The organism is Xanthomonas sp. F1 (assembly GCF_014199855.1).
The window spans coordinates 1-56752 of record NZ_JACHOK010000015.1 but is presented as its reverse complement, the minus strand read 5'-3'; the positions used below and the strand labels follow the sequence as shown (position 1 = coordinate 56752).

Below are 56752 nucleotides of genomic sequence, written 5' to 3'. Positions count from 1 at the left end.
CACCACGAAGCGCGGCGCGAACCAGCGCGTGCTGCGCAGGTCGGTCTCGGTGGTCGGCACGTGCACGCTGGGCGTGGTGCTGCCGGCCTTGCCGATCAGTGCGGTCAGCTCGCGCAGCAAGGCGTCGGAGAAACCGGAGCCGACCCGCCCGACGTACAGCCAGCCGTGCTCGGGATCCGGCCGTGCCAGCAGCAGCGAGCCGAAGCCGCTGCGGCTGCCCTTGGGCGCGGTGTAGCCAACCACCGCGAATTCGTCCGAGCGCAGCTGCTTGGTCTTGCGCCAGTCGTCGCTGCGGCCGCCGTGGTAGCCGCGGTCGGCACGCTTGGAGACGATGCCTTCGAAGTGCTGCGCGCCGGCGAGCTGGAACGCGGCCTCGCCATCGCCGTCGATGTGCGAGCTGAAGGCCAGGTGCGCATCGGCATCCTGCAGCAGTCGCTGCAGCAGCGCCTTGCGCTCGGACAGCGGCGCGGCGGCGATGTCGATGCCGTCCAGGTGCAGCAGGTCGAACAGGGCGAGCGCCAGCTTGCCCTGGCGCTCGCCAGACAGCACCGCCTGCAGCAGGTTGAAGTCCTCCTTGGTGCCCTTGCCGGCGATCAGTTCGCCGTCCAGCGCCGCCGAGCGCAGGCCCAGTGCGGCGATGGCATCGCGGATCTCGGGGATCTTGTCGGTCCACTCGATCGCGTTGCGCGACCACAGCCGCACCGCGCCGTCGGCGACGGTGGCCAGGATCCGGTAGCCGTCCCACTTGATCTCGTGGATCCACTGCGCGCCCTGCGGCGGCGCGTCGCCCAGCCGGGCCAGTTGTGCGGTGAACGGCCCGTCCGGCGCCGCGGCCGGCGCCGCGCCCGGCAGCGCCTGGGCGAGCTTGGCCCAGTTCGTGCGGCGGCCCTTGCGCACCGGTGCGGCGACGACCGTGGCCTTGCGTTTGTCGGGTTTGCCGGCGCCGGCGCGCTTCACGTCCTGCGCCGGCGCCGCGGTGACATCGGCCAGCAGGTCGTCCGCCTCCAGGTCGCTGGCGAAGGCGTCGTCCTCCTTGAACAGCAGCCACTGCGGCTGACGCGCCGGCTTGCCCGAGCGCACCAGGTGCCAGCCGCCCTTGAGCTTGTCGCCGAACAGTTCGAAGCGCAGATGGCCCTTGGCCAACTGCGCCTCCGGATCGTCCGCGCTGCTCCACACGCCGTGATCGAACTGGGCGACATGGCCGCCGCCGTACTCGCCCTGCGGGATCTCGCCCTCGAACGTGGCGTAGTCGAGCGGGTGGTCTTCCACTTCCACCGCCATGCGCTTGACCTTGGGGTCGTAGCTCGGCCCTTTTGGCACCGCCCAGCTCTTCAGCGCATCGCCGACCTGCAGGCGGAAATCGTAGTGGCGGCGGCTGGCGTGGTGCAGCTGCACGACGAAGATCGGCCGCTGCCCCGCCGGCACCGGCTTGCCCGGCTCCGGTTCGCGGGTCTTGTCGAAGCGGCGCTTGCGGCGGTAATCGGCGAGGCTCATGGCGCGGGCCGCCCCGCGTCACTTGCGCAGGTGCGCGCGGACCGCCGCGGCGCTGCTGCCCACCGCCTGCACCGCGGCGCGCAGTTCGTCGGCGGAGACGCCCAGCGCCTGCGTCCAGTAGCGCACTTCGTAGTCTTCGTGGAGGTTGATGCGGTCGCGGTCGGGCGAACCGGTATTGCGGGTGTCGTCGCTCATGCCGATGTCCTGTGCAGAAGCCGCTGCGGTCGTGGGGTGCACGCCGCAGTGCGGCGGCGAGGGCCGACGGACGCGGCATGCGTCGGCGGACCGGTGCGGAAACTTCTAGTCGCGCCGCCGTGGCACCGCCGTGAACGCCGTGTCTGCCCCATGCATGCGCACCCGTGGGGCGCGCGCATACGGCCCGCTCAGAACGCCAGCGAGGTACTGAACAGCAGTTGCCGTGGCGCGCTGCGCTGCAGCGTCTGGTAGTCGCCGGCAAAGGCCGAGCCGGCGATGTTGGCGGTGCCGATGTTGTGGCGGTCGAGCAGGTTGCTCACGTCCAGGCGCAGTTCCAGGCCGGGCAGCGGGCTGTCCGCGCCCAGCGTGTAGGCCGCGTACGCGTTGACCTGCCAGAACGCCGGCACCTGCAGGTCGTTCTCGTAGGTGAAGGGCTGATGCAGGTATTCGGTGCTGGTGGCGCCGAGGCGCCAGTGGCGCACATGCGCCGACAGGTCGCTGACCAGCGACAGTTGCGGATAGCCGGGCTGCGCCTTTCCCTGGATCGGATAGACGCTGCCGTCGACGAGGACGTCGCGGTCGTAGACCGAGCGCGCCAGCGCCACGCCTTGATAGAACTGCAGGTGCGGGGTCAGGTCGACGGTCACGCCCAGGTCGGCGCCGAACGTGTGCATCTTCGGCATCACCTGCACGGTGTTGACCTGCGCGAACTGGGTGCCGACCGCAGCCGACAGCAAGCGGTTGCGAATGTCGCCGTAGAACACGTCGGCGGTGACGGTGGCGCGGTCGAAGCGATGGGTGCCGCCGACGGTGAGGTTCCGGTCCTGCTCCGGGCGCAGGTTGCGGGTGAGGCGGTCGAAGGCATCCTGGTCGGGCACGGTCCAGGCCGAGGCGGTGTAGCCGATGTTGCCGCGCTGGGCGACGCGGAAGCCGTTCATCGCGCTGCCCAGGTCGATGAAGCCATCGGTCTGCGCGGTCGGGCTCCAGAACAGCGACAGGTGCGGCAGGAATGCGCTCTTGGCGCGCAGCGTGCCGGATGGGGGCCGGTCCGGCGCATCGCCGACGCCGCCACCGCTGGTACGAAAATCCACTGCCTTGGCGCCCACGCCCAACACCAGCGTGTCGCTCAGCGCGATGTCGTCGTGCACGTAGGCCTGCTGCGCGCGGGTCGTCCACTGCGAGACGTTGTCGGTCTTGAAGGCCGGGCCGTACACATCCCACGGCCCGGTGGTGCGCAGCGGCCGGCCCTGCCCAAGCAGCGGTTCGGTGTACCAGGACGTCGCCGCGTCGGCGCTGGCGTGCTCCTGCCAGACGCCGGCGCTGAGGGTGTGCCGGCCATTTACATAGGTCAGGCTGAGCAGGCCGCCGGTACGCTGCAGGTGCGGCGCCTGCACCTGCTCGGAGAACGGCGCGCCGTCGGGCGAGGGCGTGGTCGGGTCGCTCAGCGTGGCGTGGGTGCGGCTGCGCGCGCTATAGACCTGCACCCGTCCGCTGAGCGCGTCGGAGATGCGGAAATCGTGCGCGAGCGAGGCGATGCGGTCGTCGGTGACCTGGCCGGTGTCGTACGGCAGCAGTCCCGCCAGCGCGCCGCAGCTATAGGCGCCGCAGGACGCGCCGGCGTTCTGTGGCAGGGCGATGGCATAGGCCTTTGCGTAGTCGGGATAGAGACTGTCGGCGCGCCAGCCGAGCTTGCCGAGCATGTCGAAGGACAGGTTGTTGTAGCCCCACATCGCCGCATGGCTGGCGGATAGAAATACGGTGAAGGTGCCCCAGGCCACGTCCTGCGTCGCCTTCAGGTCGCCACGCAGGAAGCGCTGGGTGCCGCCGCCCTGGTACTTGTCCGCGCCCAGCCGCTGCAGGTCGACCTGCACTTTCGGGCCGTTGTCGCCGAGCTGCCCGCTCTGCGCGGAGACCGTGGTGACCCGCGTCGCGTCGCTGCCCACGCCCTGATTGAGGCGCAGGCCGGGCGTGTCCTTCGGTTCGCCCAGGCGGTACTCCAGCGCGCCGCCGTTGGCGCTGCTGGAGAACACGCTCACCGGCGCCGCACCGGGGCTGACGGTGATGGTGCCGATGGCATCCGGCACGCCGACGTTGACCACGCTGGTGCCGGTCAACGACAGGAAACCGCTGTCGTTCAATGGCACGCCTTCGAAGGTGATGCCCATTTCGTTCATGCGGAACCCGCGCACGAACAGGCTGGTGGCGGAGACGTCCAGGCCCAGGCCATCGGTGGCGGTGTAGCTGGCGCCGGGCACGGTCTTCAGCCGCGCCAGGCCATTGCTGCCGGCGATGTCCGCGTCCATGTCGCCGGCATTGATGACATAGCGGTTCGGGCCCACCACCTGGGTGGGCGCCACCGCCGCCGCATGCGGCGAGGCCACCACGTCCAGCGCGGACAGCGTGGTGGGCGTGGTGTCGGCATCGGCGCTGGCGACCGCGTCGGCGGCATGCGCCGAGGACGCGGCGAGGCACGTTGCCAGCGCCGCAGACAGCAACGACGGCATGCCTGCCTGCATATGGCGATGTGATGCGGACGGCGGCAGGGCGGCGGCGCGGAGACGGGAGGAAGTCGCGTGCATGGTCGAATCCGGCGTGGAGTGGGAAGCGGTGGCGCAGGCGCGCATCCAGCGCTGGGCACCGGCCTTGCGGCGGCGCCCGGCTGGCTGTGCGTTTGCGATGGAAGGGCGCCGGCGATGCGGCGCAGACCCGGAGAGGTGGCGCGCGGCAGGTGCGTGGCCCGCTCCGGCGCGATGGAGGCGAACGGCGCAGCTGCGGCAGCGCACTTCCCGCGGTGAATACAGCGGAGTGAAGCGATGCAGGGAATTCTTGCATCGCATGTGCGCTTGCACCATTGCGCGTTGGTACAGCCCTGCCTGCTGCGCGTATGCGATGCGATACCTGGGTATAGGGCGTTGGTGTCGCTGTGCGAACAGGGCCGGATCGCAATGAACTTCTACGGCGAATGCGTGCATGGTGGCGGTGGATGCGGATCTGGCGCTGCACGCGTGCGCGGGGCATGGACGATCGAATGCCCAGGACCGATTCGGCACCCGCCGGAATGGGATGAGGCGCTACCGCCGCCTCCTGGACGGACGTCATCGCCAGCCTGCCGCCAACCGCCAGCCCATGACCTGCGACCTATTGACGACAGTTGTCGTCATGGGTAGCTTTGCCGACACTTGTAGTCATCGGAGTGGGCGGATGCGCCGCAAATCGATCGGGGACCAGGAACTGGCCCTGCTGCAGTACATCGCCGAACAGGGCGATGCCAGCGTCGGCGAGGTCGCCGCCGGATTCGGCGAGGCACGCGGGCTGGCGCGCTCGACCGTGCTGACCATGATGGAGCGCCTGCGCGCCAAGGCCTATCTGCGCCGGCGCCAGGTGCAGGGCGTGTACCGCTATGCCGCCACCAGCGGCCAGGACGACGTAGTGCGCAGCGCGGTCGGCAGCTTCGTCGAGAAGACCCTGCAGGGCTCGGTGTCGCCGTTCGTGGCGTGGATGTCGCAGCGTGCCGAGGTCAGCGATACGGAACTGGCCGAACTGGAGGCCCTGGTGGCCAAACTGCAATCGCAACGGCGGGAGGACTGAGCCATGCACAGCCTGTTGGGGACGGACGTGTTCGAGAGCCTGCTGTCGCGCCTGCTGGCAACCAGCGTGCAGACGGTGGTGCTGGTCGCGCTGATCTGGGCGCTGTGCCGCTGGCTGCCGACCCTGCCGGCGGCGACGCGCTGCCGGCTGTGGTGGCTGGTTGCCGCGCAGAGCGTGCTGGGTCTGGTGTGGGCCGGTGCGGTGCAATTGCCGGTGCTGCCGGCCGCACCGGCGCCGGTGGCGGCAGCGCCGGCGGCCGTCGCCACGGTGCCGGTGACGCCGGTACGCGCTGCGACGCCGTCCGTGTCCGCTGCGGTGCCTGCGCAGATCAACGTCAACGCCACCACCGCCACCGCGGCGATCGCCGCCCCGCCGGCAACGGCATCCGTAGCTGCCTTGCCCTGGACGCAGGCGCTGGTGGCGCTATGGCTGGCCGGCGTGCTGGTCTGCGCCGCGCACAGCGTCCTGGCCTACCGCCGCAGCCGCCAGCGTGCACGCGAGGCAGCACCGTGCACCGACGCCGCCCTGCTCGGCGCGCTGCGCCTGGCGGCCGAGGCGCACGGCCTGCGCGAGCCACCGCAGCTGCGGTTGTGTGCGCACACCGATTCGCCGCAGCTGATCGGGCCGTGGCGGCCGGTGCTGTTGCTGCCGGCGCGGCGCATGGCCAGCCTGCGCGCCGACGATCTGGACATGGCGCTGACCCACGAACTGGTGCACCTGCAGCGCCGCGACCTGTGGTGGGGGCTGCTGCCGGCCGTGGCGCAGCACCTGTTCTTCTTCCATCCGCTGGTGCACCTGGCCAACCGCGAGTACGCCCTGGCCCGCGAGGCGGCCTGCGATGCGGCGGTGGTCGCCGGTCACCGCCATTGCCGTCACGACTACGCGCGGCTGCTGGTGCAGCTGGGTGTGGCACCGCGGCCCAGCGCCGGCCTGGCCAGCGCGTCGCCGACCTTCCTGAGCCTGAAACGGAGATTGCTGATGCTGCAGACCACGTCCGCCTTTCCGGGCCTGGGCGCGGCCCTGATCCTGACCGCGGTGACCGTGCTCGGCGTGATGCCGCTGCGCCTGGTGGCCCAGCCCGGCCATGCCGTCGCACCTGCCAACAAGTCGGACGCTGCCCGGACCGCCGCCGAGGCCGATGCTGCAGCCGAGGCGGCCGACGCGGCTGCCGAAGCCGCAGAGGCCGCTGCCGATGCGGCCGCCGAGGCAGCGGAGAAGGCGGCAGATGCCGCCGATGCCGACACGGACAACGACACGGCCATGGATGACGGCGCTGCCGCCCGTGCCGCCAACGTGCCCGGGACGCCGCTGCCGCCGCGTGCGGCGACCTCCGCCACTGCAGCGACGCCGTCGCGTCGCGCGGCACCGCCGGTCGCCCCGCTGCCGCCACCCGCGCCGCTTGCGCCGCCGGCACCGGCGGTTCCGGCCGCACCCGCGGCCATCGGCTCGCGGATCAGCACGCGTTCGATGCAGAAGACCCGCGATGGCCAGATCGAACAGTCGTATGTCCGGGTCAAGGGCAATCATTCGACGATGAGCGGCAGCAGCGACGAGCTGGCCACCATGAAGCACGAGACCCAGGGCGATGGCCTGTGGTTCCGCCGCGGCGGCAAGCGCTATGTGGTGCACGATCCTGCGCTGCTGGCCCGCTTCGATGCGCTGTTCGAGCCAATGGGCAAGCTGGGCGCGCAGCAGGGCGAACTCGGCAAGCGCCAGGGCGCGCTGGGTCGCCAGCAAGGCGAACTGGGCCGCGAGCAGGGCAAGCTGGTGAAGGAATCCCTGGCATTGGCGCTGGATCGCATGGACGCGAACGACATCGCCGCCAAGGCCCAGGAACGCGCCAAGGCGGATCTGGCGCAGCGCCAGGACGCACTGTCGGCGAAGATGCGCGCGCTCGGCGAACAGCAGGCCGCGCTGGGCCGGCAGCAGGGCGAACTGGGCGCGCGCCAGGGCGAATTGAGCGCGCAGGCCGATCGCGAGGTCGACCGCCTGTTCGATGCCGCCATCGCCGCGGGCACCGCGCAGCGGCTGGAGTGATCCGGTGCACGCCGCGTGCCTGGCGCGCGCGGCGTGTTCTTGCGTTGACGTTGCGCCGTCTCGAACCACGCGCAGGCCGCCGTGACACGGCAAGGCACTGTGGGAGCGACTTCAGTCGCGACGAGGGTTTCCGGGAAAACCCATCACGATGGAAGGGCGCGGCAGCAACGCCCTCCCGTTACGATCTGGCGAGACCTACCGTTGCCTTGTAGGAGCGGCTTCAGCCGCGACAGCTTTACCGATAACGCCCGTCGCGGCTGAAGCCGCTCCTACGCGCGTGCTTGCCAACATGACTTGACGCTTCTGACGTCATTTCCGCACCGGTCGCGCCCCTGGATGTATCGCCCTTGCAAATCGCCATGCCGCGTTCGCCGCATGTCGTCTGCATCAGCGCGCAATGCTCGCACGAGGCAGCATCATTAGGTCGGCAAGGCACCACGCGAGTGCCCAGACTACACCGACGCAGTCGCCGCCAGCGCCCGCTCCTCGGCCTCGGCGGCGACCAGGCGCTGCAGCAGCAACGCCAGCGTGACCACGTCCTGGTGGTTGTGCGCGGCGACGCGGCGCAGGTTGCGCGCGTTGCCGCCGCGCAGGTAGCTCAGCCACGCCGCCGGCGCTTCGGAGCCCGGCAGGTCGTCCTCGCGCACCACCCGCAGCAACTGCCGCTCGATGGTGGCGAGCTTGCAGTTCTCCCAGGTGCCGCGGTAACGGCGGCGGGTGGGATGCAGCAGGTCCACATGATCCAGCGCCGATAGCGGATCGGCGCAGCGCGCCAGCCGGTAGCGGGTCTTCAGCAGCGGCGCGTCGTAGCAGCGGCCGTTGTAGCTGGACAGCACCGTGCCCGGCCGCAGCCAGGCGCGGAACGCTTCCAGCATCGCCTTCTCCGCGCCCATCGTGGCCATCAGCAACTGGCGGATGCGCAGGCCCGGGCCATCGGCCGGATGCACGGTCCAGTCGGCCGCGCCGATCATGAAGGCGCGGGTGCCGGTGCCGCCGGCCAGGCCGGTGGTCTCGGTGTCGAAGAACAATAGGTCGGTGGGTTCCACCGCATCCTCGCGCCGGGCGAAGGCGAGCGATAGCGACGTCGCGGGAATCGGCTGCGGCAGGAACGCCTCGATCAAGTGCAGCCCGGGTGCGATCTCCACCCCGGGTAGGTGCCGGTCCGGCGCTGAAGCCGCTTTGCGTGTGGAGGAAGCCGTGGCGGGCGCGACGGCACGTTCGCGCAGGCCGAGCAGGCGCCGCAGTGCGGACACATCGGTGCCACCGCGATCGAACGGGGCGATGGCGATGGGGGGCGCCACTGCAGTATCAGTGCCGCCGCTGAGCGGGGGAGCCGGTTGCGTGCGTGCGGCTGGCGGTGCAGTTGGACGCGATACGTCGTCACGTGTCGCCGCCGATGATTTCCGCGACACGTGCATGGGCGTCGCCGCGGCAGCGCCCGCGCGCGACGCAGGAGCCGTGTCCGCCACGGTGCGGTTGCCGGAAGACGCCGGCGTGCGCTCGGCGCTGGCGTCGCCGGCCTGCCGACGCAGCGCGCGCAGGCGCTCCAGGCTGATGCTCATGCGCTCCACTCCGGCAGCGCGTCGGCATCGGCGTCGGCAGCGATCGTGGTCGCGCCGTGCGCGTCCAGCGCCGTGTCGTCCTCGCCGTCGAGCAGCAAGCGCAGCACACGCAGCGCCAGCGCCCTGGGCGTGGTCGCGCTGGCTTCCTGCGCGGCCAGCACCGGGCCGACGCAGGCCGGACAGCCGGCCACGCAGTCGCAGCCCTGCACCAGTTCGCGCGCGCGCTGTACCAGCTCGGCCTGGCGTCGCCACAACGGCTCGCTCAGGCCGACGCCGCCGGGGAAGTTGTCGTACAGGTATACGGTGGGCACGAACTGCTGCAGTTCGATGCTGGCCGGCTCGCCGCTGTCGCCGCCGCGCAGCTGGCCGCGGCCCTTGGCGTCGGCCACCGCGAACCACGCGCCGTCGCCGTCGCCCACCGCCTGCTGCAGGTCGCGCGCATCGGCCATCACTGCCACCGTGGCCACCACGTGCAGCGCGTAGGCCGCGCCGAGGAAACCATCCAGCGCGTCCTGCTTGCTGCCGAACGCCTTGAGCAGCGTGGCCTGCGGCAACTGCCACCACACCGCGGTGGTGTGCAGTTCCTGGTCGGGCAGGTTGACCGGGCCGTAGCCGATGTTCTCGTGGGTGTAGTAGCGGATCTTCTTGTAGCCGGCCACGCGCCGCACCACGTGTACCTCGCCGTGGTGCGCGTCGCCGCGGCCGGCCGCGCCGCCGTCGAAGCGGTCCAGCACCTTGAGCTTGGTGAAGTCGATGCTGTCGGTGTAGTAGTCCACGTGGGTGCGGGTGACGTAGGCCTTGCGGCCTTCCCAGTCCAGCTTCTCCACCTGGTACGGCGTGCTCTGCACCATGTGGATGGCGCCCTCGTACAGGGTCAGCGCCGCGGCGGAGTAGTCCACCTCGGCGATGATCTGCTGCTTGCCGTCGGTCTTGTCCACCACCACGAAGTTGCCGTCGGCCACCGAGCGCAGGCTCACCGCGTTGGCCGGATAGCTGTCGGCGATCCACTCCCAGCGATCGCCTTCCTGGTGCACCACCTCGCTCTCGGCCAGCGCTTCCAGGAACACCGCCGGGTCCACCGGCCCGAACGCCTCGCCGGCGACGAAGGTCAGTTCGAACGCGGCGCAGCGGATGTGGTCGAACAGGATCAGCGGCTGGTCCGGGGCGATGCGCGCGTGTTCGGGCGAGGCGTCGGCGAAGAAGTCCGGGTGCCGCACCACGTACTGGTCCAGCGGCTGCGAACTGGCCACCAGCACGCCCAGCGCCGGCTGCTGGCGGCGCCCGGCGCGGCCGAAACGCTGCCAGGTGGCGGCGACGCTGCCCGGGTAGCCGTTGAGCACCACCACGTCCAGCGCGCCGATGTCCACGCCCAGCTCCAGCGCCGAGGTGGAGACGATGCCGTCGATGCTGCCGGCGCGCATCGCGCGCTCGGCCTCGCGGCGCTCGCTGGGCAGGTAGCCCCCGCGGTAGGCGCGGATGCGCGGGGGCTTGCGTGGGTCGTGGTCGAAGATGTCCTTCAGGTACTTGGTCAGCACCTCCACCATCAACCGCGTCTGCGCGAACACCAGGGTCTTGAGCCCGGACTTGATCGCGATGCGGGCGATGCGGTTGCTCTGCGAGCGCGCCGAGGCGCGCAGGCCCAGGTCGGCGTTGACCACCGGCGGGTTCCACAGCAGCACGTGCTTGTCGCCGCTGGGCGCGCCGGAGTCGGTGATGGCGTGGACGCGCTGCTCGATCAGCGCCTCGGCATGCGCGCGCGGGTTGCCGATGGTGGCCGAGCACAGAATGAACTGCGGGCTCACTCCATAGAAGGCGCAGATGCGCTTGAGTCGGCGCAGCACGTTGGCGACGTGGCTGCCGAACACGCCGCGGTAGGTGTGGATCTCGTCGATCACCACGTAGCGCAGGTTCTCGAAGAACTGTGCCCACTTGGTGTGATGCGGCAGGATCGCCTGGTGCAGCATGTCCGGGTTGCTGACCACGATATCGCCGTGCAGGCGGATCGCCTGGCGCGCATCGCCCGGGGTGTCGCCGTCGAAGGTGAAGGCCTTCACCCCGAGGTCGCCGGCGCGGTTGAGGTCGAGCAGCTCGGCCACCTGGTCCTGCGCCAGCGCCTTGGTCGGGAACAGGTACAGCGCCTTGGCCTGCGCGGTCATCGCCGCGGCCACCACCGGCAGCGTGTAGCACAGCGACTTGCCTGAGGCGGTGGGGGTGACGATGGCCACGTGCTCGCCGCGCTGCGCCGCGTCCCAGGCCTCGGCCTGGTGGCTGTACAGCTGCGCGATGCCGCGTTCGCGCAATGCGGCGGCCAGCGCCGGCGGCACGTCGTCCGGGATCGGCGCGTAGCGGCCGGCCTGGCCGGGGATGGTGAAGCTGCCGGTGATGCGGTCGTGGTAACGGCGCTCCAGCCGCGCGCTGAGCAGGGCGCCGTCGCGCGAGGGCATCCCGTCGGTGGTGGACAGGGCGCGCTCGGCGTCCTCGGTGCGCGGGGCTAGGGCGTGGGCGGGCATCGGCACGGCTCTCAAAGCGGAACAGGGAAGCGAAATCGCGTCTCAGGGTATGAGACGGTGCCCGTCGAGGCGAGGAAGGCAGGCTGAGCGGATTCAGGCGGGGGGCTTGCGTGGAGGCAGCCCGGCTACCGACAGGTGCAAGCGGCTGCGCTGCGAATAACGAATGGCGCACCGTGACGCGCCTTTGGAATGCGGTGAAGGGCGCGTCAGTAGGCGCGCGCTTGTCCCTGGCTTGGCTGTTGCGCCTGCTCGTATGTTTGAACGGCATGTTGTTGCTCCGCCTGGTAGGCGCTTTCGCGGATTGGCGGTGCTGCAGCATGAGTATCCAGCTGGGTCCGGAATCCGGGCGTTCGCCCCGCGATGAATATCTGTTGATCCTGCAGCGTCACGGCTCCCAGCTGGTCGACACGTTCAATCCCGGCGCTCTTCGCGGCGACCAGTGCCTGTGCCACCTTGGCGTCGGACACGCTCTCTGGCAGCCGATCGCGCAACGCGTCGAAATACGCCCGGTCGGGGTGATTCTGGGGAAAGCGTTCCTGGGCCTGGTCCTGGAGCTTGGTCACATCGCGATTGATTCGGTCGACTGCATCATGGTCGACAAGTTCCCGCTGCGGGTCTCCTGCCGGCAACTTCAGGCGCGGGTCTTCGGGATAGAGCTGCTTCAGGCGCGCGTCGTTCAGGCCGGTCACGAGCTCGCCGTTCTTCAGGGCGGCGTAGGTTTCCCGGGCGAGTTGATCGGCGCCGGAGGTCCTGTCGCCGATACGGCGCCCAGCTTCGTTGTTCCACAGATCCATGCGGTGCTCTGCGGGATCGTTCGGGTGGGCCGGGCCGATTTCGGCGTCGTTGCCGAACCTGCGCGCAATCCACTGTTGCCCCAAGGCGATCTGGGTGACGCGCCCGCTGGTGTAGGCGTGCCGGAACGCATCCAGCGCGTCGTTGTGGCCTTGCGGCTGAATGCTGCCATCGGTGCGACGTGCCAGATGCACGCCGCTGAGTTGCTCGTAGTGCCGATACGCTTCCTGTTCGATCTCGCGCTTGGCGCCCTTGGGGTCGGTGATGTCGACCATGTTCAGCCCTCCGCTGGCTTGAGGAACTCCACTGGCCCCGCGTAGCCAGGATACTTCTTGCGGATGAGGATGCGTTCTCCCGGCTTCACGCACATGTCCTCCAGCGATTGTGGGACGTGCGCTTCGTCGACGAAGAACTGCTCATACGGGAGCGAAAGCGTCTGTTCGCCGGTGTCCTGCTTGAATGTCAGGCGCAGGCTGTCATCGCGCGTGAAGCACAACGAAGCCCACGGGAAATCGGTCAACTGGCTGGCAGCCACGACGACGTTGTCGCGACCGCCGAGCAGGGCTTCCACGCGCTGCGCGAACTGGGCTTGGGAAATTTGGGGATCGGTCATGGTGCATCCTGCAAGCAAGGCGAACGGGAGAAAATGCAGGAAAGACGGCAGCCGTTGTGGCGGCACGGTCATCGGCGTGGCTCCTTCCATTGGTCCCACAGAATTTATATCGCAGGAAGTGAACGCTTTCACTGTCGGTAGCCCGCCGCACCGACGGACATCGCCTCGACATGTGATAGGCGACACCCCTGCGTCCGGAGGCCATCGCCAGGTATCCTGTCGTCCCCCTCGGCAACGGCGGCTCCTGTCGTCTACTTCCCTTGCCCGTGTCCGCTCTCCCGCTTCCCCCGCACTACCGCACCGCCGCCGCCCGCCGCGCCGACCTGCTCGTGCATGCCGCCGGCCTGCTGCTGGCCGTGGTCGGCGGCGCGCTGCTGGTCTGGCGCGCCCATGCCAACGACGCGCTGATCGTGGCCACCAGCATCTATGCGCTGGGGCTGCTGACCATGTTCGCCTGCTCGGCGGCGTACAACTTCGCCCCGCCGCAGCGCCAGCCGGTGCTGCGCAAGCTCGACCACGCCGGCATCTTCGTGATGATCGCCGGTTCCTACACGCCGTTCTTCGTGCTGGCCTTGTCCGGCGCCTGGGTCTGGTCGATGACCCTGGCGGTGTGGGGCGTGGCGCTGTTCGGCGTGTTCGCCAAGCTGTTCCTGCCCGGCATCGCCAAGGGCTTCTGGGTGGCGATCTACCTGCTGCTGGGCTGGGCGGGCATGGCCGCGGTCAAGCCGATCGTGGCCGGGCTGGACACGCCGGTGCTGTGGCTGATCGCCGCCGGCGGCGCGATCTACACGGTGGGCGTGGCCTTCTACGTGCGCAAGTCGATGCTCTACAACCGCGCGATCTGGCATGCGCACGTGCTGGGCGGCGCGCTGGCGCACTGGTGCGCGATCTGGCTGTGCCTACGGCCGCTGTCGCCGACGTGAACGGCGGCGCCAATGCGCTAGAGATGACCGCGCCGCGTCCGTAAGCTCGGGCGCCATGGACAGCGTGGACACAGCGGATTCCATCGGCCGGCGCCTGCGGACGGTGCTGGCAGTCGCATTGCTGGTGGCGTGCACGCAGGCGCAGGCGCAAGCGCAACAGGCTGCGCCTGCTGAGCAGGCATCTGCATCTGCATCGCCACCGCCTCCGGCCGCCGCGCAGCCCGACATCCAGACCCTGGGCGAAGTGCGCGCGCTGCCCCCGGACGAGGGCGAGCCGCTGGACCTGTACCGCTTCAAGAATCCGGTGACCCCACCGCCCAATCGGTTCGACAAGGACTGGCGGCCGCCGCCCTCGGTGGAGCAGGTCAGCCAGAGCGGTGGCTACATCGCGCTGGGCGTCTACTACCTGGCCGGCAAGGCGGCCAAGGGCCTGCACGCGCTGACCGGCGGCCCGGACCAGGTCCAGGCTGCCGTCGCGCGGCCGCCTCCGCAGCTGAGCGAGGCCGAGCTGCAACGCGCCATGAAGGTGTGCGCGGAACAGGGCGGGGGCTGCGCGGTGGGGCAGTGAGATGGGCCTGATGATGTCGCCAGGTCGGCGCGGCGGTGGAATCACGATCTAGGCAGGCGAGCAGGTACCGACGCGTCACCGTTTGATTCGCCGAATTCGATGTTGTGGATCCGTAGCAAGGTGTGAGGAAAGGTGGGCGACGCGCCAACCCCGTGTCCTGTCAGCCTGCATCGCAGGGATGGGGGAAGGGGCGCCGCAGTTGGCCGACTACTTGCAGGCGTTGAACGTTTTGTCGGCCAGGCGCGTCGGCGTGGTTCCATGCAATGCCAGTCTCACAATGACGCGCTTGCATCCTGCGTCGCCCGACCAAAAGCGCAGCGTACTGCCGGTGATGCCCGAAAGTGTCAGGCCGCGCGTTGCCTGTTGGAGCTTGTCGCTCTTCACGAACAATTGGGTGCGCGGGTCAAACAGGTAATAGCTGTAGGCGGGAGCGCCCAGGCGTCCGGAAAAGTCCGTCCACAACAGCAGATCATCGTTGCCATCGCCATTGATGTCCGACACGATCGCGGTATAGCGCAGATCGTCGCCCGGTTCGTCCTGGTCGGTGAAGGGGCCGCGATAGGCGGCGACATACGCCGGCTGCGCTGTCGTGTTGCTTAGAAAGACCAGCGACGGGATGGGGATGGATTGCTTGCCTGCCGTCCGCTCCACCATGATCGTTGCGGGTGCGCAGCGTAAGAGCAGTCCGCCGGTGTCGCGGCATTGGGTGCCTTCGATCTCCAGGCGAAGGTCGCCCAGTTGGAAGGCGACCTGTCCCATAGTGTCCGGCGTCCCGCTGGCGTTGAACGTCTGCGTCCGCGACGTCGCCTCATGCGAGGTCGCTTGTGGTGTGTCTGCTGCGTGCGCTGGGGAAGGGCGTCAGCCTGCGCTGTGTGGTCTGGCCAGGCATTCCTCTGCGCAGGTAACGTCGCCGCATCTGCGGCCGCTGCAGCACTGTGCACGATGCTGCAGCAGACAAGGCACATTGCCGCGAGTCGGCAGGAGGCTGCCCATCGAGACGAAGCCACAGGTCCCAACCACGGTCGAGGGCTGCCTGCGATTCCCTTCCAGGTCTTGCGCTCCATGCCACGCATGTTCCGCCTCGTGGACAGCCGCGCCTCACCGCCCGCCGCGCGTATAGCCTTCCAGTTCGTCGGCGCGGGAGCTGATCCGGCGCAGGGTGGCTTCGGCGCTTTGCAGGGCCGCTTCCTGGCCGCGGGCGCCGAGCGCCCGGTCCAGGTGTGCGGCCTGCTCGTTGGACTGCTGCCAGGTGTATTGCGCATCCATCAGCCGCGAACGGTCCATGCCGCTGAGGCGGTAGCGCAGTTTGTCGTAGGCGCGGTCCAGGCGTTCCTGCTGCACGCGCTGTTCGCGCTGGATGCAGCGGCGGCTCTCGTCCAGGCCCTGCGCCTGCTTGCGGCAGTCGTGGTAGGTGGCGGACAGGCCATCGCTCGGCGTGCCGCCCTCGGCGCCCGTGCCGGGCGGCGGCATCTGCTGCAGTTGCTGTTGCATCTGCTGGATCTGCTGGGCCTGCTGCTGCAGCAGGCGCTGCTGTTGCTGCAGTTGCGCATCGCGCGGGTCGCCCTGCTGCGCGGCGGCGTTGCCGCACACGCCTGCGACCATCGCGGCGATCAGCCATGCGCGCAGGCGGCGCTGGCCCTGGGTTCCCTGGTGCTGGTGCATCGTCCGTCTCCTTCGATCGGCAGCCGATCCTGCCGCGCGCCGCATCGCCGGTGCGCGGTCGAGGTGCGTCAAGCATACGGGAAGGGCGGTGATGGCTTCATGGCACGGCGATGGGCGCGCTCAGCGGGGAGACACCGCGCTCGTCGAAGGCTTCGACCGCGAACACGTAGTCCTGGTCGCGGTTCAGCGCGCGGATCTCCAGGTCGGTGCCGCGGTCGGCGAACACCTGGTAGGTGAGGGTGAGACGGTCGGCGCGCAGGCCCCAGCGCACGTTGTAGCCGACCGCGCCGGGCACCGCCTGCCAGCGCACGTGGGCATTGCGGCGGTCGGGATCGCGGCGCGCGGCGACGCCGGTCGGCGCCGGTGGCGGGGCGCCGTCGGCGTTGCCGAACACGCGCAGGTCGCCGATCGCCAGGTGCGCGGCGCCGACGTGGCCGTGCACATAGCGGATGTAGCGGGTGCGCACCGGCGCGGGCAATTGCAGGTAGGCGTTGGGCCGGTCGCGGCGGTCGGGGCCGGCGCCGACCTCGGCCAGCGGCAGCCAATGGCGGCCGTCGCGCGAGTGCTGCAGCCGGAACGCGGTGTAGATGTCCGGCGCATCGCCGTAGCGGCCGGCGCGGTAGTCGGCGAAGTTGACCTGCACCGCGCGTACGCTGCGTTCCCCGCCCAGGTCGACGGTGAGGGTCTCGCCCGGTACGTTGCGCGCGGCCACCCAGTAGCTGCGCGGATCCTCGTCGGTGGCGCGGTCGGCGGCGAAGCCGTCCAGGGTGGACGAGGCGGTGGCCGGCTTGCGGTAGGACAGCAGCATCCAGCCGGTGAACAGCGTCTCCGGGTCGGCCACCGGGCCTTCCGGCATCCAGTGCGGGAAATCGCCGAAGCGGGTGGACACGCGCATCTGGCCGTCGGCGGCGAACGCGGCCGGGAACAGCACGATGCGCCGTTCGAAGGTCCAGTTGGCGCCGATCCAGGCGGTGCCGCTGTTCCACCAGTTGCCGTGCGCGTCCTGGAAGGTGGAACCATGGCCTGCGCCCTGCATGAAGCCGCCGGGCTTGTACGCCACCGGGTTGTACGCCGCATAGGTGAACGGGCCGAGCGGGTGCTCGCCGACGTACACGCCGTTGGCGTAGGCGTTGTACTCGCTACCCGGCGCGCCGTACTGCAGGTAGTAGCGGCCGCCGGTCTTGGTCATCCACGCGCCTTCCAGGTAGCTGCCGATCGGGCTGCCGTCGGGGAAGCGCGCGCCGCGGTGGTCGGGGCCGAAGCGCTCCCAGCCGTGCTGCGCCGGATCCAGTGCGAGCAATGGCGTCGGTACGCCGCGGAAGGCGAACCCCTGCGCGCTGCGGTCCATGGCGATGCCGTACAGCGGGTAGCGGTCCGACGAACCCCAGTACAGGTACCACTGGCCGTCGTCGTCGATGAACAGGTCCGGGTCCCAGGGGCCGGGCGGCACGTCGCTGAGCGGCCGGCCCTTCATCTCGGTGCCGATCGGCTGGGCGCGCGGCAGCGGGGGCAGCAGCCGGGTCAGGAAGTCGAGCGTGCCGCTGGCCGGGTCGCGGGTCTGCAGCAGCGGGCGCGGTTCGAAGGCCGACTGCATGATCACCAGGCGGTCGCCGTCGGCGACCACCGCCGGTGCGACGATGCTCTCGAACGGCCAGCGGCTGGGCGTCACGAACTGCCAGTCGAGCAGGTTGCTGGAGCGCCAGTAGCCGTCGGCCAGGGTCTGGAACAGATAGTAGGCATCGCCGAAGCGCACGAACACCGGATCGGCGCCGGTGCGATAGGAGATGCCCTCGTTGAGCTGTTCGAAGTTGTAGCGGTAATCCAGGTCGATCGGGTTGGCGTAGCTGCGCGCGCCCGGCGCCTGCGCCGCGGCCAGCCCGGCGGACGCCAGCAGCGCCAGCGTTACGAATGCTCTGAACATGGCGATGGCCTTCCCCCCGTGGCGGCGCCGGCTACCGTAGCAAATGGGGTGGCGGGGCGCGATGCGGCTGGCCACGCCGCCGCGGTTACCATGACGCCACGCGTCCGTCTGTGCCGTGCTGCGGCTGCAGCGTCTCCTTTCGCCGATCCCCGATCCCCCGATGCCCATGACCGCCAACGTCTCGCAGCGCCGCCTGTTGCCCCTGTTGCTGTCGTCCTGGCTGTTCGCGGCCGCCGCCTTCGCCAACGACAGCAGCATCGGCGACGCCAATGGCTCCATCGAGCTGATTCGCCAGCCGGACATCCGCATGAGCAAGGAAGACCTGTTCATCAGCGAGGAGCGGGTGCAGGTGGACTACGTGTTCACCAACACCAGCGCGCGCGAGCTGCTGGTGCCGATCGCCTTCCCGATGCCGCCGATGTACTTCGGCATGGCCGACCACAGCGCGCTCACCGACTTCAAGCTGTGGGTGGACGGCAAGCCGGTGCGCACCGAGCGCAAGCTGGTGGCGAAGCTGGACGGCAGCGACATCTCGCGCGCGTGGGCGGCCAGCGGCTGGACGCCGGACGACCTGGCCGCGTACGTCGAGAGCGGCACCCTCCCGGCTGGCCGCAAGCCGCTGCCGGCACGCTGGCTCGATGCGGACGGACAGCCGCGCTTCACCCTCAGCGAGTACTTCGTCTGGCAGCAGCGGTTCCCGGCCAATGGCACGGTGGCGATCCGCCACAGCTACGTGCCCAGCGTCGCCACCGGCGTACCGATGCCGGCCAGCGAGCTGATCGGCGAGTACGCCAAGCCCACCTGCCTGGACGCGGCCATGCAGCAGCGCCTGCGCCGCCGTGCCGGCGCCAACGGTCTGCAGTGGAGCAACCTGCGCTACGTGCTGCGCACCGGCGCCAACTGGAAGGGGCCGATCCAGGACTTCCACCTGACCCTGAAGAAGCGCGCGCCCGGCGACCTGCTCAGTCTGTGCTTCGACGGCGACCTGCAACGCACCGATGCGCTGACCTTCGAGTTCCGCCAGCGCGATTTCGTGCCCGAGCGCGATCTGGACATCCTGTTCCTGCGTTGACCGGCGGCCGACGCCCGCCCTGGCCGGTCGCGCCGAAGCCGACATCCGGCTGAACGCCGATCCGGCGCGGTCGGCAATTCTGGTCCGACGCGGTGGCGCGCGCGGCGGCGGATCGGGCAGCATGCGGCGGCGCGTTTCCTCCCCCAGGACCTTCCCGCATGCGCGATGCCGCCGTTGCCGCTTCCGATCCCGTCGCCCTGGTGGCGGCGCGCCTGGAACGCCTGCCGCCGACCCGGACCCTGTGGCGGCTGGTCGCGCTGCTGGCGCTGGGCGGTTTCTTCGAACTGTACGACCTGTTCCAGACCGCCTACCTCAGCCCCGGCCTGCTGCGCGACGGCATCTTCGCCGAGGGCGCGGCCGGCGTGTTCGGCATCGCCGACCAGGCCGCGTTCGCCTCGGCGACGTTCCTGGGCCTGTTCCTCGGCGCGAGCCTGCTCAGTCCGTTGGTCGATCGTTTCGGGCGTCGCGCGGTGTTCTCCTTCGCGCTGCTCTGGTACAGCGTGGCCACCGTGGCGATGGGTCTGCAGCACAGCGCGCTGGGGGTGATCCTGTGGCGCGGCGTGGTCGGCATCGGCCTGGGCATCGAATTGGTCACCATCGACACCTACCTGTCGGAGATGGTGCCGCGGCAGATGCGCGGCGCCGCGTTCGCGCTGGCGTTCTGCGTGCAGTTCCTGGCGGTGCCAGCGGTGGCGCTGAGCGCCTGGGCGCTGGTGCCGCACGCGCCGCTGGGCATGAGCGGCTGGCGCTGGGTGGCGCTGCTCAGCGGCGGCTTCGCGCTGGCGGTGTGGTGGCTGCGCAGCCGCCTGCCGGAATCGCCGCGCTGGCTGGCCACGCAGGGCCGGCATGCCGAGGCCGACGCGGTGCTGCAGCGGCTGGAAGCGCGCTGCGCCGCCGACCTGGGGCGGCCCTTGCCCGCGCCCGAGCCGGCTGCGGCGCCAGCCGTGCCGACGCCGCAGCTGTCCGCGCTGTGGCAGGCCCCGTACCGGCGCCGCATGGCGATGCTGGTGAGCTTCCACATCTTCCAGGCGATCGGCTTCTTCGGCTTCGGCAACTGGCTGCCGGCGCTGCTGGCACGGCAGGGCGCCGACAGCGTGCACGGCCTCGGCTACGCCTTCGCCATCTCGCTGGCCTATCCGCTGGCGCCACTGCTGCTGATCGGCGTGGCGCAGCGCTGGGAGAACAAGTGGCAAGTCGTTGTGTCGGCGCTGGGCGCGGTGCTGTTCGGCCTGCTGTTCGCCTGGCAGAGTCAGCCGCTGCTGCTGATCGCCTGCGGCGCGGCGGTCACCTTCTGCAATGCCTGGATGAGCTTCGCTTACCACGGCTACCAGGCCGAACTGTTTCCCACCGCGCTGCGTGCCCGCGCGGTTGGCTTCTGCTATTCCTTCAGCCGCCTGTCCACCGCCGCCAGCAGTCTGCTGATCGGCATGCTGCTGGACCGCACCGGCCACCGCGGCGTGTTGGGCTTCATTGCCGCCAGCCTGCTGCTGGCCGCCGCGGTGGTGGGCCGGTTCGGGCCGCGCACCCACCAGCGTTCGCTGGAGCGGATCTAGCGGGATGTTCCGCCGATTCCTGAATGTCCTGCCGCGGTCATCGGCCCTCGACACCATGCCGCTGCCGCCCGGTGCATGCTGTCGCCTCCCTCGCCACGAGCTTCGGCCATGACCTCGCTATTGCCCGTCCCCGTGATGGATGCCGCCGACCACCGCGACCTGGCCCAGGCGCGCGCGCTGCTGGAACACCCCGGCCTGGCGGCGAAGATCGCCAATGCGGTGGGCGCGCCGATCGAGGCGCTGATCAGCAAGCGCATGCCGAAGATGCTGTCCTCGCGCATCGATGCGGTCAGCCAGCGCGCGCTGCGGGTGGCGTTGCGCTCGGCGCTGCTGACTTTGCGTACGCAGGCGCCGGAGCGGGCGCGGCCGCGCCTGCACGGGGCTGCGGTGGCGGCGACCGGCGCCGCCGGCGGCTTCTTCGGCCTGCCCGGGCTGGTGGTGGAACTGCCGCTGACCACGACCCTGATGCTGCGTTCGATTGCCGACATCGCCCGTGCCGAAGGCGAGCGCCTCGACGACCCGGCCACCGCCCTGGCCTGCCTGGAGGTGCTGGCGCACGGCGGCCGCAGCCCGCGCGACGACGGCAGCGAATCGGGCTACTTCGCAGTGCGCGCGGCGATGGCGCAACAACTCAGCGCCGCGGCGCAGTACATCGCCGCGCATGGCCTGGGCAGCAAGGGCGCGCCGGTGCTGGTGTCGCTGTTGTCGCGCATCGCCGCCAAGTTCTCGGTGACGGTGAGCGAGAAGCTGGCGGCGCAGGCGGTGCCGCTGGTCGGCGCGGCCAGTGGCGCGCTGCTCAACACGGTGTTCATCTCGCACTTTCAGGCGATGGCGCGCGGCCACTTCATCGTGCGCCGGCTGGAGCGCCGCTACGGCGAGGCCGCAGTGCGCCAGGCCTACGAGGCGTTGCCGACGCGCAGATAGCGCCGCACCGGCGAAGTGGCGGGATCGTGCAAAGTCCCGCCCGCGCCGCGCCGCTATCCTCGGCGATCGCGCGATGCCGTGGAGGGCACCTGGACGTGAGTGGAGCGAAGTACACACAAGGAGTGCGCCTGCTGGCGCTGATCGCGGGGCTGCTCCCGCCGGCGCTGCAGGCCGCGGCCGACGCGCCGCCGCAGGATGGCGTGCGGCGCATGCCCACCTTCGACCTGCCGTTGTCGCCGTTCCTCAGCGCGCAGGCGCAGGCGGCCGCGCGCAAGGACATGGCGCAGGGCGATCCGCTGGCGAAGATGGATAACGCCACGCTGCGCCGCGAACTGCCGCGCATCCGCGCGGAGACCGAGGCCTGGGCCAAGACCGTGGTGGAGCCGTTGCGCGAGCGCTACGGGGTGACGCTGCAGCGCACCACCTGGGACGGCGTGCCGGTGATCCTCGTGCAGCCACGCGATGCATCGCCGGCGCAGCGCCAGCGGCTGTTGATCGAATTGCATGGCGGTGCCTTCGTGATGGGCAGCGCGGCCTCGTTCGGCATGATGGAGGCGATCCCGGTGGCGGCGATGACCGGCGTCACCGTGGTCAGCGTCGACTACCGGCAAGGCCCGGAACACCGCTTCCCTGCCGCCAGCGAAGACGTGGCCACGGTCTATCGCGCCGCGCTCAAGCGCTACACGCCGCAGCACATCGGCCTGTTCGGCTGCTCGGCCGGCGGCGTGCTGACCGGCGAGTCGCTGGCCTGGTTCGCCAAGGAGCAATTGCCGATGCCGGCGGCGGCGGGCATGTTCTGTGCCGGCGGCGACGCGCGCTACCGCGGCGATTCGCGCTACGTGGTGGCGGCGGTGAACGACGCGCCGTTGCCCGACGCGCAGGGGGCGCTGCCGATCATGGAAGACCTGTACTACGGCGAAGGCGTGGACTTCCACGATCCGCTGGTGTCGCCGGTGTTCTCCAACGCGGTGCTGGCGCAGTTCCCGCCGCTGCTGTTCATCACCGGCACGCGCGCGGCGGAGTTGAGCAATGTCGCCTACACCCATACACGGCTGGTCGAGCTGGGCCGCGAGGCCGACCTGCACGTGTGGGACGGTATGGGCCACGCCTTCCACCTGAACACCGCATTGCCGGAAAGCCAGCAGGCACTGCGGGTGATCGCACGCTTCTTCCGTCGGCATCTGGAGCTGCCGCCGTTGCCGGCAACGGCGCCGGTGGTAGCGGCGCAGGACTGACGCGCACGTTGCAGCCGGCGCGCGCGGCGACTGGCCGTCGTCGCGCGGCGATGGCACAGTGGCGGCCGCTGCCTTGCGGCCGCCTTCGTCCCCCGTTTTTTCTGCCAGGTGCTTCGCCATGAAAACCCGCCACCGTTCCGACAGCGACGACGACCAGCCACGGCTGGCGGTGCTGATCGACGCCGACAACGCGCAGCCGTCGGTGATCGAAGGCCTGCTCGCCGAGGTCGCCAAGTACGGCCTGGCCAGCGTCAAGCGCATCTACGGCGATTTCACCAGCACACGCATGACCCAGTGGAAGCAGGCGCTGCTGAAGCACTCGATCAGCCCGGTGCAGCAGTTCGCCTACACCAGCGGCAAGAACGCCACCGACAGCTCGCTGATCATCGACGCGATGGACCTGCTCTACACCGGCCGCTTCGACGGCTTCTGCCTGGTCTCCAGCGACAGCGACTTCACTCGCCTGGCGCAGCGCCTGCGCGAGGAAGGGCCGACGGTGTACGGCTTCGGCGAGCGAAAGACCCCGGACGCGTTCGTGCAGGCCTGCGACAAGTTCATCTACACCGAAGTGCTGCGCAGCGAGGCCAGCGCAACCGAGCCGGTCAAGTCCGCCGCTGCGGCCGCCAAGCCGGCGGCCAAGGGCCGCAAGACGCCGGCCGCGACGCCGGCCAAACCGGAGCCGGCGCCGGCCGCGACCGAAACCAAGCCGGCGCCATTGACGCTGTTGCGTCAGGCCATCGAAGAAGCCTCCGATGACCAGGGCTGGGCCGGACTTGGCAGCGTCGGCAGCTATCTGAACAAGGTGCGTCCGGATTTCGATCCGCGCCTGTACGGGCACAAGAAGCTCAGCGACCTGCTGCGCCGGTTGTCGTCGCACTTCGAACTGGAGGAGCGCGGCAACGAGGGCGGCGGCAAGCGCATCTTCGTGCGCTCACGCGGATGAGCCGGCTGCCGTCGCCGCGTACGCCGTTGCGTGGTGCCGCGGCATTGCCCAGCGCACACAGGTGCACGACACGATGAGCGATCGACCCTACGCGCCGTCCTGCGATCGCAACCGCGATCCGATCCTGCAGGTGCTGCAGCGGCAGTTCGCCGATCGCCGCCGCGTGCTGGAGATCGGCAGCGGCACCGGCCAGCACGCGGTGCACTTCGCCGCAGCGCTGCCGCACCTGACCTGGCGATGCAGCGAGCGCGCCGAGCATCTTCCCGGCATCGCGCAGTGGCTGGAGGCGACGGGCCTGCCCAACACGCCGCCGGCGCTGGCGCTGGACGTGCGCGAAGGGCCGTGGCCGCACACCGGCTACGATGCGGTGTTCACCTCCAACACCTTGCACATCATGGGCTGGGACGCGGTGCAGGCGTTCTTCGCCGGCGTCGGCGCGCTGTTGGCGAACAGCGCCGATGGCGTGTTGGCGGTGTATGGGCCGTTCAACTATGGCGGCGCCTTCACCAGCGACAGCAACCGCGACTTCGATGCGTGGTTGAAGGCGCGCGACCCGGCCAGCGGCATCCGCGATGCCGAAGCAGTGAACGCGCTGGCGCTGGCGCAGGGCCTGGCGTTGCACGAGGACGTCGCGATGCCGGCCAACAACCGCTGCCTGGTCTGGCGCCGCGTCTAGGCACGACTGACCGCGACCGCGTGGCTGGCGGCGCATGCGAACGCTGCTCGGCGCGCTCATGCGCCGCGCATGCATGTCGTCACCTGTCCATGGTGGCGTGCCCACGCCGTTCGCGCTCCCTGGTGCGCCGCTTTGCGACGTGTGTGGATGGCGTGCACTGCCAGTTGCGGTAGTGCCGAGGTCGTCGCTACGCCACGCTGCGCAGCTGCGTGGCGGAAATGGCCAAGCTGAGGACGTCAGTGACGTGATTGCGACGTCGGCTCCGTCGCAGCACACCGGTGCAGTGCGTTGCATCGCATGCCATGCGGGCTTACCTGCCAAGTCTGGCAATGCCCGGCCATCGAGCTGACGGCCACGTGTTGCGTCCAGGTGACGGCAGCGCACTGCCTCCCTCATCGCGGGTTCACCGCAATGCCACGGCCGATTCACCGCTGACTTGCGACTGTGCGGCGACACCGGCTGCTGCATATGCGCAGATCGCCGGCACACCCTTCCACGACGGAGCGTTCCCATGCACAGCAACGACGAATCCCGCGATCTCAATCGCGACCCGATTTCCGGCACCCCGGGTTCGCATCCGGTCGGGGTTGGTATCGGCGGCACCGCCGGCGGTGTGGCCGCAGGCGCGCTGGCCGGCACGGTGTTCGGCCCGCTCGGCACCCTGATCGGCGCGGCGGTCGGCGTGGTCGCCGGCGCGGCGGCGGGCAAGGGCGTGGCCGAGCGCATTGATCCCACCGGCGAGGACGCGTACTGGCGCGAGGAGTACCGCAACCGCGACTACGCCAAGGCCGACTACGACTACGACCGCGACTATGCCGCCGCCTACGGCCTGGGCCTGCAGGCGCGCGAACAATATCCCTCGCGCACCTGGGACGAACACGAACGCGAGTTGTCGCGCGACTGGGGCACGCGCCGTGGCGATTCGCGCCTGGAGTGGGACGAGGCGCGGCTGGCCGCGCGCGATTCGTGGGAGCGCGCCGATACCACCTATCGCACGTATGAAGACAGCGACCGCTACTACGCCGAGCGCTTCGACACCGTTGACTATCGCGATACCGACAGCAGCTACGACGATTACCGCCCTGCCTACCGCTACGGCGTGCAGGCGCGCAGCCGCTACCGCGACCGCGTCTGGGACGACCGCCTGGAATCGGATCTGGAAAGCGGCTGGGAACGCGTCAAGGACCGCTCGCGGCTGAGCTGGGCACAGGCCAAGGCCGCCGTGCGCGAAGCCTTCGATTCGGATCGCTACGATCGCCCCGGCCGCGGCAACCCGCCCGATCCGCGGGTCTGATTCCAACGTTCGTTCTGTCGCATGCCACTCGGTCGAGTTGCCATGTGTCACTCGACCGAATCGCATCTTGATACGACACAGCGGCTACCTGCCTGGGGCCGCTGCGTCGTATGCGGAGTGTAAGGAAGCAAACAGGTGGGAGGGACTTCAGTCCCGACGCGCAGATCCTTCCATATCGACACCATCGCGATCGACCGGGATCCATCTACATGGTATCGGCGCGCGAGAAGCCGCTGGCACAGGCTGCATCGCCACCTGTTGGCATGGCAGGTCGCGGCTGAAGCCGCTCCTACAGCCTGGCCTCTACGGTCCGTCCGACGTCGGCGAACTATCAGTAGGTTGTTGAGCCGCCGGTTGCAATGGATCGTCCTCCTGTGCATCCGCCTGCGCCTCTGCCTCAGCCTTTGCCTCCGCCTCCGCGTCTTCCTTCAGGGCGGCATCCCACCATGCCGGGGCCGCCAGCCGTTCTTCGCCATAGCCGTTCATGCAACCGGTCCCTTGCTGCTCCAAGCGCGCGTAGTCCAGGTGACACGCTGCGGGTCCTTCTGTTCCGGCCACTCTGCGTACGCGCCGGTGCCTTCGTATTGGCTCCCATTGATACAGGCGATGTACGGCTCGGCCCACAATCCCACTGCCTGGAATACCAACACACGCGCTTCGCCGTTTCGATCCAGGCGGCCATGGAAGACCGTCCATTTGCCCGATGCGCACCTCGCACCGGAGATCCCCATGTAGCTCAGGCACGGGATCGACCACACATCCTGTACGACGCGGATGCTCGCGCCCGAAAGCGGCCGATCGGGTCCTGCGACGACACGGATCGTGATGAACCGCGGCATGATCCAGGGGCCGGCATGCTCTGCCAGCAGGTAGAACAGCAGAAGGCCGCCCACGAGCGCCACGCACACGAGTTTGCCCAGCTTCACGCGATGCTCCTTCGATGGGGTGCGACCGTGGACCGCTGACGATCCACGCAAGGTTCGGGTGGTGGCCCGCGGCGACCCACTCTGGGCGAGGCTGCAGGCCTGCATCCCGATGGAGTTCCGGTCGCGGCGGAAGCCGCTCCTGCGGCAGACGCAGATGCATCGGGGATCGCGGGAGCGTTGCAGGCGTGGCTTGGGCCACGCCGCGTTCCGTCAATCGCCTCCGATACCGCTACTGCGACGCCGCCTCACAACGGCGCCGCGTCGCCCGCTCAGGCCGCCTGCACGATATGCAGCGCCTTGGGATTGCGCCAGGTCACCAGTAGCCGCGCTTCGCGTTGCTTGGCCTCGTGCAGATGCGCTTCCTTGACGTGGCCGTAGCCGCGGATGTGTTCCGGGATGCTGGCGATCTGCACCGCCAGGGCCAGGTTGTCCGCCTGCAGCCGCTGCAGCAGTTCGTCCACGGTGGCGACGTAGTCGGCGATCAACTGCCGTTCGCCGCGTCGCTCGGCGCTGTAGCCGAACACGTCGAAGGTACCGCCACGCAGGCGCCGCAGCTTGGCCAGCCACTTGAACGCGGTGAACATCCACGGGCCGTAGTCGCGCTTAAGCAGCCGGCCTTGCGCGTCCTTCTTCGCCAGCAGCGGCGGTGCCAGGTGGAAGCGCACGCGGTAGTCGCCCTCGAACTGCGCCTGCAACTGCTGGGCGAACGCACCGCTGGTGTACAGCCGCGCCACCTCGTACTCGTCCTTGTAGGCCATCAGCTTGAACGCATAGCGCGCCACCGCTTCGGTCAGCGCGGTCGAGGCGGGGGCCACGCGCTGCTCGGCAGCGCGCACGCGTTCCACCAGTGCGGTGTAGCGCGCGGCGTAAGCGGCATCCTGGTAATCGACCAGGAAGGCGTGGCGGCGCGCGATCAGCTCGTGCAGCGAGCGCGACAGGCGGCTGTCGTCCAGCGGCGCGTGCCCGGCATCGCCGCTCTCGGCGGCGGCGGGCAGCTCGCGCGCCGGACGCGGATTGGACGGATTGCGCGGCGCGGCGCTGGCGCCGGCCTCGTGGCCTTCCCACTCGCCCGGCGGCAGTTGCTGCAGGCCCAGGGCCTGGCGTTCGCGCTCGTCCGCGGCCGGATCGGTGAGACCGGCCGCGCGACGCACCGCCGGCAGGTCCAGCGCCGCCAGGCGGCCCCAGGCGAAGGCCTGCTGGTTCATCGCCACCGCTGCGCCATTGAGCTCGATCGCACGCATCAGCGCCGCATGCGACAGCGGCACCAGGCCCTGCTGCCAGGCGTAGCCGAGCATGAACAGGTTGCTGGCGATGGCGTCGCCGAGCAGGGCCGTGGCCAGCTGGGTGGCGTCGAGCAACAGTGGATCGCGGCCACCCAGCGCCAGGCGCACGCCGGCAATGATCTCGGCGGCCGGGAACTGCATGTCCGGGTGCGTGGTGAAGGTGCCGGGCATCGCCTCGTAGCTGTTCAGGACCACTTGCGAGCGATCGCCACGCACCTTCGACAGCGCCCAGTAGTCGTTGACCACCACCATGTCGCAACCCAGCACCAGGTCGGCCTCGCCGGCGGCGATGCGCACCGCGTGCAGGTCCTCCGGCTGCCGCGCAATGCGGATATGCGTGGTGACCGCGCCGCCCTTCTGCGCCAGGCCGGTCTGGTCGAGCACGCTGGCGCCCTTGCCCTCCAGGTGCCCGGCCATGCCCAGCAGCGCGCCGATGGTGACCACGCCGGTGCCGCCGACGCCGGTGATGAGGATGTTCCAGGGCTGGCTCAGGTCGCTGCGGAAGGTCGGTGCCGGCAGCTGCTCCAGCAGCGTCGCGGCGTCGGCCTTGCGGCCCTTGCGCGGCTGCCCGCCGTGCACGGTGACGAAGCTGGGGCAGAACCCGGACACGCAGGAGTAGTCCTTGTTGCAGCTGGACTGGTCGATCTGGCGTTTGCGTCCGTACTCGGTCTCCTTCGGCAGCACCGACACACAGAAGCTCTTCTCACCGCAGTCGCCGCAGCCTTCGCAGACCAGCGAGTTGACCAGCACACGCTTGGGCGGATCGGGCAGCTTGCCGCGCTTGCGCCGGCGCCGCTTCTCGGTGGCGCAGGTCTGGTCGTAGATCAGCACGCTGGTGCCCTTGACCTCGCGCAGGCGCCGCTGCACCGCGTCCAGTTCGCCGCGGTCGTGGAACTCCACGTCGCTGGGGAACAGCTCGCGGCGCCGCGTCCACTTGCCGATGTCGTCGCTGACCAGGGCGATGGTGTGCACGCCTTCGGCACGCATCTGCCGGGCGATGTCGGGCACGCTGAGGGTGCCGTCCACCGGCTGCCCGCCGGTCATCGCCACCGCGTCGTTGTAGAGGATCTTGTAGGTGATGTTGACGCCGGCGGCAATCGACTGGCGGATCGCCAGCGAGCCGCTGTGGAAATAGGTGCCGTCGCCCAGGTTCTGGAACACGTGCGGTGTGTCGGTAAACGGTGCCTGCCCGGCCCAGGTGACGCCTTCGCCGCCCATGTGGGTGAAGGTGTCGGTGGCGCGGTCCATCCACGTCACCATGTAGTGGCAGCCGATGCCGCCGAGCGCGCGCGAGCCCTCCGGCACCACCGTGGAGGTATTGTGCGGGCAGCCGGAGCAGTAGTGCGGCACGCGCGGGAAGTTGGCGCGCGGCAGCGCCATTTCCGCTTCCTTGGCCTCCATCCAGCGCAGCCGCTGTTCGATCGATTCGGTGTCGAGCGCCTCGGACCGCGTCAGACGCAGGATGCGCTGGCCGATCACCCCGGCGATGGTAGCCGGGGTCAACTCGCCGGTGGACGGCAGGATCCATTCGCCGGCCTCGTCGTACTTGCCGACGATGCTCGGGCGCGGGCCGGCGCTGGCCGGCCAGTTGTAGAACTGCTCCTTCATCTGCCGCTCGATGAAGGCCTTCTTCTCCTCCACCACCACGATGTCCTGCAGCCCGCGCGCGAACGCGGCGATGCCCAGCGGCTCCAGCGGCCAGGTCATGCCGACCTTGTACACGCGGATGCCGATGCGCGCGCAGGCCTCCGCGTCCAGGCCCAGGTACTCCAGCGCCTGCAGCACGTCCAGGTAGCTCTTGCCGGTGGTGACGATGCCCAGCCGCGCCTGCGGCGCGTCCATCACCGTGCGATCGATGCCGTTGGCGCGGGCGAAGGCCTGCGCGGCGCGCACCGCGTAGCGATGCAGGCGCATCTCCTGGTCCAGCGGCGGATCCGGCCAGCGGATGTTGAGCCCGCCCGGCGGCAGTTCGAAATCCTCGGGCAATACGATCTGCCGCGCGAACGGGTCCACCTGCACCGAGGCCGAGGATTCCACCGTCTCGGCGATGGTCTTGAAGCCGATCCAGCGCCCGGTGTAGCGGCTCATCGCCCAGCCGAGCAGGCCCATGTCGAGGATGTCCTGCACCCCGGCCGGATTGAGCACCGGCATCATCGCGCTGACGAACTCGTCCTCCGAGCCGTGCGGCAGGGTCGAGCTGCGGCAGGCGTGGTCGTCGGCGGCCAGCGCCAGCACGCCGCCGTGGCGCGAGGTGCCGGCGGCGTTGCCGTGCTTGAATACGTCGCCGCAGCGGTCCACGCCCGGACCCTTGCCGTACCACATGGCGTACACGCCATCCACGCGCGCGCCGGGGAACAGATTGGTCTGCTGCGTGCCCCAGACCATGGTCGCGCCCAGGTCCTCGTTGAGCCCGGGCTTGAACACGACCTTGGCCGCGTCCAGATGCTTGCGCGCGCGCCACAGTTCCAGGTCGAACCCGCCCAGCGGGCTGCCGCGGTAGCCGCTGACGAAGCCGCCGGTGTTCAGTCCTGCGGCGCGGTCGCGCAATTGCTGCATCAGCGGCAGCCGCACCAGCGCCTGCACCCCGGACAGATAGATGCGACCATCGGTGCGGGTGTACTTGTCTTCCAGGGTGTAGCCGGCATCCACACCGTCGGTGGTCGCTGCGGCAAGGGAGGACGACGGACGCGGATCGACGATGCGGTTCATGGCTTGCCCGGAAATGGAAGGCTGGCGGGCGCGCAGCGCCCGCCGCGCGCGATCGCCCCGATTGTATCAGCGGCGATTTTTGCGCCCGTTCTCGTCCGTGCCGGCGCGGGCGGGGTAGGATGGGACCCGGGTGAGGGGATCACTCCAGGGGATTGCAGCAGTGAAGGCATACACATACGCAGTGGCCGCGATGCTGGCCTGCATCGGTCTGGCCACCGCGGCCAACGTGCGGGCGCAGGCATTGCCGGCACCGAAAGAGTTCTATTTCGACGAGGACCGCAGCACCACGCGTCCGGTGACCGCCATCGCCGGCAGCGGCGAGGCCCTGGTGGATCGCCTGGCCAGTACCGTGCAGCGCAATCCCGACGCCAACGAGGCGCGCGCGCAGCTGGCCGGCATCGCCATGGCCGGCGGCCGCCGGGAACTGGGCGAACAGCTGTACCAGGCGGCGCTGCATGGACTGCCCGCCGGCATGCAGCGGCGCCAGGTGCAGTGGAACTACGGTTGGGACCTGCTGCGCGCCGGCGACCCGGCACGCGCGTTGAGCGAGTGGAGCGCACTGGTCAACGGCCGCCCGGCAGCGCCGGATTGGGTCCCGCCGACCCTGGCGCTGGCGTTGTGGCGGCTGCAGCGCAAGGACGAGGCGGTGAAGTGGTACGCCGCGGCGGCGCGCACCTGGCCGGACAAGTGGGGCGCCACGGCCGATTTCGCCGCATTGCTGCCCACCTGGCGCGACGACGAGCGCGCCACCCTGGCCGAAGTGCAGGCCGCCTGGAAGGCAGCGCCGCCGGCCTGGCCCTGAGGCGCGCGCGTCCACGGAGCACGACGCGGCCGGCGCAATCCGTGGTGCTGGTCGTGGTCGATCGCACAGATCGACGTTGTCGCTCCTGCACGGAAAGCCTGCCTGCGGCTGGGTGCAAGACAGGTGCGGCGTCGGTCGCGGCCGGTGCCGCTCCTGCGGATGTCGACGCCGGTCGCTGCCGGTCGGTGCCGCGTTTGGCGCGGCCAGCAGCCACCAGGCTTTTCGCAGAAAGCCGCGCGCCAGGCACTGCAGCAGCACGCCGTGCCATCTTTGCCAGCGCCATCCGCGCCATCGGCATCGCCACGGCGACGAAGACGAAGACGAAGACGCCATCTGCGACGCCACGACGGCCCACGTGCGCAGGCCATGCGATGATGCCGCGTATCCGCTGATTCCGTGCTGTGCCGATGGCTTTCGATGCGTTCGCCCTGATGTTGGTCATGCTGGCGCTCGGCAAGCTGTTCGCCCGTCTGCGCGTGCTGCCGGCCAACACCACCGAGGTGCTCAACGGGGTGGTGCTGTACCTGTGCCTGCCGGCCTCGGTGCTGATCTACGTGCCGCGCCTGCAGTTCAACCTGGAACTGCTCGGATTGATGGTGACGCCGTGGCTGCTGACCGGCGTGAGCGCGCTGGCGATGTTGGCCTTGCGCCGGCCGCTGCGGCTGCGCCGCGACCAGCAGGCGGTGCTGCTGCTGTGCGTGGCACTGGGCAATTCCAGCTTCATCGGTTATCCGATGGTGCGCGCGCTGCTCGGCGAGGCGGCCTTGCCGTATGCAGTGGTCTACGACCAGTTCGGCACCTTCGTGCTGCTGTCCAGCTTCGGCCTGTACGTGCTGGCGCGCTACAGCGGCGAGGCACCGCCATCGCCGCGGCAGACGCTGCTGCGCATGGCGCGCTTCCCGCCGCTGTGGGCGCTGCTGTTCGCGCTGACGCTGATGCCGGCGCAGCCGCCGGCGTGGATCGCCTCCGGCCTGCAGCACCTGGCCGACGCGATGCTGCCGTTGGTGATGCTGGCGGTGGGCTTCTCGATCCAGTTGCGCTTGCCGCGCGAGGAACTGGCGCCGCTGGCCGCCGGCCTGCTGTTGAAGTTGCTGGTGCTGCCGGCCCTGGCCTGGCCGCTGTCGTGGGCGCTGGGCCTGCGTGGGCAGGCGCTGCAGGCCAACGTGCTGGAATCGGCGATGCCGACCATGATCACCGCCGCGCTGCTGGCCATCTCGCATCGCCTGGCGCCGCGCCTGGCCGCGGCGTTGGTCGGCTACGGGATCCTGTTGTCGCTGGTCACCTTGCCGGCGTGGGCGTGGTTGCTGGGGGCGTTGCGGTAGCGGCGGCGCGATGGAGTTAAATCGTGCGGCATGGTGTCACACGCGTTCGCACCCTCATCCGCCCCTTCGGGGCACCTTCTCCCGAGGGGAGAAGGGAGAAGCCAAAGCCCCTCTCCCCCCGGGAGAGGGGTTGGGGTGAGGGTCGGGCGCAGCCGCGTACAGCGGGAGCACAGTTGCTGCCGCGGCAGGACTCAATCGATAGCATCTGATCGCGGCTGAAGCCGCTCCCACGCAGCGGCAGTAGCCGACGCCGCACCTGCACCGCCCGCCGCTAATCCGCCGGCACCGTCCGCCCGCTGGCCCAGCTGCGCAGCGCCTGCACCTGTTCGGCCATCAGCACCGACAGCGGCCGGGTGCCGCGGATTTCCTGCATCAGCAGATCGGTGTCCAGCGGCCGCTGTTCGGCGTGCGCGGCGTACAGCCCGGAGACGATCGCCTGCTCGATCTCGGCACCGGAGAAGCCGTCGGCCGCAGCGGCCAGCGGCGGCAATGCGAATGCGTCCGCGTGCAGCTGCCGCCGGGTCAGGTGCAGGCGCAACAGCTCCACCCGGGTCTGCGCATCGGGCAGGTCGACGAAGAAGATCTCGTCGAAGCGGCCCTTGCGCAGCAGTTCCGCTGGCAGCTCGTGCACCTGGTTGGCGGTGGCGACGATGAACACCCCGGCGCCGCCGTCGGCGCTGCCGCGTTCGGCCATCCAGGTCAGCAGCGTGCCGAGCACGCGCCGCGACACGCCGCCGTCCTCGCCGCCGCTGGCCAGGCCCTTTTCGATCTCGTCCATCCACAGCACGCACGGCGCCAGTTGCTCGACCGCGGCCAGCGCGTCGCGCAGGTTCTTCTCGGTCTCGCCGTGGTACTTGGCGTACAGCGCGCCCATGTCCAGGCGCAGCAGCGGCACGCCGAAGCCGGCGGCGGTGGCCTTGGCCAGCATCGACTTGCCGCAACCCTGCACGCCGAGCAGCAGCACGCCCTTGGGCGGGTCCAGCTCCGGCGGTGCGGTGCCGGCGAACACCGCGCGGCGCTGCGCGATCCATTGCTTGAGCCGGCGCGCGCCGGCCACGTCCTCGAAGCGCGTGGCGTCGTTGTCGTACTGCAGGTGGCCGCTGCGGTTGAGCAGTTCGAACTTGAGCTTGGCCAGTTGCGGCAGGTCGGACGCGTTGAGCGCGCCGTCGGCGTAGATCAGTTGCCGGGCGATGCGCCGCGCGTCGATCAGGCTGAGCCCGCGCAGGTTGCGCAGGATCTGCTTGACCGCGTCGCCGTCGACCTCGACCCGGCGGCCGCCGAATTCGCGCGCGTAGCCCTGCGCCTCCTCCTGCACCATCTTCAGCAGCGCGTTGGCGTCGGGCAGGCGCGGATTGAAGCGGGTCGCCAACGCTTCCAGCTCGGCCGGCAGTTCGATCCGCGTGCCGATCAGCACCAGCACGTGCGGCTGGCAGTGGCGGCGCTCGACGATGTCGCGCAACAGGCGCTGGTGGCTGGCGTAGCCCAGGTACGGGGTGACGTCGAGCAGCAGGTAGATGCCGCGCTGATCGGCCTGCTTGATGGCCTGCAGCACCGCGCTGGCGTCCGGCGGCCCGCTCGGCGGATCCTCGCGGTCCAGGTCGATGCGGCGCAGGCCCTCGGTGATCGACCAGCGGTGCAGGGCGCGCCAGACCTGGATCAGCGCCTGCCGGAACAGATCGACGATGCGCGCCTCCTCCTGCGTCTCGATCACGATCAGGGGCGTGTTGGCGCGGATCAGCGCGACCAGGTCCTGCAGCTCGCTCATGGCATCGGAAGGCGAAGGGGGCCGCCACGATAGCAAGCCCGGCGCCGGTCGGCGTGCTGCCGGCTGGCATGCTGCATGTTGACTACCGGCTGACGTAGGGCCGGTGTACGCTCCGGCTTCTTCCCCCGGAAGCGAGGCGTGCATGAAGACGATCCTGGTGGCCGGCTCCAAGGGCGGCGTGGGCAAGACCACGGTCGCCACGCACCTGGCGGCGTCCTACGCGCTGGCCGGCAAGCGTACGGTGCTGGCCGATGCCGATCCGCAGGGCTCCTCGACCCGCTGGGCCGAACGCCGCGCCGGCCTGGACAGCGCGGTGCTGCCGATCGACGCCAGCCGCAAGCGCAGCTGGCGCGCGGCGCTGCCCGACGACGCGCAGCGGGTGATCGTCGACGCCGCCGCCGGCGCCATGGCCGAGGATCTGGCGCATTTCCTCGACGAGGCCGACGCGGTGGTGGTGCCGGTGATGCCGTCGGCGCTGGACATCGAGGCCACCGTCGGCTTCCTCAACACCCTGGCGAAGGTGCCGCGGGTGCACCAGCGCAAGCTGCCGGTCGGGCTGGTGCTCAACCGCAGCAAGCCCTGGACCAATGCCACCCAGCAGGCGCTGCAGATGCTCGCCGAATGGCCTTACCCGGTGGTGGCGCAACTGCGCGACAGCCAGGCCTACGTGGTGCTGGTGGGGCTGGGCCGCAGCCTGTTCGATTACCACTCCGTCCAGGTCCGCGACCACCAGCAGGACTGGGAACCGTTGCTCAAGTGGCTCAAGAAGGCCTGACCGATGACCATCGTTTTGCGAGAAGTGATCCTGCTGCGCCATGCCCACGCTGAACCGGCCGACACCGGCCAGGCCGATTTCGACCGGCCGCTGTCGCCGCACGGCCTGGCCGAGGCCGAGGCGGCCGGGCGCTGGCTGCTGGAACAGCGGCTGGTGCCGGACCGGGTGCTGTGTTCGCCGGCGCGGCGCGCGCGCGAGACCCTGGAGGCGGTGCTGGAGATGACCGGCTACGTCGAGCAGCGCCTGGAGCCGCGCATCTACGAGGCTACTTCGGGCACCCTGGCCGACCTGCTGGACGGCCACCGCGACGTCGAGCGGCTGTTGCTGGTCGGCCACAATCCGGGCCTGGAGCGCCTGGCGGCGCTGATGCACAGCGGCCAGTCCGGCGACTATCGCGGTATGCCCACCGCCAGCGTCGCGGTGCTCGGGGTGCCGCATGACGCGGCGATCGAGCCGGGCGTGGCGCGGTTGACCGCGTTCTGGTGGCCCTGAGACCGCTGCGCAGGTCCGTGCGGCCGGCGCTGTGCGCCGCGCTGCTGCCGTTGTGTCTGTGGTGCGCCGTCGGCCATGCGCAGGTGGTGGCACCGGCCTTGCTGGCGCCCGGCGAGTACGCCCTGGACCCGGCGCAGTCGCGCTTCGGGTTCGAGATCCGTACCCGCTTCGGGCAGCGCATCGAAGGTTTCTTCCCGCGCTACGAGGGCACCGTGCACGTGCTGCCCGACGGCCGTCACCAGGTGCACCTGCGCCTGTTCACCGCCTACGTGGAGATCCCCGGCAAGCCGCGCTACACCGGCTGGATGCGCGGCGAGGATTTCTTCGACGCGCCGCGCTACCCCACCGTGTCCTTCGACTCGCAGCCGTTCTCGCCGCAGGTGCTGGGCAAGGGCGGGCCGATCCCCGGTACCTTGAGCATCCGCGGGGTCAGCCACGCCGAGACGCTGACCGTCATGCCGGCCGCATGCACCCGCCCAGGCTATGATTGCGATGTCATCAGCCGCGGTACGGTATTGCGTGGACGTTACGGAATGGACAAGTGGGATCTGGCCTTGAGCGACCGGGTCACCTTCGTGCTGCGCGCACGCCTGACCGAGGCAGCCACTCGGTGACATCGCGGCTGATGCGGGTGCTGGTGGTGGTGGCGCTGCTGCTCGGCAGCGGCTGCGCGAGCCTGTCGCAGGCGCAGCACGGCCGTGCCGTGGCGATCGCCGAGGCCGCGCGCGACCGCCAGGTCGACTGCACGCGCGGGGACCACTGCGCGCTGGCCTCGCCGCTGCGCGGGCTGGCCGGCAAGGCCTTCGCCCAGTCCGGCGACGGCGCGCCGCGGCATTACGCCACCATCCTCGACCACGGCGAAGAAGCGCTGGTGGCGCGGGTCAACCTGATCCGCAGCGCCAGCCGCAGCATCGACCTGCAGACCTACATCTTCGACAAGGACGACAGCGCGCGGCTGGTGATGGACGAACTGCTGGCCGCGGCGCGACGCGGCGTGCAGGTGCGGGTGCTGATCGACCAGCTCTCGGCGATCTCCGACCTGCAGATCCTCGGCGCGTTGGCCGGCGCGCACGAGAACTTCTCGCTGCGCATCTACAACCCCACCTTCGGCCTGGCCAAGCCCAACTACTTCCATTACGCCGCCAGCGTGCTGTGCTGCTTCCGCCGCTTCAACCAGCGCATGCACAACAAGCTGCTGGTGATCGACGATGCGATCGGCGTGGTCGGCGGGCGCAACTACCAGGACGACTATTTCGACTGGGACGCCGAGTACAACTTCCGCGACCGCGACGTGCTGGTCGCCGGTCCGGTGGCGCGGTCGATGGCCGCCAACTTCGACGCCTACTGGGCGGCCCGGCGCAGCGTGCCGGTAGCGCGGCTCAACGACGTCGGCAAGCTGCTGCTGCGCGAGGGCGTGCCGGCGATGCCCCCGGCGCAGTTCCTGCGCCCGGAGCGGGTGCAGCGGGTCAGCGAGGAGGCGTCCGATCCGGCCTTCGTGGAGAATGCCTTCGTGCTGCCGGCGCTGCCGGTCAGGCATGTGGACTACGTCGCCGACCTGCCGCAGAAGCACCGCCGCGAACACGGCCCCAAGGCCATCTCCACCGCGCCCAAGCTCGACCGGCTGATCGCCGAGGCGCGCGAGGAGATCCTCCTGCAGACGCCGTACCTGGTGCTGTCGGACCCGGCGCAGGAGATCTTCCGCGACCTGCGCAAACGCACCCCGCCGCCGCGCGTGGTGGTGGCCACCAACAGCCTGGCGGCCACCGACAACCCGGTGGTGTACGCGCTGTCCTACAAGTACAAGCGCCGCAATTTGCGCGAGCTGGGTTTCGATATCTACGAGTACAAGCCGTTCCCGCTGGACGCCCCGGTGGACTACGCCAACCTGCTGCCGGCGCCGCTGCAGGGCGAACTGCCGTCCGCACCGGCCAGCGGCGAGAGCAGCGGCAGCGATGCCGGCAGCGGCCGCAACACGCTGCTGGGCGGCAGCGCCGCCGGCCGCAGTTCGCTGCTTGGCAGCGGCAGTGGCGGGCCGTCCGGCAACCGCGCCGACGGCAGCCAGGTCGCGCGCCGCGTGCTGCGCACCGAGACCCGCCCCTCCTATCTGAGCCGGCGCATCGCCAACCGGCCGTTGCCGGTGACCCGCGAGGGCGCGCGCATGGGCCTGCACGCCAAGTCGCTGGTGGTGGACCGCCGCGTCGGCGTGATCGGCACCCACAACTTCGACCCGCGCAGCGAGACCTACAACACCGAGGGCGCGGTGATCGTCGACGATCCGGCGTTCGCGCAGGCGCTGGCGGCCAGCATCGGCCGCGACATCGAGCCGGAGAACTCCTGGGTGGTGGCGCCGCGGATCAAGCCGCCGGTGCTGTCGGGCCTGAACTACAGCATGGGCAAGGTCTCCGAGGCGCTGCCGGTGCTGGACTTCTGGCCATGGCGCTACGCCACCGACTACGAATTCCAGCCGGGCCCCGACTGCCCGGCGCCGCTGAGCCGGCGCGACCCGGGCTTCCACCGTTGCTACAACGCGGTGGGTGATTTCCCGGAGGTCAACGTCGGCCCCAAGTGGCTGCTGGTGCGGATGTTGACCGCGTTCGGCTCGGGCCTGGTGCCGATTCTTTGAGAGGCCGGGGCCCGGGGCCGGGACCCGGGACCCGGGAGAAGCAAAAGCGAAGGCATGTGTCGCATCACTGCCCAACGCTGCGCGCAGCGCCCGCTTTTGCTTTTCCGGGTCCCGGGCCCCGGGTCCCGGCACTTCGACGTTCTTCCCCTGCATGGAGTCCAACAAATGTCCTTTCGCGAACCCGCCGATCTCGCCGTCCTCAACGCCGATTGCCGCGATACCCTGATCGCGCAGTTGGGTATCGTCTTCACCGAGGCCGGGCCGGATTGGCTGCGGGCGACGATGCCGGTGGACGCGCGCACGCGGCAGCCGTACGGGCTGCTGCACGGCGGCGCGTCGGTGGTGCTGGCCGAAACCCTGGGCAGCACCGCCGGCAACCTGTGCGTGGAGCCGGGACGGATCTGCGTGGGCCTGGAGATCAACGCCAACCACCTGCGCAGCGCGCGCAGCGGCGTGGTCACCGGCACCGCGCGGCCGCTGCACGTGGGCCGGACCACCCAGGTGTGGGAGATCCATATCGAGGACGCGGCGGGCAAGCCGGTGTGCGTGTCGCGGCTGACCCTGGCGGTGGTCGACCGCGGTTGAGTCCAGGCCCGGGCGGAACCCTGCCTTCGCACGCGCGGCTGGCGCGTCTGCAGCGGCGTCTTCGGGCTGACACAATTCTCCGCTAGGCCCCTGCTTCCGGTACCCTTGTCCGAATGAGCGAGTTCTCCCCACCCGCCACGCGCCAATACGGTGAGGCGCTGCGCTGGGTTCGTTACGGCTACCGCGTGCCGCTGCTGGCGTTGCACGTGCTGTTGTCGCTGCCGTTCCTGCTGGTGTGCATGGCGCTGTCGCCCGGCCGCGCCGGCACCGAGTCCTTCGGCGACCGCATGGTCCGCTGGTGGTCGACCTGGCTGCTGCGCATCTTCGGTCTGCGCGTGCGCCGCATCGGTGCGCCGCTGCCCAACCCGGTGCTGTTCGTCGCCAACCATGTCAGCTGGATCGACATCGTGATGCTGCACAGCCAGCGCATGATGGGCTTCGTCGCCAAGCGCGAGATCGCCGGCTGGCCGCTGGTCGGCTGGCTGGCCGCGCGCGGGCAGACCATCTTCCACCAGCGCGGCAGCACCGAGTCGCTGGGCGGGGTGTTGCAGGCGATGCTGGAGCGGCTGCGCTCCGGGCGCTCGGTCGGCGTGTTCCCGGAAGGGCGCACCCGCGGCGGCCAGGACGTGGGGCCGTTCCACGCACGCATCTTCCAGGCCGCGGTCGAGGCCGAGGTGGCGGTGCAGCCGGTGGCCTTGCGCTACGGCGCCGGCGGCGCGGCGCAGCAGATCGTCGCGTTCGGGCCGCACGAGAGTTTCTTCGCCAACTTCCTGCGCCTGCTCGGCGAGCCGGGACGCGTGGCCGAAGTGCATTTCCTGGAGCCGATCCGGCTGCAGGACGTGGAAGGACGCCGGCGCATCGCCGAGACCTCGCGCGCACGCATCGTCACGGCGATGGCACAACCCTGAACAGCGGGACACCACCCATCGCCTGCTTGACCGATTACTCCATTCGGTGGGTGCAAGCTCGCTGCCCATGAACGCAACCGATTACTCCCCCCCACGCTGGCTGCGCAACCCGCACGTCCAATCGGTACTGGGTTCCAGCCTGCTGCGCGTGCGCCGTGGCGAGCAGTTGCTCGCCGCCAGCGGCGCCACCACCACCTCGCACATCCTCGACGGCGGCGACGGCGTGCGCCTGCAGGGCTGGCTGAGCGTGCCGGCCGGCGCGGCGCCGCGCGGCACCGTGCTGTTGCTGCACGGCTGGGAAGGCAGCGCCGACTCCAGCTACATGCGCCTGACCGCAGCGAAGATGCTGGCGCTCGGCTACCAAGTGTTCCGGCTCAATTTCCGCGACCACGGCGGCACCCACCACCTCAACGTGGACCTGTTCCACTCCGAGCGGCTGGACGAAGTGGTCAATGCCGCCTGCGACCTGTGGCAGCGCTTCCCCGCGCCGACCCTGCTCGCGGCCGGCTATTCGCTGGGCGGCAACTTCGCCCTGCGCCTGGCGCTGCGCGCGCCGGCGGCGGGGCTGCCGCTGCAGCACGTGGCCGCGGTGTGCCCGCTGCTGGACCCGGCCACGACCATGCAGCGGATCGAGAACGGCCCGCAGTTCTACGACTGGTACTTCCGCCGCAAGTGGCGCGAGTCGCTGCTGCGCAAGCGCGAACTGTTCCCCGACCGCCATGGCTACGACGACGCCACCCTGGCGCTGGACATGCGCGGGCTGATGGCCTGGCTGGCCGAGCGCCACGCCGGCTTCGCCAGCCTGGACGCCTACTTCGACAGCTACTGCATCGCCGGCGAGCGCCTGCTCGGCCTGCGCGTGCCGGCCGACATCCTGATGGCCGAGGACGATCCGGTGATCCCGCTGGACGATTTCCGCAACTGGCGCCTGCCCGAGGTCGCCCGGCTGGAGATCGCCCACTGGGGCGGCCATTGCGGCTTCATCGAGAACGCGCGCGGCGACGGCTTCGCCGAACGCTGGGTGGCCGAGCGGCTGACCGAGGGGCTGGTGGAAGCCTAGCCCGCGCCACGGGACAGCCTGGCGGGCGCTTGTCCGCCGCCTGCCTTGGTCTGGGAGCACACGTTCCGGGCTGCCAGGCGGGCGTCGTCGTTCGAGTACACCGAGCTGCGAAGCGACGCCCGCGCTGCATGCATCCCGGTGCAGTCTTGCGCGGCGCGAGGGCCGCCTGCCGGGCATCTTGCAAGGTGCAGGACATTCGCAGTACGCGTCGCGGTTCCTGGTGCCTGCCTCCGCGCAGTAGCTGCACTACGACGGATCCGCCGCCCGTCCGCTGCGCCGCCGGGCGCCGCGCAGGGCCGCTGTGCGCTCCCGCTACAATGCGGGTTTGCCCCAACGCCGGACCCACATGCACCAGCCCATTCTCGACGCCTTGCGCCGCCAGGACACCGCCGACGCGCTGCGTCTCGCCCAGACCTGGGCCGCCGAGGCCGCCGACGACCCGCAGGCCTTCCGCTGGCTGGCGCTGGCGCAGCAGCAGCACGGCGAGACCGCCGCCGCCCTGGACAGCATCGGCCGCGCGATCGCGCTGGCGCCGGAAGACGCCAGCCTGCACCTGCTGCACGCCGGCATGCTGGTCAGCGCCAACGACCTGGCCCAGGCCGAAGACGCGCTGGCGCAGACCGCGGCGCTGGATCCCAATGAATTCCTCGCCTACGTGATGCGCGCGCACCTGGCCCTGGGCCGTGGCGACCTGGACGAGGTGGAGCGGCTGAGCCGCACCGCCGCGCGCCTGCAGCCGGAGCATCCGCAACTGCTCGGCGTGGACGGCATGCTGGCGCTGCGCCGCGGCGACGCCGACCGCGCGCTGGCGCTGCTCTCGCGCGCCAGCAATGCCCTGCCGGAGGATCCGCGCCTGCTCTACGCGCTGGGCTTCGCCTATCTGGACAAGCAGCACTTCGCCTTCGCCGAGACCGCGTTCCGCCGCGTGGCCGCGCTCACCCCGGGCACCAGCGCGGCGATGATGGCGCTGGTCGCGCAGCTGGCCTACCGCCAGGGCCGCCTGGACGACGCCATCACCGCGCTGGAGACGGTGCTGGCCGATCCGGCCGGCGACACCGCCAACATGCGCCGGCTGGCCGGCGAATACGCCTTGCAGGCCGACCGCCCGGCCGAGGCGCTGGAGCATCTGCGCCGTACCCTGGCGGTGGCGCCGGACGACCGCCGCACCCTGCATGCGGCGCTGATCGCCTGGCAGCGGCTGGGTACGATCGACGACGCGCGCGCCACCCTGGAAGCGGCGCTGGCCACCACCACCGAGGCCCACGACCTGTGGCTGGCGCGGCTGGCGCTGGAGCCGGTGGGCGGCCCCGAGGCGCGCGCGCTGATCGCGCGCTGGCAGGCGGCGATGCCGGCGCACGTGCCGGCGCTGGAAGCGCAGCTGCGCGTGCACGACATGGCCGGCGAGCGCGACCAGGGCGAGGCCGTGGCGCAGCGCATCGTGGCGCTGGAACCGGGCCGGCTCAGCGGCGAGGAGCGCCTGGTCGAGGCGCTGCTGGAGCGCGGCGAGCACGACGCCGCCATCGACCACGTGCGTGGCCTGATGCAGCGCATGCCCGAGCGCGACCGCACCGTGGTGCGGCCGTGGCTGGCGGCGGTGCAGGATGCGGCCGGGCGTCCGGAAGACGCGCTGGCGACCTGGCTGGCCTTCCAGCAGGAACAGTTGCCGCACCGCCTGCCGCTGCCGCCGCTGGGCCAGGCCGCGGCGCAGTGGCCGCCGCTGGGCGCGGTGGACCCGCAGAACCAGGCGCGCCCGCTGTTCGTCTGGGGTCCTCCGGGCAGCGGCGTGGAGCGTGTGATCGCGGTGATCGACGCGGCCAGCCCGGTGCTGCGCGGCGACCGCTTCGGCCCGCAGCCGCCGACCGATGGCCTGCAGCGCTTCCGCAGCGTCGAGGAACTGGACAGCGGTGCGCTGGACGGTGCGGCGCTGGTCGCCGAGTGGCGTGCGCAGCTGCCGGCGCGCGGCGTCGGCGACGGCAATATCGTCGACTGGCTGTTGTGGTGGGACAACGCGCTGCTGCGCGCGCTGCGCCCGCACCTGCCGGAAGGGCGGCTGCTGATCGTGCTGCGCGACCCGCGCGACATGCTGCTGGACTGGCTGGCCAACGGCGCCCCGGCGCCGCTGGGCCTGGCCTCGCCAGAGACCGGCGCGCAGTGGCTGGCGGCGGTGCTGGCGCAGGTCGCCGACCTGCACGAACAGGATCTGTATCCGCACCATCTGGTGCGCCTGGACGGGACCGAGCACGATCCGGCCGGCGTGGCGGCGGCGCTGGAGCAGGCGTTCGGCGTGGCGTTCCCGACCATCGCCACGGTCGGCCCGCCGCGCCTGGCCGCCGGCCACTGGCGTGCCTACGCCGCGCCGCTGGCCGCCGCGTTCGCGCTGCTGACGCCGGTGGCTGTGCGTCTTGGCTACCCTGAAACCTGATCCCCACGGAGTTCCCCGCATGCGCCTTCGCAGTGACAGCCTCGAGCCGGGTCAGCCCATCGCCGCGACCTACGCGATGGGCCGGGCCGACGGCTTCGGCGGCAACCGCAATCCCCACCTGGCCTGGGATGCGGTACCGGCCGGCACCCGATCCTTCGTGCTGCTGTGCGTCGATCCGGACGTGCCGACCGTAGCCGAGATGGTCGGCCGCGACGACGTGCAGATCCCGGTCGAACAACCGCGCACCGAGTTCGTGCATTGGGTGGCGGTGGATCTGCCGGCCGACCTGCGCGAGATCGCCGAAGGCAGTGCCAGCGACGGCGTCGTGGCCAAGGGCAAGCAGCAACCGCCCGGCCTGCCGGGCGCGCGGCAGGGATTGAACAGCTACACCGACTGGTTCGCCGGCGACGCGGCGATGGGCGGCGACTACTACGGCTACGACGGCCCGTATCCGCCGGCCAACGACCTGCGCGTGCACCGCTACTTCTTCCGCCTGTTCGCCCTGGACGTGGCGCAGTTGGACGTGCCGGCACGCTTCACTGCCGCCGATGCACTGCGCGCGATGCAGGGCCATGTGCTGGCCGAAGCCAGCCTGCACGGCACCTACAGCCTCAATCCAGCGGCGAAGTAAACCGTAAAGCCCCTCTTCCCTCGGGAGAGGGGTTGGGGTGAGGGTCGGGGCGCGAAGCGCCTCGCCGATCTGTCATTGCGAGGCTTCGCCCGGACCCTCATCCGCCCCTGCGGGGCACCTTCTCCCGAGGGGAGAAGGGAGAAGCCGTAGCCCCTCTCCCCTCGGGAGAGGGGTTGGGGTGAGGGTCCGGGGCGCGCAGCGCCTCGCTGACTTAACCCCTCACGCCGCCGGCAACCACAGCAGCAACGCCGTGCCCAGCACGATGCGGTACACCGCGAAGGCAGTGAAGCGGTGCGACTTGATGTAGCCCAGCAACCACTTCACCACCACGAAGCCGGTGACCATCGAAGCGACGAAGGCCAGTGCCACGTCACCCCAGTTCTCGCTGCCCAGGCCGCCGTCCTTGTACAGCTCCAGGAACGAGTACGCGCTGGCCGCGAACATGGTCGGGATGCCGACCAGGAAGGCGAACTCGGCCGCGGCCGAGCGCTTGCTCAGGCCCAGCAGCATCGCCAGGAAGATCGTCGCCGCCGACCGCGAGGTGCCGGGGAACACGCCGGCCACCACCTGCGCCAGGCCGACCGCGATGGCCACCGTCCAGGTCACCGTCTCGCGTTCCGGCAGGCGCGCGGCGAAGTACTCGGCCACCAGCATCCAGACGCCGCCGATCACCAGCGCCCAGGCCACCGGCTCCACGCTGTCCGGCAACTGCCAGCCGGCCTTGCGCACCACCAGGCCGACCACTGCGGTGACCAGGAAGGCGGCGCCCAGCTTGAAGGCGTAGTCGCGATTGGCCCGGTCGCCCAGGCCGGTGGCCAGATCCCACAGGCGCTGCCGGAACACCAGGGTGGTGGCCAGGATCGCGCCGGCCTGGATCACGATGTTGAAGAAGTCCGAACGGTGGCCGAGCCAGCGCTCGGCGATCAACAGGTGCCCGGTGCTGGAGATGGGCAGGAATTCGGTCAGGCCTTCGATGATGCCCAGCAGCAGGGCCGACAACAGATCGCTCATGGAGGAGAGGGTCGCTTTGGGGGAGGGAAGCTGCGCAAGGATAGAGCATCCGCTTCGCGCACAAATTTGGTGCGTTCATTTACGAATGCACCACTTAAGTGCAGTGCATTTGCATCGTTCGCGTGCACGCTTCAGCAGAATCAAGGACTTGTGAGTGCCACACGCTTGGCATGGCGATTGCTGATACTCGCCCACGCCCTTCACAACCCGAGGTTGCATCGAATGTCTGCGGAAACTATTGAGAAGCTGGTCAAGGACAACAAGATCGAGTTCGTCGACCTGCGCTTCGTCGACATGCGCGGCGTGCAGCAGCACGTCACCTTCCCGGTCAGCATCATCGAGCCGGCGCTGTTCGAGGAAGGCAAGATGTTCGATGGCAGCTCGATCGCCGGCTGGAAGGGCATCAACGAGTCGGACATGGTCCTGCTGCCCGACGCCGACACCGCCTTCGTCGATCCGTTCATGGCCGATCCGACCCTGGTGCTGACCTGCGACATCCTCGACCCGGCCACCATGCAGAGCTACGGCCGCGACCCGCGCGGTGTGGCCAAGCGCGCCGAGGCCTACCTGAAGTCCAGCGGCATCGCCGACCAGGCGTTCTTCGGCCCGGAGCCGGAATTCTTCATCTTCGACGGCGTGCGCTTCGGCAACGAGATGGGCCACACCTTCTTCAAGATCGATTCGGAAGAAGCGGCCTGGAGCAGCGGCAGCAAGATCGAAGGCGGCAACAGCGGCTACCGTCCGGCGGTCAAGGGCGGCTACTTCCCGGTGCCGCCGACCGACTCGCTGCAGGACCTGCGCGCCGAGATGTGCAAGACCCTGGAGCAGGTCGGCATCGAAGTCGAAGTGCACCACCACGAAGTGGCCACCGCCGGCCAGTGCGAGATCGGCACCAAGTTCAACTCGCTGGTGAAGAAGGCCGACGAGCTGATGATGATGAAGTACATCATCAAGAACGTCGCCTACCGCAACGGCAAGACCGCGACCTTCATGCCCAAGCCGATCGTCGGCGACAACGGCTCGGGCATGCACGTGCACCAGTCGCTGGCCAAGGGCGGCACCAACCTGTTCTCCGGCGACGGCTACGGCGGCCTGTCGCAGATGGCGCTGTGGTACATCGGCGGCATCTTCAAGCACGCCAAGGCGATCAACGCCTTCACCAACTCCGGCACCAACAGCTACAAGCGCCTGGTCCCGGGCTTCGAGGCGCCGGTGATGCTGGCCTACTCGGCGCGCAACCGTTCGGCCTCGTGCCGCATTCCGTGGGTGTCCAACCCGAAGGCGCGCCGCATCGAGATCCGCTTCCCGGATCCGCTGCAGTCCGGCTACCTGACCTTCGCCGCGCTGATGATGGCCGGCCTGGACGGCATCAAGAACCAGATCGACCCGGGCGCGCCCAGCGACAAGGATCTGTACGACCTGCCGCCGGAAGAGGAGAAGCAGATCCCGCAGGTGTGCTCCAGCCTCGACCAGGCGCTGGAAGCGCTGGACGCCGACCGCGAGTTCCTCAAGGCCGGCGGCGTGTTCACCGACGACTTCATCGACGGCTACATCGCGCTGAAGATGCAGGAAGTGACCAAGTTCCGCGCGGCCACGCACCCGCTGGAATACCAGCTGTACTACGCCAACTGAGTTCCACGCGCGGCGATGGCGAAGGCTTCCCCTCCCTCCTTCGCCATCGCCGCCACCTGCCCGGCTGGGGAGCCGCGCAGGTGGTCCGCGCCGGACATCGCGTCATCGCTTGTCCAGGGGATGTACCGCGCAACAGAGCGCTTGCGTGCCGTGGGCCACGTTCCCTCCCACGTCGCCGTCGCCGCCGCACCTTGCGTGCGGTGGGCCACGGCGTGATCCACGGAACGCATCGCGCAGCAGTAACCGCGCCGTTCGCGGCGCGGTCGATGGGCCCAGTGCCGGTCGGCCTTCGGCGGCCGGTTCCTTCCACCAACGGGGTATGCGCATGAAACTGATCACCGCCATCATCCGGCCATTCAAGCTCGACGAGGTCCGCGAGGCCTTGTCGCAGGCTGGGGTGTCCGGCATCACCGTCACCGAGGTCAAGGGCTTCGGTCGGCAGAAGGGTCACACCGAGTTGTATCGCGGTGCCGAATACGTCGTCGACTTCCTGCCCAAGATCAAGATCGAGACCGTGGTGACCGACGAGCGTCTGGACGCCGTGGTCGAGGCGATCCAGGGCGCGGCCGGCACCGGCAAGATCGGCGACGGCAAGATCTTCGTCACCGCGATCGAACAGGTCATCCGCATCCGTACCGGCGAAATCGGCGCCGATGCGCTCTAACCCCACCTTGGAGCCCTTCATGAAGACAGGTCTGTTCGCCGGGTGGAAGGCCCGGTTCTATGCGGTATGCATGCTGATGCTGGTCAGCGCGATGGCGGTCGGCGTGCCCGGCAACGCCTTCGCCCAGGCCGAAGTCACCCCGGCGCCGACGCCGGATGTGGTCACCGAACAACTGACGCCGCCGCCCGCGCCGGCCGCCGCGCCCGCCGCGGCCACGCCCGCACCGGTGGTGGACAAGGGCGACGTCGCCTGGATGCTCACCTCCACGCTGCTGGTGCTGCTGATGGTGGTGCCCGGCCTGGCGCTGTTCTACGGCGGCATGGTCCGCGCCAAGAACGTGCTGTCGGTGCTGATCCAGGTCGGCGTGGTGTTCTCGCTGATCGCCGTGCTGTGGGTGGTGTACGGCTACAGCCTGGCCTTCGCCGACGGCGGCCCGTTCATCGGCACGCTGCACAAGGCGCTGCTGGCCGGTGTCGACACCACCACGCTGGCCGACACCTTCTCCAAGGGCTTCAAGCTGCCGGAGTACGTGTTCGTCGCCTTCCAGCTGACCTTCGCCGGCATCACCGGCGCGCTGATCGTCGGCGCCTTCGCCGAGCGGGTGAAGTTCGCCGCGGTGCTGCTGTTCGTGGTCATCTGGTTCACCTTCGGCTACCTGCCGCTGGCGCACATGGTGTGGTCGGCCCCGGGCTTCCTGTTCGGCAAGGGCGCGCTGGACTTCGCCGGCGGCACCGTGGTCCACATCAACGCCGGCGTGGCCGGTCTGGTCGGTTCCTACTTCGTCGGCAAGCGCCTGGGCTTTGGCCACACCGCGCTGAAGCCGCACAACGTGACCCTGACCTTCGTCGGCGCCTCGCTGCTGTGGGTGGGCTGGTTCGGCTTCAACGCCGGCTCGGCGCTGGAAGCCAACGCCACCGCGGCGCTGGCCTTCCTCAACACCTTGCTCGCCACCGCCGCGGCGGTGCTGGCGTGGTCGCTGACGGAGAAGGTGATCAAGGGCAAGTCCTCGGCGCTGGGCGTGGCCTCGGGCATGGTCGCCGGCCTGGTCGGCATCACCCCCGCCGCCGGTACCGTGGGGCCGTTCGGTGCCATCGCCATCGGCGTGGCCGCCGGCGTGATCTGCGTGTGGGGCGTGACCGGGCTGAAGAAGCTGCTCAATGCCGACGACACCCTGGACGTGTTCGGCGTGCACGGTGTCGGCGGCATCGTCGGTGCGATCCTCACCGGCGTGTTCACCGACAAGGCGCTGGGCGGCATGGGCTACGCCGAGGGCGTGACCATGGGTCACCAGGTGCTGGTGCAGGCCGAAGGCGTGCTGATCACCGTCGGCTGGATCGGCGTGGTCTCGGTGGTCGGCTTCCTGATCGCCAAGCTGGTGATCGGCCTGCGCGTGCCGGAAGACGCCGAGCGCGAGGGCCTGGACATCACCTCGCATGGCGAATCGGCCTACGAGTCCTGAGGTTCGCCGGCCCGCGACGGCGGTCGCGGGCCTTGTCGCAGGACGTGTGGCCGACGCTGGTTGCCGGCCCACGCACCCGCGGCCTTCGCCGGCGCTTCCTGGGGGGAAGCGCCGGCCATTCTCAAAAGATCGAGGTATTCCGCGTGGCCATTCGCCTCGCCACACCCCCGGCTTTCCGCAAGATTCCTGGCTGCGTCGCGATGCAAGGCCCGGCGGCAGCGTCCACCGGTCCGCAGGCGGCCGCACGCCGCGCCGTCCGCAAGGGCAGGGGCCGCGCCATGCGCCGCTCGCCCGTGCCGCCTGCCGGGCTTTGCACTACATTGGTGCAATGGCCATGAACACCACGCCCCCTCCTCTTTCTGCGCTCGGCACCCCGGTGGTCTGGGCCGATGGCGACGGCCGCCTGCGCGGCGCCAACCCCGCCTTCGCGCGCTGGCTCGGGGTCAGCGTGCGGCGCCTGCTCGACCAACCGCTGGCCTCGCTGGAAGTGCAGGGCGATGCGCTGGCGCGGTTTCTGCGTAACGACGAGCGCGACGTGCTGCGCCTGCACCGCATGGCCCTGGCCGTGCCCGGCGAGCCGCCGCGCTTCGCCGAGGGCTGGCTGTCGCGGCTGGACGACGGCGGCTGGCTGCTGGAAGCGCACCCGGTCGACGAATTCCCCACGCCGGACCCGGCGCAGGCCCTGCCGAACGCGCTGAGCGCGGCGCTCAAGGGCCTGGCCCACGAACTGCGCAATCCGCTGGCCGGACTCAAGGGTGCGGCGCAGCTGCTGGCGCGCCGCGCCCAGCACCGCGACGAGGACGAGCGCGAACTGATCGAGCTGATCGGCGCGGAGATCGAGCGCCTCAACAGCCTGCTCGACCAGTTGCTGTCGCCGGCGCCAGCGCGCCCGCACGCCATGCTCAACATCCACGCGGTGCTGGAGCGGGTGCTGCGCCTGGCCGAGAACGAAGGCGGCTGGTCGGTGCGCCTGCAGCGCGACTACGACCCCAGCATTCCCGAGTTCCTCGGCGATGCCGACCGTCTCACCCAGGCGGTGTGGAACCTGGTGCGCAACGCGATCCAGGCCGGCGCCGCACAAGTCACCCTGCGCACCCGCGTCGAGCACGGCCAGCGCATCCGCGACCACGTGCACGCGCGCGGCCTGCGCCTGGAGATCGTCGACGACGGCCGCGGCGTGCCCGAGGAACTGGCCGAGCACCTGTTCCTGCCGCTGGTCAGCGGCCGCGCCGAAGGCAGCGGCCTGGGCCTGGCGCTGGCCCAGCAGGTGGCGCGCGAGCATGCCGGCTCGCTGACCTACCGCTCCCGCCCCGGCCACACCGTGTTCACCCTGCTGCTGCCGCAGCGCGCAGCGGATACCGATTAGGAGCACTGCGATGACCGACTCTTTGCAAGGAACGCAACGCATCTGGGTGGTCGACGACGACCGCTCGGTGCGCTTCGTGCTGTCCACCGCACTGCGCGACGCCGGCTACAGCGTCGATGGCTTCGACAGCGCCGCCGCCGCGCTGCAGGCGCTGGCGCAGCGGCCCATGCCCGACCTGCTGTTCACCGACGTGCGCATGCCTGGCGACGACGGACTGGTGCTGCTGGACAAGCTCAAGGCCGCGCATCCGCAACTGCCGGTGATCGTGATGTCCGCCTACACCGACGTGGCCAGCACCGCTGGCGCGTTCCGCGGCGGCGCCCACGAGTTCCTGTCCAAGCCATTCGACCTGGACGACGCCGTGGCGCTGGCCGCGCGCGCGCTGCCCGATGCCGGCAGCGCCATCGCCGCGGCCCCGGCGGCGGCGCCGGCCGGGCAGGGCAGCACCGAACTGATCGGCGACACCCCGGCGATGCGCGCGCTGTTCCGCGCCATCGGCCGGCTGGCGCAGGCGCCGCTGTCGGTGCTGATCAACGGCGAGACCGGCACCGGCAAGGAACTGGTCGCGCACGCCCTGCACACCGAGTCGCCGCGCGCGCGCAAGCCGTTCGTGGCGCTCAACACCGCCGCGATCCCGGCCGAACTGCTGGAGAGCGAACTGTTCGGCCACGAGGCCGGCGCCTTCACCGGCGCGCAGCGCCGCCACATCGGCCGTTTCGAGCAGGCCGACGGCGGCACCCTGTTCCTCGACGAGATCGGCGACATGCCGCTGCCGCTGCAGACCCGGCTGCTGCGCGTGCTGGCCGAGAACGAGTTCTTCCGCGTCGGCGGACGCGAACTGATCCGGGTCGACGTGCGGGTGATCGCCGCCACCCACCAGGACCTGGAAGCGCTGGTCGAACAGGGTCGCTTCCGCGCCGACCTGCTGCACCGCCTGGACGTGGTGCGGCTGCAGCTGCCGCCGCTGCGCGAACGCCGTGCCGACGTGCCGCAACTGGCCGAGAACTTCCTGGCGATGGCCGCGCGCAAGCTCGACACGCCGCCCAAGCGGCTGGCGCCGGCGGCGCTGGACGCGCTGCGCGCCTATCCGTGGCCGGGCAACGTGCGCGAGCTGGAGAACGTGTGCTGGCGCCTGGCCGCGCTGGCGCCGGCGGAGATCATCGATGCCGGCGACGTCGAAGCCGCGCTGTTGCGTGGCGGTCGCCGCGAGCGCAGCGGCGACGGCGGCGAGTGGGACACGCAGCTGTCGGCCTGGGCGCAGCAGCGCCTGTCCGACGGCGCCGAGGGCCTGCATGCCGAGGCCCGCGAACGCTTCGACAAGGCGCTGCTGGAAGTGGCGCTGCGCTTCACCCAGGGTCGCCGCGCCGAGGCCGCCGCACGCCTGGGCGTGGGCCGCAATACCGTCACTCGCAAGCTGGGGCCTGGGCGACGCAGGCGCTGAGTAGAGAGCCGGGACCCGGGACCCGGGACCCGGGGCCCGGGGCCCGGAACAGCGCGGACTCAGGGGGCTGACAGAGGTGCGACATGCGCTTGCTGGACTCGGGACGGCAATTTCCCGTTCGCGCACGTTTACAAGCCAGGGGATTCGCTGTGGCATTGCCTCATGCGCCGCTGCGCTGCCGCGTCGCTACGCTTTCCGGGTCCCGGGTCCCGGGTCCCGACCGCCAACCGCCACTGCACACCAAGCCCCGCCTCCGGCCAGCTAGACTGCGCCCCGTGCGCCTTCATGGGGTCTGCACGGCTGCCCCTCTAGTTTCGCCCTGCCACAGGAGTCGATGTCGATGCGTTATGGATTGCCCTTCGCCGCGAGCGCCTTGTTGATGCTGGCCGCGTGCAGCAGCGCGCCGCCCAAGGCCCCACCGCCGCCACCGCCCAAGGCGCCGCCGCTGGCCAGCGCCGGTACGGTGCAGCAGGCACAGGCGGTGCTGGCGCCGGCCTCCGGCAGCCTGGTCAGCGGCAAGCTCTCGCTGGTTCCCGCCCCCGGCGGCGTGCGCATCACCGGCACCCTCGGCGGTCTGCAGCCCAACCGCAGCTTCGCCTTCCACGTGCACGAGCGCGGCGACTGCAGCGCGGCCGACGCCAGCAGCGCCGGCGGCCACTTCAATCCGCTTGGCGCGCCGCACGGCCGTGCCGGCAACGGTCCGCACCACGCCGGCGACATGGACAATCTCAATGCCAACGCCGACGGCACCGCGCAGATCGACGTGCTGCTGCATGGCGTGGTGCTCGGCGGCGGCGCGGCCAACGACATCGTCGGCCGCGCCCTGGTCGCGCATGCCGATCCGGACGACTACCGCAGCCAGCCGGCCGGCAATGCCGGCGCGCGTGTGGCCTGCGGCGTGATCCGCCCGCTGCGCTGACCTCGCATCGCTACTTCCGCCCGGGTCCGCCTGGGAGGTCCGTCCGCATTCCGCGGCTCTGCAACGAAGGAGAACCCCCGTGCGTCGTACCCTTCCCAGTCTGCTGTTCCTGGCCACCACCCTGGCGCTGAGCGCCTGCAAGCGCGAAGAACCCGCCGCCACGCCGGCGGCGACTCCCGAACCCGCCGCCGCGCCGGCCGCGAGCGCACCGCCGGCCGCGACCAACGCCAGCGGCAGCGCCAGCGCCGCGCTCAGCCCGACCCAGGGCAACGAAGTGGCCGGCGAGGTCAAGTTCACCACCGTCGACGGCGCCGTACACGTCACCGGCACCATCACCGGGCTCAAGCCCAACAGCGAGCACGGCTTCCACATCCACGAGTTCGGCGATTGCAGCGCGCCCGATGGCAGCAGCGCCGGCGGCCACTTCAACCCGGCCAAGACCGAGCACGGCCAGGTCGGCAGCGATCCGCACCACGGCGGCGACATGCCCAACCTCAAGGCCGACGCCGAGGGCAAGGCGACCATCGATGCGGCGGTGTCCAACAACGTCAACATCGGCAAGGGCGACGGCTTCGACATCCTCAACCACGCGGTGATCGTCCACGCCGACCCGGACGACTACAAGAGCCAGCCCACCGGCAACGCCGGCGGCCGCCTGGCCTGCGGCGTGATCAAGGGCGACGCGGCGGCGGCGTCAGCCCAGTAAGCGCACGCTGGATGACGTTCTCGATGGCGGCGTCCACTTGTGGGGGCCGCCATCGCCTGCCTGCTTCGGCGTGTGCCCCCAGAAGTGGACGAACTTCAGGTGTTCGCCCGCCTGTTGGCGTGCGCACAGCGCGCCCACGGTCAACACGTCGTGCATGAGATGGCCTCGCTACGAATGATTTGAAGCGCTTGCGTACCGCCGCAACGCCAGGGATGTTGGCCAGTACTGAGCCGGTATCCGGCCGCATGCCGCGGCGCTGGACCGGGATTGCAGTGTCGAGGTAACGCATAGACGCGCGGCGGAATATCCGCGCTTGCTTCGGCGTGATGCACCCGGGTTGCCGTAAGAATGCGGCTCAGGCCGCCAACAATGCCTGCCTGGCGTCGTGGCCGCTCTCGCAATGCACATACAGCACCGGCAGACCATGGGCCTCGAGCACCGCGGCCAATTGCCGCTGGCGTGCCAGGTACTGCTCGTAGACCCGCTGCAGGCGCTCGCAGTCCTGGCGGTCGTAGGCGTAGTGCGCGCACCAGCTGGCCGGGTCGAACAGGGCCATGCGTACTTCGCCGCCGCGGTAGCGCAGCAGCGGCTCCGGCGGGGCCTGCAGCCATTCTTCCTGGTCTGGCGCCAGCAGCGCGGTCTCGATCAGCGGCCACAGCGGCGCCAGGCCCTGGTTGTCGTACTGCATCGACATCATCGCTGCCAGGTCGTTGCCGGTCAGGTAGCGGGCGTGCTCGACCTGCGCGCCGAAGCCCTGCTGCGCCAGCAGCGCGGTGTCGGCCTGGGCCATGCCCTGCGCCAGCAGCACCTCCTCCAGCGCCGCGGCCACCGCTTGCACGGTGTCGGCCGGGCCGCTCAGCAGGAACGGCACCACCCGCAATGCGCCGCCACGCAGGCCGGGGTCGGCCTGGAACGGCAGCGGCACGCTGCCGTCGGCATCGGTGCCGAAGGCCAGCAGCCGTGGGCCGTCGTGACGGCCGGGCGCGCGGGCGGCGAGTTCCTCCAGGCGCCGGTGCAGCGGCCAGCCCGGGCGCAGCGCTTCGGCCGGGTCGAAATGCGCGCCCGCCAGGCTCAGCTCCAGGTCGCGCACCGCCGGCACCAACTGCGCCAGGTCGCGGCCGACCTTCTCGGCCAGCTCGGCGGCCTGCACGTGCGGCAGCGCCGGATGCGCCGGTTCGCGCCCGGAGGACAGTTCCAGGGCGATCACCCCGTGGGTGTGGCTGTTGGCGAAGGCTTCGGTCATGGGGATTGGCGGTTGGCCCGTCGCGGGCGCATAGCTACACTCGCTTCATTATGCCTGCGCTAACGTGCAGGCCATGTCCCCGACTCCCCTCGCGCGAGGTAATCCCATGCCAGCAGCCCGTCCCGTCGCCATTCTCGGCGGCGTCCGCATTCCGTTTTGCCGGCAGAACACGGCGTACGCGGATGTCGGGAACCTCGGCATGTCGGTGCGCACGCTGGGCGCGCTGGTCGAGCGTTACGGGCTGCACGGGCAGCAGCTGGGCGAAGTGGCGATGGGCGCGGTGATCAAGCATTCCAGCGACTGGAACCTGGGCCGCGAGGCCGCGCTGTCCTCCGGGTTGTCGCCGCTGACCCCGGGCATCACCCTGCAGCGCGCCTGCGGCACCAGCCTGGACAGCCTCATCACCGTGGCCAACAAGATCGCGCTGGGGCAGATCGAGTCGGGCATCGGCGGCGGTTCGGATACCACCTCTGAGGTGCCGATCGTCTACGGCAAGAAGCTGCGCGCGCGGCTGCTGGCGGCCAACCGTGCCAAGAGCACCGGCGACAAGCTGCGTGCGCTGACCCGCGGCTTCAAGTTCGCCGAGCTCAAGCCCGAGTTCCCGGGCGTGGCCGAGCCGCGCACCGGCAAGAGCATGGGCGACCACTGCGAGGACATGGCCAAGCAGTGGAACATCTCGCGCGATTCGCAGGACGCCTGGGCGGTGTCCTCGCACCACAAGCTGGCCGCCGCCTACGAGCGCGGCTTCTTCGCCGACCTGATCGCGCCGTTCCGCGGCGTGGAGCGCGACAACATCCTGCGCGCGGACACCTCGCTGGAGAAGCTGGCCACGCTGAAGCCGGCGTTCGACAAGGTCAGCGGCCGCGGCACCCTGACCGCGGCCAATTCGACCCCGCTGACCGATGGCGCCGCCGCGGTGCTGCTGGCCTCGGAGGAGTGGGCGCAGGCGCACGGCCACGTGCCGATGGCCTATCTGCGTGATGCGCAGGTGTCGGCGGTGGATTTCGTGCACGGCGAAGGCCTGTTGATGGCGCCGACCGTGGCCGTGCCGGAGATGCTCAAGCGCCATGGCCTGCGCCTGCAGGACTTCGACATCTACGAGATCCATGAGGCCTTCGCCGCGCAGGTGCTGTGCACCCTGCGCGCCTGGGAGAGCGAGGACTACTGCCGCACCCGGCTCGGCCTGGATGCGCCGCTGGGGCAGATCGATCCGGCCAAGATCAATCCGGTGGGTTCGTCGCTGGCGACCGGCCACCCGTTCGCCGCGACCGGCGCGCGCATCGTCGCCACCGTCGCCAAGCAACTGGTCGAACGCGGCGGCGGCCGCGCGCTGATCTCGATCTGTACCGCCGGCGGCATGGGCGTGGTGGCGATCGTCGAACGCTGATCCGGGTCCGCGCGTGCCTGCACGCGTGTTCGCACCCCTCCAGGGAAGCGTCTCGGCGCTTTCCAACGCTAGCGCCGCCGGCGCTTACCGCGCTGCATCCGCCGCGCTACCATGCCCGCCGATTCGCCCGCACCACGCGGGCGCTACGGCGCGCAGGGGGCGCAGGCCATGACCGAGCAAGGCAGTTTCAATCCATATCAGGCGCCCAGCGTCGCCAGTCCGTCCAGCCTGCCGCCGCCGTTGCCGGGCGAGACATTGTGGCGCGATGGCACGGATTTGCTGTGCCTGCGCGATGCGCCATTCCCGCCGCACTGCGTGAAGTGCGGGGCGGCGCTGCGCAACGACGAACTCAAGAAGCGCACCTTCTACTGGCACGCGCCGGGCTGGTACGCGCTGATCCTGGTCAGCATCCTGGTCTATGCGATCGCGGCGCTGGTCGCGCGCAAGCGCAGCAGCCACGTGCTGGGGATGTGCGCGGAGCATCGGCGCCGGCGCAACCGGTACATCCTGTTGAGCGCCGGTGCCTTTCTGGTCGGTCCGCTGCTGGGATTCGCCGTTGGCGGCGAGAGCGGGTTCTGGCTGGGAGGCGCCGTGTTCCTGGTCATGCTGATCTGGGGCATGTTCGGCGCGCGCATCCTGGTGCCGCGGCGCATGGACGAGCGCTATGCGCGCTACAAGGGCCTGGCGCCCGCGTTCCTGGCGCGCCTGCCGGCGCTGCCGCCGGCTTTGCGGCGCTGACCGGACGGACGCGGCCGGCCTACCTCGGATTCGATGACCGACGCGCGGCTGGCCTGGACACAGGACGCGCCCCATGCGTTCTGCCGTGCTCCTGGGGTGTTCGCTGATCGGCCCAGGAGCGATGCGCGTGCGCTGCCGCGTCCGGACGCATCCATGACGCGCTTTTGCCGCGGTCAGCGCGCGCGGCCTTGTAGGCTCGGGCATCTCCAACAACATCGGGACGTATCCTGTAGGAGTCAACTGTCATGCACCCGCGATGGCTGGAGGAGCGTACGGGGCTTGATCGCGTGCGATGGCATTGAGCCAGCGCAGGAACTTGTG

At 70.2% G+C, this 56752-nt stretch carries 47 protein-coding genes (1 of these 47 cut by a window edge); 31 read left to right on the top strand and 16 right to left on the bottom strand.

Translation table 11 applies throughout. The annotated features are described in order from the left end of the window. From ligD to GGR71_RS20470, 3 genes are all read right to left on the bottom strand, one after another. A protein-coding gene (gene ligD / locus GGR71_RS20480) for a DNA ligase D (RefSeq protein WP_160962461.1) crosses the window boundary here: on the bottom strand, positions 1-1494 show its 5' portion. The gene continues 1176 nt to the left of window position 1, outside the view; 1494 of the gene's 2670 nt are visible here — the first part of the coding sequence; the start codon lies at positions 1492-1494; its stop codon lies beyond the left edge, outside the window. Between the two features lie 18 nt (positions 1495-1512). Continuing rightward, positions 1513-1689, bottom strand: a complete 177-nt coding sequence (locus GGR71_RS20475; protein WP_048491671.1) for a DUF3606 domain-containing protein — start codon at positions 1687-1689, stop codon at positions 1513-1515. Between the two features lie 188 nt (positions 1690-1877). Then, on the bottom strand, positions 1878-4193 hold the full coding sequence (locus GGR71_RS20470) for a TonB-dependent receptor domain-containing protein (protein ID WP_184452276.1): 2316 nt from the start codon (positions 4191-4193) through the stop codon (positions 1878-1880). A gap of 697 nt (positions 4194-4890) precedes the next feature. On the opposite strand from GGR71_RS20470, the gene GGR71_RS20465 reads away from it, so the two are divergent. Beyond that, positions 4891-5277, top strand: coding sequence for a BlaI/MecI/CopY family transcriptional regulator (locus GGR71_RS20465; RefSeq protein WP_048491669.1), 387 nt, complete (start codon positions 4891-4893; stop codon positions 5275-5277). Positions 5278-5280: 3 nt separating this feature from the next. Continuing rightward, positions 5281-7314 carry a M56 family metallopeptidase gene (locus GGR71_RS21270; protein WP_456362646.1) on the top strand — a complete coding sequence of 678 codons (2034 nt, stop codon included), beginning with the start codon at positions 5281-5283 and terminating at the stop codon, positions 7312-7314. Positions 7315-7766: 452 nt separating this feature from the next. Here GGR71_RS21270 and GGR71_RS21265 read toward each other — a convergent pair whose 3' ends face one another. The 4 genes from GGR71_RS21265 to GGR71_RS20440 all read right to left on the bottom strand — a co-directional run bounded on the left by GGR71_RS21265 (position 7767) and on the right by GGR71_RS20440 (position 12863). Further along, on the bottom strand, positions 7767-8876 hold the full coding sequence (locus GGR71_RS21265) for a ribonuclease H-like domain-containing protein (protein WP_237474502.1): 1110 nt from the start codon (positions 8874-8876) through the stop codon (positions 7767-7769). Then, positions 8873-11386, bottom strand: a complete 2514-nt coding sequence (locus GGR71_RS20450; RefSeq protein WP_160962465.1) for a DEAD/DEAH box helicase — start codon at positions 11384-11386, stop codon at positions 8873-8875. The genes GGR71_RS21265 and GGR71_RS20450 overlap by 4 nt, the downstream gene beginning before the upstream one ends. Before the next feature lie 206 nt (positions 11387-11592). Next, on the bottom strand, positions 11593-12453 hold the full coding sequence (locus GGR71_RS20445; RefSeq protein ID WP_160962467.1) for a DUF6973 domain-containing protein: 861 nt from the start codon (positions 12451-12453) through the stop codon (positions 11593-11595). 2 nt (positions 12454-12455) lie between these two features. Beyond that, a complete protein-coding gene (locus GGR71_RS20440) occupies positions 12456-12863 on the bottom strand; it encodes a hypothetical protein (protein WP_237474504.1) in 408 nt (135 codons plus the stop codon). A gap of 188 nt (positions 12864-13051) precedes the next feature. On the opposite strand from GGR71_RS20440, the gene trhA reads away from it, so the two are divergent. Then, positions 13052-13714: a PAQR family membrane homeostasis protein TrhA gene (gene trhA / locus GGR71_RS20435; RefSeq protein ID WP_048491666.1), complete on the top strand. Its 663-nt coding sequence runs from the start codon at positions 13052-13054 to the stop codon at positions 13712-13714. A 55-nt stretch (positions 13715-13769) separates the two neighbouring features. Beyond that, on the top strand, positions 13770-14282 hold the full coding sequence (locus tag GGR71_RS20430; RefSeq protein ID WP_202405137.1) for a hypothetical protein: 513 nt from the start codon (positions 13770-13772) through the stop codon (positions 14280-14282). Positions 14283-14489: 207 nt separating this feature from the next. Here the strand turns inward: GGR71_RS20430 and GGR71_RS20425 are convergent, their stop codons facing one another. The 3 genes from GGR71_RS20425 to GGR71_RS20415 form a co-directional block, all read right to left on the bottom strand. Then, positions 14490-15041, bottom strand: a complete 552-nt coding sequence (locus GGR71_RS20425) for an XAC2610-related protein (RefSeq protein ID WP_160962469.1) — start codon at positions 15039-15041, stop codon at positions 14490-14492. A gap of 339 nt (positions 15042-15380) precedes the next feature. Continuing rightward, the gene (locus GGR71_RS20420) at positions 15381-15944 is read right to left on the bottom strand and encodes a DUF1311 domain-containing protein (RefSeq protein ID WP_160962471.1); all 564 of its coding nucleotides are present in this window, start codon (positions 15942-15944) and stop codon (positions 15381-15383) included. Positions 15945-16041: 97 nt separating this feature from the next. Continuing rightward, positions 16042-17865, bottom strand: a complete 1824-nt coding sequence (locus tag GGR71_RS20415; RefSeq protein ID WP_184452274.1) for a family 43 glycosylhydrolase — start codon at positions 17863-17865, stop codon at positions 16042-16044. Between the two features lie 166 nt (positions 17866-18031). On the opposite strand from GGR71_RS20415, the gene GGR71_RS20410 reads away from it, so the two are divergent. The 7 genes from GGR71_RS20410 (at position 18032) to GGR71_RS20380 (ending at position 25562) form a co-directional block, all read left to right on the top strand. After that, on the top strand, positions 18032-18937 hold the full coding sequence (locus GGR71_RS20410) for a DUF4424 family protein (protein ID WP_160962473.1): 906 nt from the start codon (positions 18032-18034) through the stop codon (positions 18935-18937). Between the two features lie 158 nt (positions 18938-19095). Beyond that, a complete protein-coding gene (locus GGR71_RS20405) occupies positions 19096-20490 on the top strand; it encodes an MFS transporter (RefSeq protein ID WP_160962475.1) in 1395 nt (464 codons plus the stop codon). Between the two features lie 135 nt (positions 20491-20625). Next, positions 20626-21414 (top strand): EcsC family protein, encoded by a 789-nt coding sequence (locus tag GGR71_RS20400; RefSeq protein WP_160962527.1) that lies wholly within the window; start codon positions 20626-20628, stop codon positions 21412-21414. Positions 21415-21536: 122 nt separating this feature from the next. Further along, the gene (locus GGR71_RS20395) at positions 21537-22649 is read left to right on the top strand and encodes an alpha/beta hydrolase (protein WP_456362650.1); all 1113 of its coding nucleotides are present in this window, start codon (positions 21537-21539) and stop codon (positions 22647-22649) included. A 118-nt stretch (positions 22650-22767) separates the two neighbouring features. After that, positions 22768-23592 carry an NYN domain-containing protein gene (locus GGR71_RS20390; RefSeq protein ID WP_160962477.1) on the top strand — a complete coding sequence of 275 codons (825 nt, stop codon included), beginning with the start codon at positions 22768-22770 and terminating at the stop codon, positions 23590-23592. 73 nt (positions 23593-23665) lie between these two features. Beyond that, positions 23666-24268 carry a DUF938 domain-containing protein gene (locus GGR71_RS20385; RefSeq protein ID WP_160962479.1) on the top strand — a complete coding sequence of 201 codons (603 nt, stop codon included), beginning with the start codon at positions 23666-23668 and terminating at the stop codon, positions 24266-24268. A gap of 511 nt (positions 24269-24779) precedes the next feature. Next, positions 24780-25562, top strand: a complete 783-nt coding sequence (locus GGR71_RS20380) for a hypothetical protein (protein ID WP_160962481.1) — start codon at positions 24780-24782, stop codon at positions 25560-25562. A 303-nt stretch (positions 25563-25865) separates the two neighbouring features. Here GGR71_RS20380 and GGR71_RS21260 read toward each other — a convergent pair whose 3' ends face one another. The 3 genes from GGR71_RS21260 to GGR71_RS20370 form a co-directional block, all read right to left on the bottom strand. Next, on the bottom strand, positions 25866-26048 hold the full coding sequence (locus tag GGR71_RS21260) for a hypothetical protein (RefSeq protein ID WP_237474505.1): 183 nt from the start codon (positions 26046-26048) through the stop codon (positions 25866-25868). Further along, positions 26045-26488, bottom strand: a complete 444-nt coding sequence (locus GGR71_RS20375) for a hypothetical protein (protein ID WP_237474506.1) — start codon at positions 26486-26488, stop codon at positions 26045-26047. The genes GGR71_RS21260 and GGR71_RS20375 overlap by 4 nt, the downstream gene beginning before the upstream one ends. A 269-nt stretch (positions 26489-26757) precedes the next feature. Continuing rightward, positions 26758-30480 (bottom strand): indolepyruvate ferredoxin oxidoreductase family protein, encoded by a 3723-nt coding sequence (locus GGR71_RS20370; protein WP_160962483.1) that lies wholly within the window; start codon positions 30478-30480, stop codon positions 26758-26760. A 190-nt stretch (positions 30481-30670) separates the two neighbouring features. Here GGR71_RS20370 and GGR71_RS20365 point away from each other — a divergent pair, with 190 nt between their 5' ends. Together GGR71_RS20365 and GGR71_RS20360 are read left to right on the top strand one after the other, a co-directional pair. Continuing rightward, the gene (locus GGR71_RS20365; RefSeq protein WP_160962531.1) at positions 30671-31282 is read left to right on the top strand and encodes a tetratricopeptide repeat protein; all 612 of its coding nucleotides are present in this window, start codon (positions 30671-30673) and stop codon (positions 31280-31282) included. A 407-nt stretch (positions 31283-31689) separates the two neighbouring features. Beyond that, a complete protein-coding gene (locus GGR71_RS20360; RefSeq protein WP_160962485.1) occupies positions 31690-32604 on the top strand; it encodes an AEC family transporter in 915 nt (304 codons plus the stop codon). Positions 32605-32875: 271 nt separating this feature from the next. On the opposite strand, the gene GGR71_RS20355 is transcribed toward GGR71_RS20360, so the two are convergent. Further along, positions 32876-34369, bottom strand: a complete 1494-nt coding sequence (locus GGR71_RS20355; RefSeq protein WP_160962487.1) for an AAA family ATPase — start codon at positions 34367-34369, stop codon at positions 32876-32878. Positions 34370-34511: 142 nt separating this feature from the next. On the opposite strand from GGR71_RS20355, the gene GGR71_RS20350 reads away from it, so the two are divergent. From GGR71_RS20350 to GGR71_RS20310, 9 genes are all read left to right on the top strand, one after another. Then, on the top strand, positions 34512-35144 hold the full coding sequence (locus GGR71_RS20350; RefSeq protein WP_160962489.1) for a ParA family protein: 633 nt from the start codon (positions 34512-34514) through the stop codon (positions 35142-35144). 15 nt (positions 35145-35159) lie between these two features. Next, positions 35160-35636: a SixA phosphatase family protein gene (locus GGR71_RS20345; RefSeq protein WP_160962533.1), complete on the top strand. Its 477-nt coding sequence runs from the start codon at positions 35160-35162 to the stop codon at positions 35634-35636. Between the two features lie 44 nt (positions 35637-35680). Then, positions 35681-36250, top strand: a complete 570-nt coding sequence (locus GGR71_RS20340) for a YceI family protein (protein WP_456362649.1) — start codon at positions 35681-35683, stop codon at positions 36248-36250. An 11-nt stretch (positions 36251-36261) separates the two neighbouring features. After that, a complete protein-coding gene (locus tag GGR71_RS20335) occupies positions 36262-38259 on the top strand; it encodes a phospholipase D family protein (RefSeq protein ID WP_160962535.1) in 1998 nt (665 codons plus the stop codon). 165 nt (positions 38260-38424) lie between these two features. Next, positions 38425-38844 carry a hotdog fold thioesterase gene (locus GGR71_RS20330; RefSeq protein ID WP_160962493.1) on the top strand — a complete coding sequence of 140 codons (420 nt, stop codon included), beginning with the start codon at positions 38425-38427 and terminating at the stop codon, positions 38842-38844. Positions 38845-38957: 113 nt separating this feature from the next. Continuing rightward, positions 38958-39752, top strand: a complete 795-nt coding sequence (locus GGR71_RS20325) for a lysophospholipid acyltransferase family protein (protein WP_160962495.1) — start codon at positions 38958-38960, stop codon at positions 39750-39752. Between the two features lie 67 nt (positions 39753-39819). Further along, entirely contained in the window at positions 39820-40812 is a 993-nt protein-coding gene (locus tag GGR71_RS20320; protein WP_160962497.1) for a YheT family hydrolase, read from the top strand. A 346-nt stretch (positions 40813-41158) separates the two neighbouring features. After that, a complete protein-coding gene (locus tag GGR71_RS20315; protein ID WP_160962499.1) occupies positions 41159-43234 on the top strand; it encodes a tetratricopeptide repeat protein in 2076 nt (691 codons plus the stop codon). A 19-nt stretch (positions 43235-43253) separates the two neighbouring features. Then, positions 43254-43865 carry a YbhB/YbcL family Raf kinase inhibitor-like protein gene (locus GGR71_RS20310; RefSeq protein ID WP_160962501.1) on the top strand — a complete coding sequence of 204 codons (612 nt, stop codon included), beginning with the start codon at positions 43254-43256 and terminating at the stop codon, positions 43863-43865. A 219-nt stretch (positions 43866-44084) separates the two neighbouring features. Here GGR71_RS20310 and GGR71_RS20305 read toward each other — a convergent pair whose 3' ends face one another. Beyond that, positions 44085-44876 (bottom strand): undecaprenyl-diphosphate phosphatase, encoded by a 792-nt coding sequence (locus tag GGR71_RS20305; protein WP_048491647.1) that lies wholly within the window; start codon positions 44874-44876, stop codon positions 44085-44087. 222 nt (positions 44877-45098) lie between these two features. Here GGR71_RS20305 and glnA point away from each other — a divergent pair, with 222 nt between their 5' ends. The 7 genes from glnA (at position 45099) to GGR71_RS20270 (ending at position 53063) form a co-directional block, all read left to right on the top strand. Then, positions 45099-46508 carry a type I glutamate--ammonia ligase gene (glnA, locus tag GGR71_RS20300; protein WP_017908900.1) on the top strand — a complete coding sequence of 470 codons (1410 nt, stop codon included), beginning with the start codon at positions 45099-45101 and terminating at the stop codon, positions 46506-46508. 325 nt (positions 46509-46833) lie between these two features. Then, positions 46834-47172: a P-II family nitrogen regulator gene (locus GGR71_RS20295; RefSeq protein ID WP_160962503.1), complete on the top strand. Its 339-nt coding sequence runs from the start codon at positions 46834-46836 to the stop codon at positions 47170-47172. 19 nt (positions 47173-47191) lie between these two features. Next, the gene (amt, locus tag GGR71_RS20290) at positions 47192-48631 is read left to right on the top strand and encodes an ammonium transporter (RefSeq protein WP_160962505.1); all 1440 of its coding nucleotides are present in this window, start codon (positions 47192-47194) and stop codon (positions 48629-48631) included. Positions 48632-48959: 328 nt separating this feature from the next. Continuing rightward, the gene (locus tag GGR71_RS20285) at positions 48960-49997 is read left to right on the top strand and encodes a two-component system sensor histidine kinase NtrB (RefSeq protein WP_184452272.1); all 1038 of its coding nucleotides are present in this window, start codon (positions 48960-48962) and stop codon (positions 49995-49997) included. A 10-nt stretch (positions 49998-50007) separates the two neighbouring features. Continuing rightward, a complete protein-coding gene (gene ntrC / locus GGR71_RS20280; RefSeq protein ID WP_160962509.1) occupies positions 50008-51438 on the top strand; it encodes a nitrogen regulation protein NR(I) in 1431 nt (476 codons plus the stop codon). 340 nt (positions 51439-51778) lie between these two features. Beyond that, positions 51779-52357 carry a superoxide dismutase family protein gene (locus GGR71_RS20275; protein WP_160962511.1) on the top strand — a complete coding sequence of 193 codons (579 nt, stop codon included), beginning with the start codon at positions 51779-51781 and terminating at the stop codon, positions 52355-52357. Positions 52358-52436: 79 nt separating this feature from the next. Then, positions 52437-53063 carry a superoxide dismutase family protein gene (locus GGR71_RS20270; RefSeq protein ID WP_160962513.1) on the top strand — a complete coding sequence of 209 codons (627 nt, stop codon included), beginning with the start codon at positions 52437-52439 and terminating at the stop codon, positions 53061-53063. A gap of 355 nt (positions 53064-53418) precedes the next feature. On the opposite strand, the gene GGR71_RS20265 is transcribed toward GGR71_RS20270, so the two are convergent. Further along, positions 53419-54306, bottom strand: a complete 888-nt coding sequence (locus tag GGR71_RS20265; protein WP_160962515.1) for a hypothetical protein — start codon at positions 54304-54306, stop codon at positions 53419-53421. Positions 54307-54412: 106 nt separating this feature from the next. Here GGR71_RS20265 and GGR71_RS20260 point away from each other — a divergent pair, with 106 nt between their 5' ends. Together GGR71_RS20260 and GGR71_RS20255 are read left to right on the top strand one after the other, a co-directional pair. Beyond that, complete coding sequence (locus GGR71_RS20260) at positions 54413-55693, top strand: acetyl-CoA C-acetyltransferase (RefSeq protein ID WP_160962517.1); 1281 nt, start codon at positions 54413-54415, stop codon at positions 55691-55693. 111 nt (positions 55694-55804) lie between these two features. Beyond that, complete coding sequence (locus GGR71_RS20255; RefSeq protein WP_237474509.1) at positions 55805-56431, top strand: hypothetical protein; 627 nt, start codon at positions 55805-55807, stop codon at positions 56429-56431. Positions 56432-56752 lie beyond the last annotated feature (321 nt).

What these genes read in the sequence shown, in the direction of transcription:
- GGR71_RS20475 (WP_048491671.1), bottom strand. Translation starts at nt 1,689, where the DNA reads ATGAGCGACGACACCCGCAATACCGGTTCGCCCGACCGCGACCGCATC.
- GGR71_RS20470 (WP_184452276.1), bottom strand. Translation starts at nt 4,193, where the DNA reads ATGCCGTCGTTGCTGTCTGCGGCGCTGGCAACGTGCCTCGCCGCGTCC.
- GGR71_RS20465 (WP_048491669.1), top strand. Translation starts at nt 4,891, where the DNA reads ATGCGCCGCAAATCGATCGGGGACCAGGAACTGGCCCTGCTGCAGTAC.
- GGR71_RS21270 (WP_456362646.1), top strand. Translation starts at nt 5,281, where the DNA reads ATGCACAGCCTGTTGGGGACGGACGTGTTCGAGAGCCTGCTGTCGCGC.
- GGR71_RS21265 (WP_237474502.1), bottom strand. Translation starts at nt 8,876, where the DNA reads ATGAGCATCAGCCTGGAGCGCCTGCGCGCGCTGCGTCGGCAGGCCGGC.
- GGR71_RS20450 (WP_160962465.1), bottom strand. Translation starts at nt 11,386, where the DNA reads ATGCCCGCCCACGCCCTAGCCCCGCGCACCGAGGACGCCGAGCGCGCC.
- GGR71_RS20445 (WP_160962467.1), bottom strand. Translation starts at nt 12,453, where the DNA reads ATGGTCGACATCACCGACCCCAAGGGCGCCAAGCGCGAGATCGAACAG.
- GGR71_RS20440 (WP_237474504.1), bottom strand. Translation starts at nt 12,863, where the DNA reads ATGACCGTGCCGCCACAACGGCTGCCGTCTTTCCTGCATTTTCTCCCG.
- GGR71_RS20430 (WP_202405137.1), top strand. Translation starts at nt 13,770, where the DNA reads ATGGACAGCGTGGACACAGCGGATTCCATCGGCCGGCGCCTGCGGACG.
- GGR71_RS20425 (WP_160962469.1), bottom strand. Translation starts at nt 15,041, where the DNA reads ATGGGACAGGTCGCCTTCCAACTGGGCGACCTTCGCCTGGAGATCGAA.
- GGR71_RS20420 (WP_160962471.1), bottom strand. Translation starts at nt 15,944, where the DNA reads ATGCACCAGCACCAGGGAACCCAGGGCCAGCGCCGCCTGCGCGCATGG.
- GGR71_RS20415 (WP_184452274.1), bottom strand. Translation starts at nt 17,865, where the DNA reads ATGTTCAGAGCATTCGTAACGCTGGCGCTGCTGGCGTCCGCCGGGCTG.
- GGR71_RS20410 (WP_160962473.1), top strand. Translation starts at nt 18,032, where the DNA reads ATGACCGCCAACGTCTCGCAGCGCCGCCTGTTGCCCCTGTTGCTGTCG.
- GGR71_RS20405 (WP_160962475.1), top strand. Translation starts at nt 19,096, where the DNA reads ATGCGCGATGCCGCCGTTGCCGCTTCCGATCCCGTCGCCCTGGTGGCG.
- GGR71_RS20400 (WP_160962527.1), top strand. Translation starts at nt 20,626, where the DNA reads ATGGATGCCGCCGACCACCGCGACCTGGCCCAGGCGCGCGCGCTGCTG.
- GGR71_RS20390 (WP_160962477.1), top strand. Translation starts at nt 22,768, where the DNA reads ATGAAAACCCGCCACCGTTCCGACAGCGACGACGACCAGCCACGGCTG.
- GGR71_RS20385 (WP_160962479.1), top strand. Translation starts at nt 23,666, where the DNA reads ATGAGCGATCGACCCTACGCGCCGTCCTGCGATCGCAACCGCGATCCG.
- GGR71_RS20380 (WP_160962481.1), top strand. Translation starts at nt 24,780, where the DNA reads ATGCACAGCAACGACGAATCCCGCGATCTCAATCGCGACCCGATTTCC.
- GGR71_RS21260 (WP_237474505.1), bottom strand. Translation starts at nt 26,048, where the DNA reads ATGAACGGCTATGGCGAAGAACGGCTGGCGGCCCCGGCATGGTGGGAT.
- GGR71_RS20370 (WP_160962483.1), bottom strand. Translation starts at nt 30,480, where the DNA reads ATGAACCGCATCGTCGATCCGCGTCCGTCGTCCTCCCTTGCCGCAGCG.
- GGR71_RS20365 (WP_160962531.1), top strand. Translation starts at nt 30,671, where the DNA reads ATGCTGGCCTGCATCGGTCTGGCCACCGCGGCCAACGTGCGGGCGCAG.
- GGR71_RS20360 (WP_160962485.1), top strand. Translation starts at nt 31,690, where the DNA reads ATGGCTTTCGATGCGTTCGCCCTGATGTTGGTCATGCTGGCGCTCGGC.
- GGR71_RS20355 (WP_160962487.1), bottom strand. Translation starts at nt 34,369, where the DNA reads ATGAGCGAGCTGCAGGACCTGGTCGCGCTGATCCGCGCCAACACGCCC.
- GGR71_RS20350 (WP_160962489.1), top strand. Translation starts at nt 34,512, where the DNA reads ATGAAGACGATCCTGGTGGCCGGCTCCAAGGGCGGCGTGGGCAAGACC.
- GGR71_RS20335 (WP_160962535.1), top strand. Translation starts at nt 36,262, where the DNA reads ATGCGGGTGCTGGTGGTGGTGGCGCTGCTGCTCGGCAGCGGCTGCGCG.
- GGR71_RS20330 (WP_160962493.1), top strand. Translation starts at nt 38,425, where the DNA reads ATGTCCTTTCGCGAACCCGCCGATCTCGCCGTCCTCAACGCCGATTGC.
- GGR71_RS20325 (WP_160962495.1), top strand. Translation starts at nt 38,958, where the DNA reads ATGAGCGAGTTCTCCCCACCCGCCACGCGCCAATACGGTGAGGCGCTG.
- GGR71_RS20320 (WP_160962497.1), top strand. Translation starts at nt 39,820, where the DNA reads ATGAACGCAACCGATTACTCCCCCCCACGCTGGCTGCGCAACCCGCAC.
- GGR71_RS20315 (WP_160962499.1), top strand. Translation starts at nt 41,159, where the DNA reads ATGCACCAGCCCATTCTCGACGCCTTGCGCCGCCAGGACACCGCCGAC.
- GGR71_RS20310 (WP_160962501.1), top strand. Translation starts at nt 43,254, where the DNA reads ATGCGCCTTCGCAGTGACAGCCTCGAGCCGGGTCAGCCCATCGCCGCG.
- GGR71_RS20305 (WP_048491647.1), bottom strand. Translation starts at nt 44,876, where the DNA reads ATGAGCGATCTGTTGTCGGCCCTGCTGCTGGGCATCATCGAAGGCCTG.
- glnA (WP_017908900.1), top strand. Translation starts at nt 45,099, where the DNA reads ATGTCTGCGGAAACTATTGAGAAGCTGGTCAAGGACAACAAGATCGAG.
- GGR71_RS20295 (WP_160962503.1), top strand. Translation starts at nt 46,834, where the DNA reads ATGAAACTGATCACCGCCATCATCCGGCCATTCAAGCTCGACGAGGTC.
- amt (WP_160962505.1), top strand. Translation starts at nt 47,192, where the DNA reads ATGAAGACAGGTCTGTTCGCCGGGTGGAAGGCCCGGTTCTATGCGGTA.
- GGR71_RS20285 (WP_184452272.1), top strand. Translation starts at nt 48,960, where the DNA reads ATGGCCATGAACACCACGCCCCCTCCTCTTTCTGCGCTCGGCACCCCG.
- ntrC (WP_160962509.1), top strand. Translation starts at nt 50,008, where the DNA reads ATGACCGACTCTTTGCAAGGAACGCAACGCATCTGGGTGGTCGACGAC.
- GGR71_RS20275 (WP_160962511.1), top strand. Translation starts at nt 51,779, where the DNA reads ATGCGTTATGGATTGCCCTTCGCCGCGAGCGCCTTGTTGATGCTGGCC.
- GGR71_RS20265 (WP_160962515.1), bottom strand. Translation starts at nt 54,306, where the DNA reads ATGACCGAAGCCTTCGCCAACAGCCACACCCACGGGGTGATCGCCCTG.
- GGR71_RS20260 (WP_160962517.1), top strand. Translation starts at nt 54,413, where the DNA reads ATGCCAGCAGCCCGTCCCGTCGCCATTCTCGGCGGCGTCCGCATTCCG.
- GGR71_RS20255 (WP_237474509.1), top strand. Translation starts at nt 55,805, where the DNA reads ATGCCCGCCGATTCGCCCGCACCACGCGGGCGCTACGGCGCGCAGGGG.